The organism is Paenarthrobacter sp. 10L412, from assembly GCF_056395565.1.
Window position 1 is genome coordinate 1 of sequence record NZ_JBFTJT010000022.1, and the last position, 56,573, is coordinate 56,573.

The following is a 56,573-nucleotide window of genomic DNA, read 5'->3' on the forward strand; positions in this document are numbered from 1 at the left end:
ACTGCGGCCACGCCCTCCCATGTTGGCGTTTCCGGGGTGTGCAGCTCCAGGACCATGATGGTGATGATGATGGCCAGCACGCCGTCACTGAACGCCTCGAGCCGGTTCTTGTTCACAGGACCCGGTCCCGTCGCACGTGGCACTGCTTTTGGCTCACCCTGTCATCAGCCATAGTCGGCTCCTCTGAAGGTCTGCACTGTCGGGGACGACGCGCACCTGGTGGATAGAGTACACCCGGTCGCCGAGTGGCCCGCCAGCCCAAGATACAAACACCAGCGGAGGCCGCCTCTCGCATCACTTTGTGCTGCCACTCCTCGGTCCTGCAGAAAGCCTCGTGATCATCTCCGGTGCCTGGGGATATTCCTGGCTCACTTCTTGCTATCGGTCAGCCATGCGTCCAGTTCCTCATCAGTGGAGGAGTCAATCAGTTGTACTAAAGCCCAGTTGTCTCGATGGTTTGGGGCCGCGCGGAGGTGGTCCTCCCAGTCTTCGGCGTATTCACGGAGAGCATCGATTAGATCAATGGTCGCTTCTTCCAACGTCGTCCCGTCAGCCGCCAGGGGCAGGCCGGGCAGGAACATGCCCCAAACCCCGTCCTCGTTGACGACCTGCGCTTTTGCCGAAACGTTATTCACTAAGAATTCCTTGGACAATCTGGTATTCACCACAGAGGCGGAGCCCTCCAAGCTCAATCATAGACAGGCTGCAACCTATGGACGCACCTGGATGATCGTCTTCCCATTCCGGCGCGCGGAAGGATTGAGGGCATTGAGCGCATCGTCGAATTCTCCGACGTTTCCGATGTTTGTCCGCAATCGTCCGTCTCGGATTCGCTGGACGATTTCACCCAGCTGCGCACGATCCGATTCGACAACGAAATCCACTGCCAGACCATCCCGAGGGCGGGATTCAACCGGCCCGGTGATGCTTACCAGCGTTCCGCCGGGCCGGACCAGGGCCGCTGACTGCTTCTGGATATCGCCCCCAATCACATCGAATACCAAATCAACCTCGCCGATCTCTTGCAAGGTGTCGTTCGCGAGATCGACGAACTCGTGCGCTCCGAAGTCAAGTGCCTTCTGTCGATCGGCAGTGCGTCCTGTGCCGATGACGTAGGCGCCCGCTTCACGTGCCAGCTGAGTTACCATCGTTCCGACTGCCCCAGCGGCGCCGTGCACCAGAAGGCTCTGCCCCGACTGGATGCGGCCATGAATAAACAACCCCTGCCATGCGGTCAGGCCAGAGATGGGCAGACTCGCGCCAACTGTGAAGGCGACGTCCCCGGGCAGCGGCGCTAGGTTACGTGCCTCCATCGCCACATACTCCGCTAAGGTCCCATCTCGGTGCCAGTCCGCAAGGCCAAACACGCGTTGACTCACAGTCAGCCCTGTCGTCCCATAACCGAGCGAGGTTACGACGCCGGCAACCTCGTGCCCAATGATGGAAGGTGTCCGATCCCGTCCGGCTCGATCAGTCGAGGTCGAGGGCCACTGGACCTCGGTCGGGACGAATCCCGCGGCATGAACCTCGACAATGACATCATTAATAGATGCCGACGGCTCCGGCCGTTCGGCCATCCTCAGCCCGGCCATACCGGCGGACTGATCTGTCACAACAATTGCTTTCATCAAAAGCTCCCTGTACTCGACCCTGGCCTACAGGGCGGTTTTACTTTTGTAGCTTTAGCTTCCACTATTTTGCCGAGATTGAACCCCGGGTGGGTAGGTTCTGGTGTCGTGGTCCGGTGCCGCGACCTCGAGGGCGTCCTGCTCCGGTCGGTGGAAACACCAACCCAATATCCAGCCGTTTTCTGCTGGTACCGCTTCGGCACCATCGAGCTATGTCTACGAATCTGGTTGCCCTGAAGATCTCGATCCACGACCGGAGAAGTTGGCCGCAGAGGAACACACGTACAAGTCCCCGCTCCTGTTGCAGGGGGCAGAGTTGGTTCTGCAGCGCCATGCACGCCTAAATGAAATCAGTGAAGGCCTTGATTTCGTCACGAGTCATGATGCTGAGCTGCTGACGCGCCTTGAGGACGCATGACGGCATATCTGGACATTGAAGACGCCCCTTCACGTCGTTGATCGGTACGGCTTCCACACCCGCGATGTTGGCTCAGCCTCGGCGCCGCCTAGCTGCCCGCCCGCAAAGGCTCCGCGATCACCCCAGGATGATCGCGGCCGGCATTCTCGAAAAACTCCGCCTCGAAGAACCCATCCTCGAAGAACTCCGCGTTCGCCCTGATGTAGTCTGCCCACTCGTCAGGGACATCGTCCGCGTAGTAGATCGCCTCTACGGGGCACACGGGATCGCATGCCCCGCAGTCAACGCACTCGGACGGGTGGATGTAGAGCGAGCGTTCGCCCTCGTAGATGCAATCCACCGGGCATTCGTCAATGCACGCCTTGTCCTTCACATCTACGCAGGGCTGCGCGATCACGTATGTCATGGCGCACTACACACCGGTGTAGACGGTCTTGCCCCAGGTGTAGAAGTCCAGGGCGGACCTGCCTTGCTCGCGGAAGGTGTTGGTGGAGGAATCCTTCACACCGCCGAAGGGGACGTTCAGGTCCAGCCCGGCAGTGGGTCGGTTGATCTTCACCACGCCGGCTTGGGCGCGAGCAGCGAAGTCCGTGGCGAGAGCCAGCGAGTCCGTGCAGATGCCGGCGGTGAGCCCATAGCGGGAATCGTTGATCGCAGCCAAGCCTGTTTCATAGTCGGCCACCTCAAGAACTGCCACCACTGGCCCGAAGATCTCTTCCGTCACGGCTGCGTCGTCGAAGGGTAGTCCGGTGAGAATCGCCGCCGGGAAGAACAGCGCGCCGGCGGGGTCGCCGTCGTACTGTCCGTGCAGGAGTGTGGCCCCGCGTTCGACGGCGGTACGCACCGCTGCCTGGTCCTGCTCGAATTGCTGCCTGCTCACCACAGCGCCCATACGGGCGTCGCCATCAAGTCCGTCGCCGGTGGTGTAGTCGGCGGCCTCCTGAACCAAAGCATCGAGGAAGGCGGAACGGATGCCGGGCGTCACGTAGACGCGGGACGTCGCTGTGCACGCCTGGCCGGTCAGGCCGAACGCGCCTGCCGCTACTACCTGCGCAGCTTTGCGGGGGTCGGCGTCATCCAGCACCAGGACACCGTTCTTGCCGCCCATTTCGAGCTGGACGCGGGCGCGCCGGGCATTGAGGATCTCCTGCAGTCCAAGGCCAACATTGGTGGAACCCGTGAACGACAAGCCGGCAATCCGGGGGTCCCGGGCCAGCGCGTCACCCACTACGCGTCCCTTGCCGTGAACCACGTTGAACACGCCGGCGGGCAGTCCGGCGTCCTGCAGGGCGCGCGCCAGGTGGGTTGTGGACAAGGGAGTTAGCTCGGCCGGTTTGATCACCACGGCGTTGCCGCTGATCAGGGCAGGCGCAGTTTTCCATGCCGGAATCGCGATAGGGAAGTTCCATGGGGTAATGAGTCCCACCACGCCCAACGGTTCGCGACGCGTCGTGACGGTGGTGTCCGGCAGGCCGCTGGGCAGGACTTCGCCGGTTGCTGCCCAGCCGAGTGAGCCGAAGAAGCGCAGCACGTCCGAGGCACGCTTGACCTCACCCTTTGCCTCCGCAAGGGTCTTGCCTTCCTCACGGACCAGATCCTCAGCGATTGCGTGTTGGCGGTCGTTGAGCAGGTTTCCGGCCGCGATGAGGATGGCTCCCCGGGCTGGTGCTGGCAGGGCCGCCCATGACGGCTGGGCTGCGGCGGCCGCGGTGATGGCGGCGTCCACGTCCTGGACGGTGCCACTGGGTGAGAGCGCTGCGACTTCGCCTGGCCGGGCCGGATTCATTCGCTGTGTGTCCGCGTCGCCGAGCCATTGGCCATTGATGAGGTGCTGGGCGGTGATCGTCTGCGGGTCGGTGATCGCCTGGGGGTCAACTGCTGTGGAAGTCATGATGTTCCTATCGGATTTAAGGGGGAGGCTAGAGGCTGCGGATCAGGCCGCCGTCGCACCTGAGCGCGACGCCGGTGATGTACGACGCCGGCGCGCTGCACAGGAAGGCGGCAGCGGCACCGAACTCGGCAGGTTCTCCATAGCGCCGGGCGGGGATGGTCTTGCGGGATTCGAGCTGGATGTCTTCGAGCGTGGTGCCGCGGCGCTTGGCGGCGGCCTGGTCAAGTTGGGTGACCCGATCGGTGGCGATGCGGCCTGGCAAGAGCAGATTCACTGTGACCTCGTCCAAGGCAACTTCTGCGGCGAGCGTCTTGAGGTAACCAGCCAGGGCAGCACGTCCGGTGTTGGAGACGGCGAGGTTGGGAAGCGGCGCTGTCACCCCGCTGGATCCGATAGCCAGGATCCGACCCCATCGCCGCTCCCGCATCCCCGGAAGTACCTGGGAAACCAAGGCGTGCTGCGGTTTGACCAGGAGATCAAAGGCCGCTGCGATGTCATCGGGGCTCAGTGTGGCTGCGGCACCGGGTTTGGGACCTGGGCCGTTGAGCACCAGGATGTCGATGGGTCCCAGGTCCGCGACCGTCTGTTCCACTGCCGATTCGATGCCCTCGGGCGTGGTCAAGTCCGCCTCGATTGCCACAGCGTCGAAGCCCTTGGTGGATATGACCGCAGTACCAGTCCCATATGCGGCCTGCAGTTCAGCGACGATCTCCTTGGCACGGTCCCGACGACGGCCCACGATCGCCACGCGCACGCCTTCGGCAGCCAAAGCACGGGCAACGGCCAGACCCAGCCCGCCCGTGGAAGCGGCAACCAAGGCTGTCTTGCCTGCGATTCCCAGATCCATCAGAAGCTCCTTACCGGCAAAGTGGCATTTTCAAGGGCAGACGCTGCCTCACGAAGATGCGTGGCCATACTCCCGCGCAGGGCTTCGGGAAAGCCCGCTGCAGGAGCGCGAACGCCCGAGTCCTTAATAAGTCCCCGTTCGCGCAGGCATTCCTTGCGAATAGCCAGCGCCACTTTCGCTTGCTGCTCGAAGTTGATCAGCGGCAGATAGGGGAGTAGTTCGCGCTGGGCTGCTTCATAACCATCCTGCTGCCATGCCCGCACACAAGCTATGAGGGCTTCAGGGTACGAGAAACCGGTCATCGCGCCTGCTGCGCCGGCCATCAGTTCATCCAGCAGTCCCTGCCCGCCAAGGCCACCAAAGACTGAAACCCCGACGCCGGCACTCAGCTCCGCGATCGCGACGCTGGTGGGCGGCGCTTCGGCCTTGACGGCAATGACGAAGTCGCAGGAAGCCACCACATTGATCAGTGCGGGTGTGGAGATAGTGACCCCACTCGCCAACGGATAGTCCTGCAGGACCACCTTGGCGCCAGTAGCCCGGTGGATGGCATCCAAGTGCGCAATCACCGTCTCGGGCCTGGCCGAGTTAGCCTGCACCATCACAGCTGCCAGGCGTTCTCCTGCAACGTCCTGGGCTGCCCGGACTTCCTCAATGGCGGGCCGGGTGGCCAGAGCGGTCACGCCCACAACCAACGGCAGCGCGGTGCATTCGACGGCGGTTTCCAGCACTTGCCGGCGTTCCTCAGCCGTCAGTGCGGCTGCTTCGCCGAAGACTCCCAACGCGGTGAGTCCCGTGGCGCCGATGGCCTCGTAATGCTCCACGAGCTCGGACAAACTGTCCAGGTCCACGTCCAGCGTGCTCCCTTGGAATGGTGTGGCAACAACGCCCCACACTCCTGGAGCCAAAGATTTATGGTTTAGGGATTCGGGCGCGACTGATGGCGGCATCGGTATCTCCTCTACTTCGTTCTAAATGGTTTTTGTTGGCGAGGCGGGTCAGTGGTCGTGCCGGATCACTGAGCCGATCAATGCCCCGGCCAGATCGGCACACGCTTTTCCTGGAAAGCACGCACTCCTTCGGCGGAGTCTTCGCTGTCCAGCGCGGCCATAAGAGCCGGCAGTCGCAGGCCGCGGGCTTCGGTGGCCGTTAGATGGGACGTCTGGGTGACCATCTGCTTCACCGCGCGGACCGAGGTGGGTGCGCACGCAAGGACCTGGTCCACCCAACGCTGCACAGCGGCGTCGAGCTCCTGGGCAGGGACTACCTCGTTGACAAGCCCCATGGACTGCATCTCGGCAGCATCTACCTTGCGGCCTGTCAGGAGCATCCCCATGGCCTGGGTATACGGGACCCGCCGCACCAACTGGTGGATGCCGCCGTCGAGCGCTAATCGCCCAACCCGGGGTTCCGTCAAGCCGAACTTCGCGGTGTCGGCTGCCACCACGATGTCCGCACCCAGCACCATCTCCATGCCGCCGCCAAGGGCGTAGCCGTTGACGCGGGCGATGACGGGAATATCCAGGGTGGTGCGCAGGCTCAGGCCACCGAAGCCATTGGGATCCAGTCCGGCCCAATACTCCAGGCCGGTCTTGTCCACGGCCGACGCCGACATGTCAGCACCAACGCAGAAGGCGCGGGACCCGGCACCGGTTATGACAACCGCACGTACGGACGGGTCCTGCTCAAGCTGGGCCCAGATCTCGTTGAGCCGTGCATGGGCGGTGGCATCCACGGCGTTGAGGACGTGTGGACGATCGATGACCACCGTGGCCACGTGATTTTCGATGGTCAGGGTGACGGTATCCAGCGGCGCCTCCACCGGCGCTTGAACTGCTGTAGCCGTCATCGCAATACCCCCAGCTGCTGCAGGCGCTCGATCGTCTCTTGGTCGAAGCCGTTCTCCAGCAGGACCTCCACATTGTGCTCACCGAGTCGCGGCGCGGCGCGCCGGATGGTGGGTGGAGTAGCGGAGAGCCGGATGGGAGCGTTCAGCATACGGACAGTGCCGACGCCGGGGTGCTCTGCTTCCACGATCATCCCGTTGGCCTCTGTTTGCGCATCCGCCAAGGCCTGTTCCAAGGTGTGCACGGGAGCATTGAGCAGTCCCTGCTCCTCAAGCCGGTGTGTCCAATACTCGGTGGTATTGGTAGCGATGCGCTCGCGGAAAATGGCCTGCAGTGCCGGCTTGTTCTTGAATTGCTGCTCAAGGTTGGAGAACTCAAGCCGCTGGGTGAGGTCCTCGTCCAGGCCAAGTGCTTCAGAAATCCTGGCCAGGGGATCGGGGGTGAAACCGCCCACCATGCACACTGCACCGTCGGTGGTTTCGAAGACACCGCTCAGTGGCATGGCGCCCCAGTTGACCTCGTAGCCGCGGTTGAGCTGCATGCACGCTTCCTGCATCTGCAGGTGCAGCATGGAGTCGTACATGGTCACCTCCACCTTCTGGCCCACCCCCGATGCCTCGCGTGTGCGCAACGCTAGAAGGATGCCCTGCATGAGGTGCATGCCGGTGATGTAGTCGCACAGGGTGGTGGGGTAGATGGAGGGCTTGGCGTCATCGGATTCCCGTCGCCACATCACTCCCGAATACGCTTGCGCGATCGCGTCCTGGCCACCTTTATGGGCGTAGGGCCCCTCAGGGCCGAAGCCGGTGCCAGAGGCCCAGATGATTCCCGGGTTCGCAGCTTTCAGGTCCTCGTAGCCGAAGCCCATCCGTTCCATGACTCCGGAGCGGAAGTTGCTGACCACTACATCCGCATCAGCAATGAGCCGGTGCAGCACCTCGCGCCCTTCGTCGGTACGAGTGTCCACCGAGACACTGCGCTTGTTCCGGTTGATGGACAGGAAAATCGGGTTGTCCTGGCCGTCCTGGTCAGGGAACGAATTGCGTGAAATATCGCCGGCGCCGGGACGTTCCACCTTGATGATGTCTGCGCCGTAGTCGCCAAGCAACTGCGTGCAGGACGGGCCCATGAACACCTGCGTGAAGTCCACGATCTTGATGCCGTCCAGGGGCAGCGGGGTGACTGCTGCAGCAGCTGAGTCGCCGGTGGCAGCGGCGGCGGGAGCCGACGTCGTGCTTTCAGTCTGGTCGAGGAGAACGGTGCTCATGCCGGCACCGCCTCGTTGGAGTCCACGGTAGCGTTCGACGACGGGACGTCGCCTGGGTCTGCACCATGCCGGCGCATGCCCTGCTGGATATCCAGCGCGGAGACGTCGCGGACCAACATGTTGTTTTCCACGGCGAGTGCCGCTGCAACGCCGACGGCCTGTCCCATTGCCATGCAGGGCGGGATCTCGCGCGACATCTTCTGTGCCTCGGGGGTGGCGGAGTAGTGGCGGCCGGCGACCAGGAGCTGGTCCACTTCCTTGGGGAGCAGCGAGCGGTACGGGTAGTAGTAGTCACGGCCGCGCGCAACGGTGTCCGCGAAGTGGCGGCGCTGGGTGACGTCGTCCTTGGTCATGACGTACTCGCCCTGCAGGAGTCGGGTTTGGCGGACACCCATCTGGGAAGCGACGTCCAGCATGTAGCAGTTTTCGAATCCGGGGAGGTTGGCGCGGACGTACTCTACGGCCTCGGAGATGCGGTCCCTGGCTGCGAACTCCGCGGCAGTCATATCAGCCGGGTCAACGCCGTCGAAGCCGCTCATGTGCGGGGCGTTGCACCAGACCACGCCGTCGATGGGGGTCTTGAGCCACCAGAGTTCCCAGGCGCCACCGAGGAGTCGCTTGATCTTGCGGTTGATGGCGCGCGCTTCCTTGGGATTGGCCTGTTCGAAAGCTTCTGCTGCCTTGGTATTTACATTGCCCAATCGGAAAACGAGCGTGGTGAGGTAGTTGTCCTTGGCGTAGCTTGCACCGGCGCGGGAGGCGACGTCAATGTCACCGGTGGTGTCGATCACGACGTCGGCCATGAACGCCTGCGGACCCAGTTTCGTTTCACAGATGACGCCCTTGATCACGCCGTTGTCCACGATGGGACGGGAGAACCAGGAGTGCAGGCGGAGGTCCACGCCGGCCTCGCGAACGAGGTCGTTGGAGACGCGCTTCCAGCCGTCGGGATCGAAAGCCGCGGCGTAGCAGATGGGCTTCGGGTTGGTGTGCGAGTGGAAATCGAAGGTCCCGTAGCGGCCCCACTTGTTCCAGAGTTCCTCGGAGGTCTTGCGGTCATCGGCGGGCGGAACGACTGCCAGGCCAAGCTTCTGCAAGCGCTCCACGTACTCGGAGACGATGCCGGTGACGGTGATTTCCTGGCCGTTGATCATGTCATCGAGAACCAGGACCATACCGCCGGAAGCCAGTCCGCCCAAGGATGAGTAGCGTTCCAGGAGCGTGACTTTGGCTCCTGAGCGGGCGGCGGTAACCGCCGCGGCGACGCCTGCGGGACCACCGCCGACTACCAGGACGTCGGATCGTGAGATGACCGGGGCGGTGAGGTCCGCCGTCGTAGTGCTGAGTTCAAGGGTATTCATGGGAGGTTCCTTACTTTCCGACGAAGATGCCGTTGGAGCGGCGTGCGGCGAGGTAGAAAACGATGCTGAGGATGGAGAGGACGGCCACGTAGACCGGGAAGATCCAGGTGAGGTTCAGGGACTGGAACCAGACCAGAAGGTAGGAGGCGGTGCCACCGAAGAGTGCCACGCCGATGCCATAGCCCAGGGCCACACCGGTGCCGCGGATGTTCTTGGGCATCAGGGATGAACTGACCACGTTGTAAAGGGTCATGTTCAGCACCAGGACGATCGAGCCGCCCAGGAGGACTGCTGCGAATCCGCCAATGCCCGGCTGGACGTACATCAGCATGAGGAACACGGACGGGATGGCGAGGATTCGGGTCACCAGGAACCAGCGGGACATTGCTTTGCCGTCGGCCAGCTTGCCGATGATCCAACTGCCCACTACGAGGATGATGGCCAGGATGGTGGTGAGGGCGAAAACCGCGGTGGGATCTTCCTTGAAACCGCTGCGGGCTGCGGTGGGAAGGCCAACGTTCCAGGCGTAGTTGTAGGCCTGTGCTGCACCCACCACGAAGATGATGGCAAGCACGGAGAGCCAGTGCTTACGGACTCCGGACCACACGGCACGCGGCGTGTTCGTGGCCATTTCCTCGGCCTTGAGGGTCTCCGGCAGGGAGCGGCGGAGGTAGAGCACCACAAAACCGAAGGCAGCGCCGATGATGAACGGTACACGCCAGCCCCAATCGGCCATGGCTGCGCCGCCGAGGACAAGGCTGCAAAGGAAGCTCACCAGCGAGGCCAGCAGGATACCGATGTTCACGTAGAAGGACATGATGCCGGCCACGTAGCCTTCGCGGCCTTCCGGGGCAAGCTCTACAGCGTGGGAGGTGGAGAGCGGGGCTTCGATTCCCGTGGAGATGCCCTGCAGGACGCGGCACACGAGCAGGATGATGCCGGCCCAAGCACCGATGGTGGCGTAGTTCGGCGTGATGGCAATGATCAGCGTGGTGCCGGCCATGAGCATGATGGACAACAGCATGACCCGACGCCGGCCGATCCGGTCTGCGAGCGTCCCCAGCAGAATGCCTCCAAGGGGGCGGAAGGCGAACCCGACGGCGAACACGGCCAGTGCGTTCAACGTGGCGGAGAGCGGCTCGGTGTTGGGGAAGAAGTTCGGTCCAATGAAGGCTGACAGGAGTCCGAAGACCATCCAGTCGTACCATTCAAGGGCGTTGCCAAGGCCCAGGCCCAAGAGTCCTTTGCGGACCTGGGGAGTGAACTTTGGGTTCCTTGTGGGGGAGGAGTGGCTGGTGCTTGGTGACGGGACGGCGTTGTCCGTCGTTTGGGTGTTGAGCATGGAAGTGTCCTTACGCTGACGCCCCGGAGGGCGTGGGAGGGTATGACGCAGGAACGCCTGTTGGAGGAGGCGTGTTGTGCGAAAGTGGCAAGGATTGTCTGCGGCCACGGTTCGTGTCCGGACAGTTAAGGGAAAACGCTGGCGCCGTTGAGGGGCAGCAGTGTTACCACGCGTGTGGTGCGTTGACCCAGATGGCTACGCATACCTCTTCGTAGCTGTTCTTGTACCAGTGTGGGATCTCTGAGGAGTAGGTGATCGAGTCGCCCTCCTCCAGGCTGTAGCAGACGCCGTCCAGATAGACGTCCTTACGGCCGGAGATGATGTAGCAGAACTCTTCACCGCTGTGGGTAAAAGGGGTTGCGCTGGTGTCGTGCCCTGGGGGCGTGCTGATCCATTGCGCTTCGATGCTTCCGTCGCGGTTGGGAGTCAGCAGTTCGTGTACGGCTTCGCCCACGGATTCACGGGTGACGTTCTTTAGGTTGCGTCGCTCGGATCTGCGGACCACCGGTGAGGTGGATTGGTCCTGGCCAATGAAGAATCTCCCTACGGGGATGTCCAGGCCGTGGGCCAATTGGGCGAGGGTGGTGAAGGAAGGGTTGGCCATTCCGCGTTCGATTTGGCTGACGATCGCCTGGCTGAGGCCGGTGATGTCCGAGAGCTGGGCGAGGGTCATGCCCTTTGCCTTGCGCATGGTGCGCACCTTGTTCCCCACAGTTGCCAGCAGTTCGCTGGTGGCTGGCGGTGCAGGAGTCTCGGTAGTCATTGCCGCATCCTTCGTTGGTGAGCTAACTCACACAACTATAGTGAAGATTTTTAGCGAGTCAATGGTTTTCTTTATTTTCGTGAAGATCTTTACGAAAGTGGGGGTTGGAGTTCGCAAATCGTGCCGAACACGAAGGCTTCGATCATCTGCACTTGCGGCCTCAGTTCCTGAAGGTGCCCGGCATTGGGGAGGAGCCTGATGCTGATTTCCAGTTCCGTGGCCAAGCGGCTCATGCAGATGGCGCCCACCATGTGGCTTGATGTCTTCAGGCTCAGCACCGCATCCATGGCATCTTCCATGTCAAGGTTGTTCAGCGCGTGATGCAGGCGGTCCACACGCCACGGCAACAGATCTATGTAGTTGCGGACAAACCTGGTGACGATGGATCGGTCTCCGCCAAGTTCCGCCTGGAGTCCGGTGAGGACGGTGGGATCGACCAGTGATTCTGTGCACTCGTCATACTCAGACACCAAACCCCTCCCGCCTCCGAACAATAGATGCACGATTCAACAGTAGGTCCCGGGGAACTACTGCAACGCCGGAAATCGAAAGCTTGATCCAATCTTGAGCGGACTCAGAGGGAGTCTTGATCGAAGCCCCCGAAAGTAAGTAAAGGAAATGGAGTAATCGCCGAATCGGGGGGATCAAGGCGTGGATACAGGAATGGAATTCAGCATGAACGATGGTGTTCGGCCCTCGGCGGGCCTCATGGTCATCATCGTGTTGTGCCTGACGGTGCTGCTGGGTATTGGTGGAACGTCAGCCTACGCGTTGTGGGAGCAAGGCTCCCACGCCAGCACCGATCACTCGGACTCCGCTGGGTCCGCTGGGACTGCCGGCTCCAGAGCCCCGTAGGGCGAACTGCCCTCCACGTACCCCTCCAAGAACGCTGTCAGCCGTTCTTCGAGGACTGAGCTGTCCCGCAACTCGCACTCCCAAACCGTCAACGTGTCCCAACCGGCAGCGCGCAATTGTTCCCTTTGAGCGAGATCGCGTTCACGGGTCCGGTTGCGCTTGGTCTCCCAGAACTCCGCGTTCGCAGTGGGGGAGTGCAGGCCAACCTTGCAATCGTGGAAGTGCCAGAAGCAGCCGTTGACGAAAATGACTTTGCGACGGCTCGAGAACACTAAATCGGGCCGGCCCGGCAGCTTGGTCCCGCCAGCCTGCCCATGCAGCCGGTAACGGTACCCCTTGGCGTGCAGGAGTTTCCGGACCAGCAACTCGGGCTTGGTGTTTTTGCCCCTGATCCTGGACATGTTTCGGCTGCGCTGCTCCGGCGTCAGCAAGTCCCGGCTCTCGCCCATAAAGTCCAGCCTACCCACCCAAACTAGCTAAGGGCGGGCGACGCTGACCGTCCGGGGAGCCTGGAAGGACAGCAGCCGCAGCCATTCGGGGTTGGGGTCCTGGAGCCGGACCCCCTTCAGGGCCGCGGTAGTCTCCTGAACCACGACGACGGTCTCCAGCTCTGCGAGTTTGGCACCAAGGCAGCGATGGATTCCTGAGCCGAAGGCCAGACCGTACGGTGTGGGGCCTTGATGATCGGTGGCTTCCCCGGAAGATCCCCCAGTGCCTTCCCGGGCGGCCCACGGAAAGCCGTGGTTCCCGGTCAGCTCCACCAGGATTTCTTCGCCCGCAAGGATGTGCTCGCCGTTGAGCTCGGTATCGCGGGCGGCCACCCTCCGCCAAGTTGGCACGGAAGATTCAGTGGCCAGCACATGACGAACAATCTCCCGGGCTTTGGCGCTGGAGGACGCCTCGTCCCAGGATATTCCCCGGGAGCCCTCGGCCAGCCGGAACAGCGTGGTGCTGATGAGCTGTGTGGTGGTCTCCTGGCCAGCGATGAGCAGGAAGTAGCCCAACGAACAGATCTCAGGGGTGCTGAGCCCGTGGTCCGCGAGTGCCTTGAACAGGTTTGGTTCCGGGGCGACTACGGCTTCAAGAACCAGCTCGCGCAGCCAGGTGTAGAAGTCCGCCGCGGTGTGGGCCAGCTCGAGTTGCCGTGCGGGATCCGGCCATCCCCAGAACAGCTCAAGGGAGTCCAGGCTCCACGCCTTTAGTTGGGGAAGGTCTCGGACGGGAAGTCCCAGCATCTCCAGCATGATGACTGCCGGCGGATACGCGGCCACTGCCTGCACCAAATTAACGTTTCCTGCTGAGCTGAGGAGCTGGGCTGCGGCCGAGGCTGACTCCCGGGAGAGCTGCCGGATGCGCGGCTCCATCGCAACAACTTTGGCGGGAGTGAAGAAGCCCGCCACCACCTTGCGGATAGCTGCGTGTGAGGGGGAATGGTTGCTGGCCAGGACAGGTGGAAGGGCGAAGCGTGCCTTCTGCAGGACGCGGAGGGCTTGGCCGCTCAAGGGCGTCACGGCCAGAAGTGCGTTGGCAGGGCTGAAGTCGCCCGGCCGGTGAAGTACCTCGCGGACGGTATCAGGATCGCGCAGCACGTTGTAGGGGCATGTGCTGACGGTGCTCATGCGGGCACCCCTGCAAGCCAGGAGGCCGCCTGTTCGCGGAACGCGCCGGGATCCATTCCGGCGGCTTCGTGCCGGATGGCACCCAGCAGCGGGACAGGCCAGTCGGAGATCGTGGCACGGTTGCTGCGCTCCACTGCGCCAGGGACCGCAGGCCAGCTGCCAAGCACAACACCGACCACCCGCAGGCCCCTCCGATCGAGGGCTTCGAGCGTCAGCGCCGTGTGGTTCAAGGTGCCCAACGACGCCCGCGCCACCACCGCGAAGCCAGCCGAATCGCCCAGGAGGGTTCCGAGATCAGCCAGCGTCCCGCCGTCGTGGTCCAACTCAACCAGCACCCCACCGGCACCTTCCACAAGGACGTGGTCATGCGTGTTGGCCAGGGCGCGGATTCGCTGTGCATGCGAAGCAAGCTGCGGCAGTACCACCTCGTCACAAGCAGCAGCGGGGACGGGTGCCAGCGGCTGTTCCAGCACGATGCCGGCCTCGGCCGTGAGCGGGCCGGCGAGCCGCACCACTTCCGCACAGTCCGAATCGCCATCGACGTTCCCGCTTTGGCAGGGCTTGTAGACCGCTACCGAGCAGCCGCGCTGCTTAAGCGCTGTGGCGAGTGCCGCCGTCGTAATGGTCTTCCCGACGCCGGTATCGGTACCGGTCACCAGGATGATGCGGGGAAGTTTCATGAGGTTCGCTCCAGGATGTCGCGCAGCACTGAGCAGGCGTGGTCGAGGTCGGTGGGGGTGAGGTTGGCTCGGGCCGTAAGTCGCAGGCGGGAGACGCCGTCCGGCACTGAAGGTGGCCGGAAACAGCCCACCTGGACGCCAGCAGCGTACGCGGCCTGGCTCGCAGCCAAGGCGGCTTCCGCTGAAGGCATGGGGATGGATTGAACTGCTCCGGCAGAACGCTCGACGGCGGCTGAGCGGCCCGGCCTGGGCTGCAGTTGGGCGGCGAGAGCGGCTGCGTTGTGATGGACGGCCGCGGCGCGCCAGGGTTCCTGCTGGATGATTCCGACGGCGGCCAAGGCAGCAGCCGCGGCGGGTGGGGCCAACGCGGTGTCGAAAATGAAGCTCCGCGAACGGTTCACCAAGTGCTCTCGCAGCAGGCTTGAACCGAGCACAGCCCCGCCCTGGCTGCCCAAGGCTTTGGACAGGGTGGCCGTGCGGACAACACCCGGATGGTCCGTCAGGCTGGTGCCAGCCACAGCGCCGCGCCCTTGAAAAGGACCAACGCCGCCAACGCCCAGGCTGTGGGCCTCGTCGATCAGCAGCACCGCATCGTGTTCCTGGGCGAGGTTGAACAACTCCTTTAGTGGAGCAGCGTCGCCACCGACGCTGTAGATGGACTCAACCACAATCAATGCCCGCGGCTGTGTCCGTTCCTGCAGGAGGCGTGCCGCGTCCGCAGCGTCATTGTGCTTGAATTCCCGCACCTCGGAACGGCTCAGCCTCAAACCATCGATCAACGAGGCATGGCAGTGCTCGTCCGCCACAATCAACGTTCCGGGACCACCCAAAGCCGTGGTGACGCCCAGATTGGCGAGGTAGCCGGAGGAGAACACCAACGCAGCCTCCGCTCCCGTGAACAGGGCAAGGTGGTGCTCCAACTCAAGATGCAGTTCCGTGGTGCCGGTGACCAGCCGGGATGATGCAGCGCCAGTGCCCCAGCGCCTGATCGCCTCCGTGGCAGCCTCCGCCAGTCGTGGATCCGTGGACAGGCCCAGGTAATCGTTGCTGGCGAGGTCGATCATCCGGCGGTGCCCGGCCTGCGGACCGCGCACTGTCGGCTTCCGCACCAGCCCGCGGCGCTCGCGGACCTCTGCCTGCTGCTCCAGCCAGGAGGTCATGGAGACGCTCATGCTCTGGCCCCCAACCTGTCTCCGGCCGCGGAGACTGCTGCCACCATGCCCTCGGTGATGGTCATGATCTGGGAGGTTGAGCTGATGTACGGCGGCATCGTATAGACAAGGTTGCGGAAAGGACGGATCCACACTCCCTGCTCGATCGCGGCACGGGTCACTGCAGCGACGTCCACCGCATCCGCCAACTCAATGACGCCCACGGCGCCGATAGTGCGGACGTCCCTCACGCCGTCGAGCACCAATGCCGGGGCCAATCCTTCCGCGAGGCCTGCACCTATGCGGTCAACATCCGCGCGCCACTCGCCGTCCCGCAGCAGTCCGAGGCTCGCGTTGGCCACGGCGCAGGCGAGCGGGTTGCCCATGAACGTGGGGCCGTGGAGCAGTGCACCGGCACCGCCGCTGGAGACCACCCGGGCAAGCTCACCTGTGCACAATGTTGCAGCCAGAGTCATGTACCCGCCCGTGAGGGCCTTGCCGACACACAGGATGTCCGGAACGACGCCAGCATGGTTCGCCGCGAACAGCTCGCCTGTTCGCCCGAAGCCCGTGGCGATCTCGTCCAGAATGAGCAGCAACCCGTGCGCATCAGCCACCTCGCGGAGGATCTGCACACACTCCGCCGGGTAGATGAACATCCCGCCGGCCCCCTGCAGGACAGGTTCCACGATGATGGCCGCGAGCTCATTGGAATACTCACTGGCCAGCGCCTCAACTGACGTCCGCCACTCACTGATAGCTGTTGGCGTGGCCGTCGCCGCGGCTGGAGGACGCGGCGCGAACACGTTACGGGCCAGCAAACCAGGGAACGCGGAGTGCATACCGTCAACGGGATCACAAACGCCCATCGCCGCGAACGTGTCGCCGTGATAGCCGCCGCGGACCGTCAGGAAGCGCTGCCGTCGTGGACGCCCGGAGGCGGTCTGGAACTGCACCGCCAGTTTCAGGGCAACCTCCACCGAGATGGAACCGGAATCAGCCAGGAACACGCGCTCCAACTGACGGCCAGGCTCGCCGGGCGCCAGCGCCAGCAGGTTCTCGGCAAGATCCACGGCAGGCTGATGCGTCAGTCCCCCGAACATCACATGGCTGAAGGAGCCCAGCTGGCGCTGAACCGCGGCATCCAGCACAGGATGGCGATACCCATGGATCACGGACCACCACGACGACATCGCATCCAGCACCTCGTGCGTGCGGCCGTCCTCGTCCCGAAGCCGCAGCGCCACGCCGTCGGCCGCTTCAACTTCCCAGAGCGGCAGCGTCCCGGACGCCGGAGCGTAAGGATGCCACAGGCTCGCCCGGTCTCGCTCGATCAGCGAACTCATCGGGACAACCGTCCGTGACGCGAACACTCCGCCGACCATCCCAGCGGCGTCACCTGGACCTTCATCCGGCGGCGGCACTGCGCGCAATACCTGGGCGGCTCCATCGCCAACCGTTGCTGGCAGTCCTGGTGCGGGTCCGACGTCGGGCGCTCGCCGTTGGTGCCATGGTTACCAGTGCCGCGGCGAACGGTACCGCCCCCAATGACGGTGCCGTTCTCAACAACGGTGCCGTCCTCAACAACGTCTTCACCAAGGGCGCCGGCCACCGTGCCGCCGCAGTGCCCGCAGTATTCCGCCGTCGTGGCGCCGATCGCGGTCATAGTGTCTTCTGGAGTTCCTTGATGGGCATGTTGAGCTCCACCAGGAGGTTGAGGTCGGCGGTGGCGGGGCGGCCCAGGGTGGTGAGGTAGTTGCCCACGATCACGGCGTTGATGCCGCCGAGCAGGCCTTCGCGGGTGCCAAGATCGCCGAGGGTCAGTTCGCGGCCGCCAGCGTAGCGGAGCACCGTGCGCGGCATGGCGAGCCGGAAAGCGGCAATGGCGCGGAGGGCGTCCTTGCCGTCCATGATGCCCTGGTTTTCCAGCGGCGTTCCCGGACGCGGATTGAGGAAGTTCAGCGGAACTTCGTGCGGTTCCAATGCGGCCAGCTGGGCGGCGAGTTCAGCCCGCTGCTCCAGCGTTTCGCCCATGCCGATCAGGGCGCCGCAGCACAATTCCATGCCGGCGGCCTTGACCATGTTGCACGTGTCCAGCCGTTCCTCGTAGCTGTGCGTGGTCACGACCTCGGGGAAGTAGCTCCGGGCCGTTTCGAGATTGTGGTTGTAGCGGTGGACACCCCACTCCGCCAACTGGTCAACCTGGCGCTGGGTCAACATGCCCAGGGAGCACGCGATGTTGATATCAACTTCCTCGTTGATGCGGTCGATCGCGAACTTGATCTGGTTCATGAGCTTGATGTCGGGGCCACGCACAGCTGCGACGATGCAGAACTCGGTGGCACCGGTGGCGGCCGTTTCCTTGGCAGCCTTCACCAGCTCGGGGATATCCAGCCACACGCCGCGGACAGGGGAATCAAACAGGCCGGACTGGCTGCAGAAGTGGCAGTCTTCGGGGCAGCCGCCGGTCTTGATGGAGATGATGCCCTCAACCTCAACGTCCTCGCCGCAGTGCTTCAGCCGGACCTCGTGGGCGAGCTGCATGGCGGCCGGAATCGCTTCGTCAGGAAGTTGGAGGATCTCCACAAGCTGGGCTTCGTCGAGGCCTTCACCGCGCTCAAGAACCTGCTCGCGTGCGATGTCCAGGATGGCGTAGGCAGCGACTGCTGGGGTTCGATGAGTTGTTTGGGTCGTCATGGACTTGACGGTATCCGGGGGCGCGCATCGCGATTTTGTGGGGTACGCACAAAGTGGCGTCGCGGATTTTGGAGCGCCCTTATGGCTCGTGGGCGAGACGGCTGGTGCAGAAGTTACAGCTGTGAAACATCGTTGTGACTGATTTGACCCGCTGCGTGACTAGCGTCGTTGGCGAAGCACCGACCACGAATCTCGAAAGTGAGCACGGATGAGCGACGTTCTGACAGACAGCCAAAGAACTACGACGGCGGGGAACGCCGATGCGATGAGCGCAGCGAAGGAGAGCCTGGAAGACTACACACTCCGGTTCGCCCCGCGCTCTTACCGGAAGTGGAGCGCCGGCGTGGTGGCGACCAGTGCACTTGGCGGGATCGCCTACCTGGCTGACTTCTCGATCGGCGCAAACATCGGCATCGCCTACGGCACCGTGAACGCCATTTTCGGCATCATCGTGGCCGCGGTGATCATCTTCGCCACGGGCTTTCCACTCGCTTACTACGCCGCCCGCTACAACATCGACCTTGACCTCATCACCCGCGGGTCAGGCTTTGGCTACTACGGTTCAGTGGTCACGAACATCATTTTCGCGACCTTCACCTTTATCTTCTTTGCCCTCGAAGGCTCCATCATGGCCCAGGGCCTGCAATTGGGGCTCGGCGTCCCGCAATGGCTTGGGTATGCCGTGTCCACCATCATCATCATTCCGCTGGTGATCTACGGGATGAAGACCCTTGCTACTTTGCAAGTCTGGACCACGCCCCTGTGGTTGCTGCTCATGGTGGTTCCTGTTGGCTATCTGCTGTTGTCACACCCGGACAGCATCGACGCCTTCTTTGCTTACACCGGCGCTTCGGGCGAGGGCGGCACCAATCTCGCCTCCGTGATGCTGGCTGCCGGCGTGTGCCTTTCGCTGATGGCCCAGATCGCAGAGCAGATCGATTACCTGCGCTTCATGCCGCCCAAGACTGCGGAGAACAAGGGTGCTTGGTGGCGTGCCGTAATTCTTGCAGGACCGGGCTGGGTTCTTTTCGGTGCCATCAAGCAGGTTGTGGGCATGTTTATTGCCATTTACTTGATCGCCAAGCTTGACCCCGCGGCAGCCGCTTCCGCGAATGAGCCTGTCCACCAGTTCCTGGGTGTTTACGAAGAAATGATGCCAGCGTGGCTCGCAATGTCCCTGGCCGTTGTGTTGGTGGTTATTTCGCAGATCAAGATCAACGTGACCAACGCCTATTCCGGCTCGCTTGCCTGGACCAATTCGTTCACCCGCATCACCAAGACCTACCCGGGCCGCATGGTGTTCGTGGTGGTCAACCTGGTGATCGCATTGGTCCTCATGGAGTCGAACATGTTCGAGTTCCTCAACACGATCCTTGGCTTCTACGCCAACTGCGCCATGGCCTGGGTGGTTACGGTTGCCTCCGATATTGCGATCAACAAGTACCTTTTGAAGATCTCGCCCAAGGTTCCTGAGTTCCGTCGGGGCATGCTCTACGCCGTCAACCCGGTCGGGTTCGTGTCCATGCTGGTGTCCGCAGGGATGTCCATCGCGGTTTTCTTTGGGGCTTTCGGTGCCGCAGTGCAGCCGTATTCGCCCATTTTCGCCGTCGTCCTTGCTTTGGTGCTTCCCCCGGTTCTGGCTTTGGCGACGCGCGGCCGCTATTACCTCCGGCGCAACGACGACGGGATTGACCTGCCCATGTTCGACGCCGACGGCAACCCCAGCGACGAGAAGCTCCTCTGCCACGTCACCGGCCTTGAATTCGAACGCCCGGACATGCTCCGCTCAGGCCAGGACGGTCCCGACGGCGAACCCCGGTTCATCTCCTCCCTCGCCCTGTCCACGGATAAGTCGGGTTCACTGGTACTTCCGGCCCAGAAGTAGCCGCGCCACCCAACTAGGGGACAGCACATGTTCCTATGAGCCCTCATAGCGACGTTTGCTGTCCCCTACTTGGGCTGACGCTGGGCGCGAATAGTCAGGATGCTTAGAATGAGGCATGGCACAGGATGAGCGGAACGAAGAGTCCGGGCAGGCTGAGGAGATCGAGCAGGCCGAGTCGACAACCGACCTCGACGAGGACATCGCCATGGCTTTGGAAAACCATGTCCTTAACCCGGCGGAGGATCCTGAAGACGCCTCAGATCCACGGACGATGTATCCGTCGGGGGAGTTCGAGCCGCAAACCCAGGACTACCCGGGCTGGACCGAGGCAATGATCCCGCGCCCGGACCACGGGGAGCAAAGCTATGTGGGCCATCACCGCATGATGGGATTCCGGACCTTGATTACGGGCGGCGACAGCGGGATTGGGAAAGCCGTGGCTATTGCCTTCGCCCGTGAAGGTGCAGATGTGGCGTTCACGTATTTGCCGGAAGAGGAGCAGGACGCCGAATTGACCGTCCAGCTGATCGAAGCCGCGGGCAGCCGTGCGCTGGCGCTGCCGGGGGATCTGAGGGACGAGGAGTTCTGTCAGGAAGTCATCGCCCAAACCATCCAAGAATTCGATGGTCTGAACGTTCTGGTCAACAACGCAGGTTTCCAGATGACTACCAGCCAGGGGATCGAAGACCTCAGCAGTGAACAGTTCGACCGGACCTTTAAGAGCAATGTCTATGCGCTCTTCTGGCTTACCAAGGCAGCCTTGCCTCATTTGCAGCCCGGGGCCTCGATCATCAACACCTCATCGATCCAGGGTTACCATCCGAGTCCGTCGCTGATCGATTACGCCGCTACCAAGGCCGCCATCAACAGCATGACGTTCTCGTTGGCAGAATCCCTGGGGTCCAAGGGAATCCGGGTGAATGCGGTAGCTCCCGGGCCGGTGTGGACTCCGTTGCAGCCACCAACCCAGCCGGAGGAGAAGATCGTAAAGTTCGGACAGGACACGCCGCTCGGCCGGGCCGGTCAGCCTGCTGAACTTGCCGCAACGTACGTCCTGCTGGCAACAGAGGAATCCAGCTACATTTCCGGCTCGGTTATTGGGATTACCGGCGGAAAGCACCTCGCCTAAGGCGCCTCGGGGCATATCCAGAAATGGGCATATCCAGAAGTCAGGGCTTGAGCACCACCTTGATGCAACCGTCCTGCTTCTTCTGGAATTTCTCGTACAACTCAGGTGCATCGTCCAGACCACCCGTGTGGGTGACCAGATGCATGACTCCCAGCGGATCGGCGTCGTCCTCTACCAAGGGGAGTAGCTGGTCAGTCCAGTTGCGGACGTTGCATTGCCCCATGCGGAGTTGGACTTGTTTGTCGAACATGGTCATCAGCGGCATGGGGTCGGCTTGGCCGCCGTAAACGCCGCTGAGCGAAATAGTCCCGCCGCGCCGAACCACATCCACCGCCGTGTGGAGGGCGGCGAGGCGGTCCACGCTCATGGTCTCCATGGCTACCTGTGCTGGCTTGTCAGGGAGCAGGGAAACGGCCCGGTGCAGGAATGAGGCTACCGGTGAGCCGTGGGCTTCCATGCCCACTGCGTCCACCACTCCGTCCGGACCGCGGCCCAAGGTCTCCTCGCGGATCTGGGCGGCGACGTCCGGGCTGTAGTCCATGGTCTCCACTCCATGTTCTTCCGCCATGGCCCGGCGCTCAGGAACGGGATCTACGCCAATGACACGGAATCCGTTGTGGACGCCAATTCTGGAGGCGAACTGGCCCACAGGACCGAGTCCGAGCACTGCCAACGTGCCGCCCTCGGGGACGTTGGCGTATTCCACGCCCTGCCAAGCGGTGGGCAGGATGTCGGAGAGGAACAGATAGCGTTCGTCGGGGAGGTCTGAATCTACTTTGATGGGCCCGTAGTCGCCGAAAGGCACACGTAGGTACTGTGCCTGGCCGCCCGGGACGGAGCCATAGAGTTCGGAGTATCCAAAAAGTGCAGCCCCTGTACCTTTGGCTTTGACCTGCGTGGTTTCGCACTGCGACTGAAGGCCTTGGTTGCACATGTAGCACCGGCCGCAGGAGATGTTGAAGGGCACAACAACGCGGTCGCCCTTCTGGAGCCGGTGGACCTCCGAGCCCACTTCTTCCACGATCCCCATGGGTTCGTGGCCGATGACGTCGCCCTTGTGCATGTAGGGGCCGAGGACTTCGTAGAGGTGCAGGTCCGAGCCGCAAATGGCTGAAGATGTTATTCGGACGATGACATCCGTTGGTTCCTGGATGGTGGGATCGGGGACATCAATGACGCTCAGCGAGCGCCTTCCTTGCCACGTCACTGCTTTCACAATCGCTCTCCCTGCTTTGGGGGCTGGAGGTGTCCCGCGCTGCAGGAGACCTTCCCAGCGAAGCAGAGTTGGCAGCGCCACACAAGGTCTCCGGCAGCCTCGACAGCCCCTGATGCCCGGCCTACATTGAGGCTATGAGCGAAGAATCGATCGAACGGGACCCAACGACTTCCGAAAGCACAGCGCCTTCTGAAGCCTCAAAACCCGCGGTACCTGCCGACGTCGAGCATGAGGACAGCAGCCCTGGGACAGGTGACTTCACCACCGAAGTGGACCCCACCTTTATCCCTGATGAAAGCGGCGAGACGCCGGATGAGAAGCGCGCCCGGGAGCATCCAGAGCCGACGGGCAGCTAAGCGCGCCAGATTTTGCGGTAGTAGAACGACGGCGGCCCCCAGGGGCTGTCAGGGCGCACCTGCGCGCCCATTTAGTAAGTAACCTGATAACTGGTGTTAAGCTGGTATGAGATAGCTGTCCACGTGATCAGAAAGCGTTTGGAACGAACACGGGATGGGTACAACTTTGGGTACTAAGCACAGCATGGGCTAGGGACGGCGCCCAAACAAAGCCGTTCACGAGGGAGGCAATCCACATGGACACAGGGCAACTGGTATTGATCATCGTGTTGGCCGTCGTCGTAGTCGCAGCTGTGATCATTGCAGTGGTAGTTGGACGCAAGAAGAAGACCGAACTCAATCGCCGTCGCGCAGGGGAATTGCGCGAGAAGGCGGACCAGGAAGCCGTCGGCGCACACCAGGCGAAGGCACAGTCGGCCCAAGCCGAGGCATCGGCGGTTCAGGCAGAAGTCGAGGCCAATCGACTCCGTCGCGAAGCGGAGAGGCACGCGGAGAAGGCAAATGAAGCTAGCGGGCGCGTTGAGGAGCACCTGCGCCATGCCGACAAAGTGGACCCTGACGTCAGGACCGACCGCGACCGGGAGAACGACACGGACCGGGAACGTGCCCGTGACATGGATTCAAGCGACGAACGACTCACACGGGATCGTTCGGCGCGCGACGGCGTCGTCAGGGAAGAGCCCCTGCGGGACGGTTCTACCCGGGACGGTTCCAGGCGGGACGGAGATAGGAACGTGTAAGTTCCTACGGTGAAACGGAGGCAGGAAGTGAGCATCGTGGTAAGGCGACCGGGACAGGTGGTGCGCCCGATGGATTCAAGGCAGAACAGGCATGCAGTTGACGTCGTTCTTGGCCATTTGGGCGAGATCGGCCCAGCGGTGGCGGCCCTGCGCCGTGAATCGTCCCGGCTCGCTGAATGGGGAGAAGAACTGGCCCGCGTACGTCTTCGTGGCGGCAGCGTGTTTGCTGCCGGCAGCGATGGCTCTGCGCACGAAGCACAGAGATTCACCTCCGAACTGGCGGCCCACGATGCCAAAAATGGTTCGCCCGGCGACGGCTCTGCCTTCAAAGCCATATCTGTCAGCAATAGCGCCAACGACGGGGACCGCGGAAGCATCAGTGACCAGATTCGAGGTTCTGTTCGGCGCGGCGACATCGTGGTGTTGCTCGCTGCGAAGGGAATCACGGATGATCTCCGCGAGGCCGCGGCCGCCGCCAAAGCTGCCGGAGCACGGGTGTGGGCGCTGACGGGCAAGGAGTCCAAGGACCTTGCCCAAGCCGTCAACGAGGCCATTTGTATCGACACGGATCCTCCTCACGCCGAAGAAGCGCACCTGGTTGCCGTCCTGGCTCTTTGCGAGTGCTTCGATGACTCCATGAGGCTGCGCGGCCAAGGCTAACCAGCTTGTGACCTCCCTCTCATCCGGAATAGTTGCAGACGCTGCACAGTTGCGCAGAGTGAACCCGATTCATTCTGAAAGGAACTGCGCATGCTGTTTTCCCCCTTGGCCCTTGGTGAGCTGGAACTTCCCAACCGACTGGTGATGGCGCCGTTGACCCGGCTGCGGGCCGGCGTTGACGGCATTCCCGGTTCACTGATCGCCGAGCACTACCGGCAGCGCGCCTCCCTTGGGTTGATTGTCAGCGAGGGAACGTACCCGACGCCGGCCGGTCAGTCGTACCCCGGCCAGCCTGGATTAGTGACGGAAGCGCAGATTGCAGGCTGGAAGACGGTCACTGACGCCGTCCACTCTGAAGGTGGACGCATCTTTGCCCAGATCATGCACGGCGGCCGCGTTTCCCACGCGGACATCACGGGCGGCCACGAAATCGTGGGCCCGAGTGCCGTTGCCATCGAGGGCGATGTCCGCACTCCTAACGGCAAGCAGCCGTACCCGGTGCCGCGTGAGCTCCGCACGGACGAGCTCCCGGGACTCATCCAGGATATTGTCACCGCCTCGAAGAATGCGATTGAGGCAGGATTCGACGGCGTGGAACTCCACTCCGCCAACGGTTACCTGCTGCATGAATTCCTTGCGCCCAACTCGAACGTCCGCACCGACAGCTACGGTGGCTCCCCGGAGAACCGCGCCCGGTTCGTGATCGAGACCGTCAACGCCGTGGTCGAGGCACTCGGTGCCAACCGCGTGGGCATCCGAATCTCCCCGGAACACAATGTGCAGGGCATCGCCGAGACGGATGCCGCGGACGTCCGCGCCACCTACGAGGTGCTCGTGGAGACCATTGCGCCGCTCAACCTGGCTTACCTCAGCATCCTGCACCACAACCCCCAGGGCACTTTGGTCCAGGATCTTCGCCAGCGCTTCAATGGCACGTTCCTGGTGAACACCGGCTTCAGCGAAATCACCACGCGCGATGAAGCCTTGGCAATCGTTGCCGATGGCCTGGCCGATGCTGTCGTGGTGGGCCGTCCGGCCATTGCCAACCCGGACCTCGCGCGCCGCTGGCGTGAAAGCCTCCCGCTCAACGAGCCGGACGCATCCACCTTCTATGGCGACGGGGCCGAGGGTTACACGGACTACCCGTTCTACGCCAACTAAAGCGCAGCACCACAGGCAAAACCACGACGTCGGCACTCACCGGAGTGCCGACGTCGTGGTTTAACGTGTGGCCCCCAACTGGCTGGCATTAGTGGTTGTTTAGAGCCCTGAAAACAACCACTAATGCGAGCCAGTTGGGTAGTTCCGCGCCTGCTTCCTATAGGATTTGTGGCATGTCTGAACCTTCGCCGGCTCTTCCCCGCCCCGGCTTTCCCGTCAGCCGCCAAGTGTTGGCGGATCACGTTTATGAAGCCCTCCTCGAGTGGCTCATGGATGGTCGGCTCGAACCGGGGGCGGCCGTCAGCATCGACGGAATGGCGCGGGAACTGGACGTTTCCCCCACTCCCGTGCGTGAGGCATTGGCGCGACTGGAGCACACGGGCATGGTGCGGCGCGTGGCGTTGAAGGGGTATCGCGTGGCCCCCGTGTTCACGCGCGAGGATTTCGCTGAACTCATGGAAGCACGGTTGTCCATTGAGCCTGTGAATGCCCGACTGGCGTGCGAGCGCATGACTTCGGAAGGCCTGGACGCGTTGAAGCAAGCGGTCGAGGATCTGAAAACGGCACCTCGCGGCGGCACGTTTGCTGAATACCGCAGCTACCTTGAGGCCGACGAGCGTTTCCACCAGTTGATCGCGGCGCAAGCCAGGAACCAGTTCCTGCTCACGGCCTACAACACACTGGGCGGGCAGATCCAGCGCTTCCGGTTGTTTGGGGGAGTGGGCATCACGGATGCCGAGCAGGCTATCGCCGAGCACCAAGCCGTGCTCGACGCGATGACGAGCGGGGACCCCGGGAAAGCGGCGGAGGCAATGATCAATCACGTGGAAAAGGTGCGGGGTCGGGCCATGGCTGACGCGCCTGAAGACTGAACACCTGCCGCTCCATGAGGCTCGTCGCGCATGCGGCGGGCCTTTTTCGTGCCCTGCGTGAGCCCCTTCACAGTCATATGTAAGACATATAGGATCTAGGAAGTTTCGCGAAAGGGGTTGACAGCTTTGCTTGGTTCGTAAATCCTATAGGAAACAGGATTCCACGAAGGAGTGTTCATCATGGCGTACACCGCCGAGAATTGGCCGATTACCGCGGCCCTCCTGCAGTTCCCGGGCGCCGACGCTTCGGGACAGCAGGTCAACGACGCCGATGCTTCCGTTTGGGCGGCCGTCCTGCAGGAAGTGAAAGAGGCTGGGTTTGCCAACGCCGACCTCACGGACAGCTGGGTCCGCCCGGGCGATCTCAGCAACGAGCGCCTTGCCGAGTTCAAGCAGACGGCTGACGAAGTGGGCATCGGAGTGCCGGTCATCTCCGCAATCCGCCGCAGCGTCATCCACCAGACGGACTGGGCCGACAACCTCGCCTACAGCCACCGCACCATCGACGCCGCTGCGGAGCTTGGATGCGAGGTTGTCTCCTTCGGACTTCACCAGGCCATCACGCCGGAGCAGCAGAAGCAGTTGTGGTTCTGGACCGTGGAGGGTTACAAGGACCCGGTAGGCGACAAGGAAATGTGGGGCAACGCAGTATCCCGCCTTCGAGAACTCGGTAAGCATGCAGCAGAAGCCGGCATCCTCATCTCCCTGGAAATGTACGAGGACACCTACCTCGGCACCGCTGATTCATCCGTGCAACTGGTCCAGGACATCGGATTGGACAACGTCGGCCTCAATCCGGACCTCGGAAACCTGATCCGCCTGCACCGTCCCATCGAGGACTGGCGCGAGATGGTGGCCAAGACCCTGCCGTACTCCAACTACTGGCACATGAAGAATTACATCCGCGACGAAGATGTGGCCCGCGACAGCTACATCACCATGCCCGCACCCATGGAAAGCGGCCTGATTAACTATCGCGAGGCATTCAAGTTCGCTCTCTCCGTCGGGTTCCAGGGCATCCTCTGCACCGAGCACTACGGCGGCGATGGACTCAGCGTCACGGCCAGCAACCAGGAATACCTGCGCCGCCACATCCTGCCCAAGACCGAGGGTTACAAACTCGGCACGAGCCAGGTAGCGCAAGGCCGGCAGACACCGGTAAACCAGCTCGCAGGAGTCTAAGGAATGACACAGATTTTCGACAACCCGGCAGACTTTGCCGATGAAGCCCTGGACGGCTTCGTGGCTGCCAACCGTGGCTATGTTGCCCGGGTAGATGGCGGCGTGGTCCGCTCTACCGAAGTACCTGCCGGACAAGTGGCGTTGGTGGTCGGCGGCGGTTCCGGGCACTACCCGGCCTTCGCTGGATTGGTCGGCCCCGGACTTGCAACGGGTTCGGCCTGCGGCAACATGTTCGCCTCCCCGGCCGCTGGGCAGGTGTACCGCGTGGCCAAAGCGGCCAATGCTGGAGGTGGAGTTCTGCTCAGCTATGGCAACTACGCTGGCGACGTCCTGCACTTCGGCCAGGCACAGCTCCGCCTCAACGCCGAGGGCATCGAAACGCGCACTGTCACCGTCACGGACGACATCGCCAGTGCCCCGATCGATCAACGAGAGAAGCGTCGCGGGATCGCAGGCGACCTGACAGTCTTCAAGATCGCAGGCGCCGCCGCCGAAGCGGGACTGAACCTTGACGACGTCGAGCGTTTGGCCATCAAGACCAACTACCGGACCCGATCCCTGGGCGTGGCCTTCGACGGCTGTACTCTGCCCGGGGCAACGGATCCGCTGTTCCACGTCCCGGCCGGGCAGATGTCCCTGGGCCTCGGGATCCACGGTGAGCCCGGAATTTCCGAGCACCCGATGCCCACCGCGTCCGAGCTCGCCGAGCTGCTGGTCACCAAGCTGCTCGCGGACAAGCCCGAGGACGCCGGGGACCGCGTTGTGGCGATCGTGAATGGCCTGGGCACGGTCAAGTATGACGAACTCTTCCTGCTGTTCGGCAAGGTCGAAAAGCTGCTCACTGCCGCTGGTCTTACCGTCGTTGAACCGGAATGCGGCGAGCTGGTGACCAGTTTGGACATGTCCGGACTGTCCCTGACGCTGCTCTGGCTGGACGACGAACTCGAACAGTATTGGGCGGCGCCCGCCGATACTCCCGCTTTCCGCAAGGGCAGCATGGCACCCCGCGCAGCACGCGCCGAGGCAGCGATCGTCGACGCCGAAACCGCCGACATCGAACAGCCCACCCCGGCGGCGGCGGAACTCGGGCGGCAGGCCGTGGCGATTCTTGCCCAGGTGCGGGACGTCGTCGTCGAACACGAAGACGAGCTCGGCAAGCTGGACGCTATCGCCGGCGATAGTGCCGTTCCGGGATGCGTTCCTGACAGAGCTCGACGGCGGTGCTCCCGTGGATCGGGCACTGGCAGCAGCTGCTGCGGCTGCTGAATTGGCTGCCGCGCAGACCGCTGAACTGCGGCCACTCAAGGGCCGGGCGCGCCCACTGGCAGAGAAGAGCCTCGGCCATCCCGATCCCGGCGCAGTCTCCTTTGGCCTGATCGCCACGAGGATCTCCCAACACATCGATTCACTACTGGCCAGCGCTGCTTCAGCGGCTCCGGCCGGAAACGGAGCCTGAGAATGAGCGATACCCAAGGCTGGCGCATCGTCGTCGGCAATGACGAAGCCGGAGTGGAATACAAGCAAGCACTGTTGGCACTGCTGGAATCCGACCCGCGTGTGGCATCAGTGACCGATGTGGGAGTGGGTACCAATGATTCCACGGCCTATCCCCACGTCGCCGTCGATGCCGCCCGCAAGGTAGCTGACGGTGAGTTCGATCGAGCCCTCCTGATCTGCGGCACCGGGCTGGGCGTGGCCATTGCGGCCAACAAGGTTCCCGGAATCCGTGCGGTTACCGCCCACGACAGCTACTCGGTGGAACGGTCCGTGCTGAGCAACAATGCGCAGGTCCTCACGCTCGGGCAGCGGGTGATTGGCTTGGAACTGGCCAAAAAGCTCGTAGGGGAATGGCTCGGCCACCGCTTTGACCAAAACTCATCCTCCGCCGCCAAGGTGGACGCCATTTGCTCCTACGAGCCCCACTACACGAAGGCAGTTTGATCATGACCATTCCTGAAGCAACCGAAGGCACCGCGAAAAGCGCAGCCCGGAAGATCGCCGTCGTCGGCTCCGGCTACATGGGCGGCGGCATCGCCCAGGTCCTGGCGCTCGGCGGAGCGCGCGTGGCTTTGGCGGATGTGTCTGCCGAGATCGCGCAGAAGAACTTCGATCGCCTGCTGGTCGAATCCGATCAGTTCATCGCCGATGGTCTGTTCCCGGCGGGATCCACTGAAATCCTCAAGCAGAACCTGTGGGCTGCGAAGGACATTGAGGAAGCCGTTGCTGATGCCGACTTCATCGAGGAATGCGTTCCCGAGGTCCTGGAAATCAAGCACCAGACCCTGGCCCGGATCAGCGCCGCGGCCCGGCCGGATGCCCTGATTGGCTCCAATACCTCCACGATTTCCATTGCCGCCCTGGCAGAAGCCGTGACCAACCCGGAGCGGTTCCTGGGCGTTCACTTCTCCAATCCGTCGCCGTTTATCCCCGGTGTCGAGGTCATTCCGCACGCCGGCACTGCCGCCGCCACGGTAGCCGCTTCCCGCGAGCTGGTTCACGCGGCCGGTAAGCAGACCGCCGTTGTGAAGGACGTTACGGGCTTTGTGCTCAACCGCCTGCAGTACGCGCTGTTCCACGAAGCTGCGCAGCTGGTGGAGCAGGGCATCGCAACAGCGGACGACGTCGACACCCTGGTGCGTACGACGTTCGGCTTCCGCTTGCCGTTCTTTGGTCCCTTCGCGATCGCGGACATGGCCGGTTTGGATGTCTACAACTTCTGCTACAAGTCCCTGCAGACCGGCTTCCCGGAGCGGTTTGCGACGCCGAAGATCCTGTCGGACCTCGTGGAGGCAGGCAAACTCGGCACCAAGACCGGCGCGGGCTTCCTCAACGTCCCCGCCGAGCGCACCCCGGAACTCATCGCATACCGGAACAAGGCCTACGTCGCCATGCAAAAGCTCATTGAAGAGCTTGGCCCGGCACCCATCAACTAACTCTTTTTAGGAGAAACACATGACTTTCCCCGCTGAACGCACCGCCATCGTCACCGGCGCTGTTTCCGAGCGTGGCATTGGCCGCGCCACGGTGAACTACCTGGCCGCCCAAGGCTGGAACATCGGCATCATCGATCTTGATGACGCTGCCTGCAAGGCTGCAGCCAAGGAAGTTGCTGCAGAATACGGGGTCCAGGCCCACGGAGTCGGCGCGAATGTCGCCAGCGAAGCTGAAGTCCGGGCCGCGATCGACGAGCTGGAAGCCGAACTGCCGCAGATCGTCGCCTTGGCCAACGTCGCCGGCGTCAGCTCGCCCATCGGCTACCTGGAACTCGAACCTGCCGAGTGGGACCGCGTACTGAGCATCAACCTCAACGGTGTCCACTACGCCACCCGTCGAGTGGCCGAATCCATGGTGAAGAACCGGATCGGCCGCATCGTGAACATCTCCTCGGTCTCTGCCCAGCGCGGTGGCGGAACGTTCTCCAAAACCCCCTACTCGGTTGCCAAGGCTGGTGTCATCGGCCTGACCCGTGCCACAGCCCGGGAACTGGGCGAATACGACATCACCGTCAACGCGATCTCACCCGGTCCCATCGACACCGACATCATGGGCGGCACGCTGAGCGAGGAACGCAAGGACGAACTGACCAAGGACCTCGTGGTGAACCGCGTGGGCTCCACCAGGGACATCGCCGCCGCCATCGCCTTCCTCATCAGCGAGGACTCCGGATACATCTCCGGCCAAACGCTGAATGTGGATGGCGGCCTGTACATGCACTAGGGCTTCCCCCAATGAAGGCCTGGACCAGAGAACGCAAGATCTACCTTGCCGTGGGCATCCTTGCCTGCGCAGTGGGCATGGTGCTCATTTTTTTCCCGCGCTGATGGCGCGCTGCCTTAGCCATCACAACCCCAACTGATTGCTCAAAGAGGAGTTTCAATGTCCGTTGCCTCAACTTCCACTAAGGAGTTGCTGGATTCGCCGATTCTGAAGTCGGCCATATCCAAGGCTTCGCTGCGGCTGATGCCGATGCTCGTCATCCTGTACGTGGTGGCATTCCTTGACCGCACCAATGTGGGTTTCGCCGAAGCTGCCCTTGGGGTAGATAAAGGCATCACGGCAGGTGCTTATGCCCTGGGTGCTGGCATCTTCTTCATCGGCTATGCACTGTTCGAGATCCCCAGCAACCTGCTGCTCACCAAGTTCGGCGCCAAGGTCTGGCTTGCCCGCATCGCCATCACCTGGGGCATAGTGTCCGCGTGCTTCGCCTTCGTGCAAGGTGAGACGTCGTTCATCATTCTCCGCTTCCTGCTGGGTGTTACGGAGGCAGGGCTGTTCCCAGGCGTCATCATGTTCCTCGCCGCCTGGTTCCCCAACAAAGTCCGTGTGAAGATGTTCGCCATCTTCTACCTGGCTCAGCCTCTCTCGCAGATGCTTGGCGCCCCGCTGTCCGGCTGGCTCATCAACATCGGTGACCAGGTTCCCGGGGTCGCAGGCTGGCAGGTCATGTTCTTCGTTGAGGGTTCGTTGGCCATCGTGGCAGGCATCGCGTCCTTCTTCTTCCTCATCAACAGCCCACAGGACGCCAAGTTCCTGAGCAAAGAAGAGAAGGTAGCCCTGACCGATGTCATGGCACTGGAAGATACCGTCAAGGAAGAATCAGGTCCGCGCGGCGTCCTGGCAGCCATGCGCAACGGCCGAGTCTGGTACTTCACCGTCATCTACTTCTGCCTCCAGGTAGCCGTCTATGGCGTCACCTTCTACCTGCCGCAGCAGGTGTCCCAGCTCACCGGCCAAAAGGTGGGGCTCGCCGTCGGACTTCTGGCCGCTATCCCGTGGTTCTTCGGGATCTTTGCCTGCTACTTCGTGGGCAAGGCTGCAAACACCGTGGCACTTCGCCGACGCTGGGGCACCGCATTGTTCGTCTCCACGGGGCTCTGCATCTTCGGTTCCGCTTGGGCCGGCGCCAACCACCTTCCGGCGCTGGGCATCATCTTCATCAGCCTGGCGGTGTGCAGCTTCCTGTCGACCGGTCCCATCTGCTGGTCATATCCGACGGCGTTCCTCACCGGAACTGCCGCGGCTGCCGGTATCGGGCTGATCAACTCCCTGGGCAACCTCGGCGGTTTCGTCGCACCGATCCTTCGCACCACGGTTAACCAGGTCACGGCCTCGGACACGGGTACCATGGGTGTCTACGCTCTGGGTGTCCTGCCCTTCCTGGCCGCGTTGATGATGTTCGGCACCCGGGCCTTCACCAACAAGGCCGACGAGCTGCTGGACAAGTAGCCGTGAGTAGTGCTGCCCTTACAGGCCCCTTGTTCATCGGGGTCAGCGCCAAGATGTACATGGGCTATGCGCAGAGTTTGGCATGGCTGGAGCAGTTGCTGGCAGAAGTGGACGCCCGTCCGGCCCTTGCGGCCGGGCGGGTGGTCCCGTTTGTGATCCCATCCTTCCCGGTGCTGCCGGCCGCGTCCGCGATGCTTCAGGGGTCGCCGTTGGTCCTTGGGGCCCAGAACAGTGGCTGGTCGGACGGGCCGTGGACTGGCGAAGTCTCTCCGTCGATGCTTGCCGAGCTAGGTGTTGGCTTGGTGGAGATCGGCCACGCGGAACGGCGGCAGTACTTTGCCGAAGACGATGCCATGGTGGCCCTGAAGGTTCGTGCCGCCGTCGACGCCGGCCTGACGCCATTGCTGTGCGTGGGGGAGGCCGTGCTTGCTGGACCTGAAGATGCCGCCGGTACTGTCTTTCGGCAAGTCAAGGCGGCCGTTTCCGGAGACTGGTCCATCGCTTCCCAATTGGTGATCGCCTACGAACCCGTGTGGGCCATCGGTGCTGCAGAGCCGGCGTCGGCCGTTTATGTGTCCCAGGTTGTAGCTGCTCTGCGGGCATTGCTCGGTGCCCACGGATTGGCTGAGTTGCCCATTATCTATGGCGGCTCGGCCAAACCGCGTCTACTGCCGCAGCTGGATGGTGTCTCCGGACTCTTCCTGGGCCGCTTCGCGCACGACGCCACCAACTTCGGCCGCGTGTTGGACGAGGCGCTCGCCCTCCCCAACTGACTGGCATTTGTGGTTGTTCCCAGAGCTGGGAACAACCACTATTGCCAGCTACATGGGCCGGGTACGCGCTAAGGTGACCCCACGCTGGCATAGGGCCACAAAGCCGCCAAGGTTTTCCAAGCCCTCCGGATGCGTTGGGAGGTAATTGGTCAGTTCAGGTGAACGCACGACGACGGCGCGCCACTGCCCGCGCGATACCGCCACGTTGATTCGGTTGCGCAAGAGCAGGAACTCCATGCCGCGGGGCACTTCCCCTGCGGCTGAGGCGGCCATGGAGACGATGACCACCGGCGCTTCCTGGCCTTGGAACTTGTCTACCGTTCCTACCCGCACTTTTGCCCACCCGGCTGTGCGCAGCTCGTGCTTGATCAGCTGCACCTGGGCGTTGTAAGCGGCGACCACCAGGATGCCGCTTTCTTCAAGAGGCCGGCTTCCCGGTGATTCAGAGGGGTTTGTCCAGAGTAGGCCCACGTGCGCCTGGACTTGGCGGACAACTTCCGCGGCTTCCTCGGGCGAGCTCGTCGAGTTGCCGGTGTGGGGGACGTATACACAGGAAATGCCAGGGGTGGCACCATCCAAGTGGCGAAGTGATGCGGCCGGCGCTGCTTCGAGTCGGTGGTCGTACGAGAGTTCCGAAACGGCGTCACACAGGGCAGGGTGCATCCGCCAGGACAGCGCCAGAAAATAACCGAGTTCGGGCGGCAACGTGTTGTAGCCGTCCGACAACCACCCCAGCGCAGATTCGTCCACAGGTTCGGGGTGTTTGCCTTGGGTGACTTGCGGTAATTGCTGGGGATCACCCAGCAGCAGGAGGCGTTTTGCTGCGCGGCTCACAGCCATGGTGTTGGCCAGGGAGAACTGTCCGGCTTCGTCAATGACCAGCAGATCCAGCGAGCCAGCAGGAACTTCCTTGCCTACCATGGCCCATGCAGTACCGCCGATCAGAGCTCCACCCGGTTTGGACAGGAGGTCGCTGACGTCGGCCTTTGCGCACGCACTCCACGGCACCGGATCGCCGTGCTTCACTTCCTTGGCCACGCGTTCAGGATCCACGCCTGCCTTCTCAACGGCAGCGCACAGCATGTGCTCCACCACGGCATGGGACTGGGCCACAACGCCGACTTTCCAGCCATCTGCCACGAGCCGGGCCAGGACGTGTGCCCCCACGTGCGTTTTTCCGCTGCCGGGAGGACCTTGGACTGCCAGGTACGAATGGTCCAGGTCCATCACAGCAGCAGTGATGGCGTCGATGTAGCCATCAGGGCCCGGTTCCACAGCAGGCAGAGTTTCCAGGCTACGCAGTTTTGGCGGCTTCCTTCGCACCAGGTCCAAGGCGGGATCTTGCGGCCATTCCGGCAGCGAATCGCTGAGCCTGCTGGCCAACGCTGCAAGTGCTGCCCTTTGCCCCTTCGTGGCAATGGGCGGATCCGGAGTTAGCGCCATAGGCAGTTGGCTGAACGCCGTGGAGTCCTTGCGAAGGCCTTCGGCGATGGTGACTGTTTCGAAGTCATCGTCGTCCCCCACCTCGGAGACCAAGGTTCCGTTCCAGCCTGCACGGCCAAGCGCGGCGGATTCCTTCCCTTGGAGCGAGTCCGGCAGAGGAGGGCCGTACATGCGGAAGTATTTCTTGCCGGGTTCCAGCCCTGCGCCATCACCGGACCGGCCATAGAGCTTCACGAGCCGCGCAGGGTTGCTCCGAGGTGTGGGTTTGGCCCAGTCCTGCATAAGTTCGGCATGGTCGACTATGAAGAGGTCGCGCTCGTCAGGCCACTGAGAGGTGGGCTTTTCCAAACGGTCGAAGTGTCCCCACCAGTGCTGCTTGTCCTCGCGACGGTGATACCCAACGCCTGCGGCGACGATGCCAATGGCGCGTGAATCGGGGGTGGCTCGCTTGTCCTCGGGCAGTCCGGCGATGTAGTCGAACAGTGCTTTCTCTTCCGGCGCAGCCTCATACTGATCCGGTTCCGTCTTGTCCGGTCCGGTTTCTGCTGGGGCCGTATTTTCCGTTCTACCCTGCGGCACGATGGACCGCTCCGCGGCGCGGGCAAGAAGCCAATTGCGCAGCTCCAACGTTGAGACGCAGTCGTACTCGTTGTAGTCCCTGATGCTTTCCAGAATGGCCGCGGCCTGGTCAGGGTTATCGGTGTCCCGCGCCGTGCAGTAGTCGGCGTAGGCAACCACGGAGGCTCCGGCGTCGGTGACATCACCGGAGCGCAGGTGCTGGCCCATGTAGAGGGGCTCGAGTTTCTTGATGCTGTACGAGTTCTCGGACACGCGGATGCTGTGGCGGACGGTGTCGTAGAGGTCCACCAGGACGCCTTGGCGCAAGAGATCATCGACGGCGGTTTCACCCGTCACGTGCGTCAGCGACAGATTACGGAGGGCCGTCTTCTCGTAGGCCGCGTAGTGGTAGATATGCATGCCCGGGTAGCTGGCACGGCGCTTGGCAACATACTCCAGAAAGTCTACGAATGCTTGGCCTTCTTCGGCCCGCGAATGCGCCCAGAACGGGCGGAAAACCGGTTCGGCGCCAGGCTCCAAGGGGTTTTCGATGACACCGAAAAGGTACTCGAGACCCCATCTGCCTGTGGCTGGATCCTGCCAGAGGGGATCGCCCTCGAAGTCAAAGAAGATGTCCCCGGGGTCCGGCGCGGGGAGTCTGCCGAGGGTGTTATCCGGCAGAACCTTGTAGCTCACGGCTTTGGCCTCGCCGGCTTTGTCCGTGTAGTTCACGGTCCCATCAGGAGTGCCCGTGCCCGTCTGGAGCTGGGCTTGCTCGCGAAGGCGCAGGAGCGTGGGGTCGCCGACTTCCGGGAGCGCGGCCAGTTGGTCGATGGTGGTGACCCCGGCCTCCATCAGCTTCTTGCGGCGGCTGATGCGCATACCGGCAACCATGAGGAGGTCACGGTGCAGTTTTACTTGCTCGGCACAGTAATCGCAGCGGCCGCACGCGGAGAAACGGGAGTCGCCCCATTCAACGGGTTCAGAAGCAGCCCTATGGGCCGTGGTCATTCCGAGGAAGCGTTCCCGGCGTTCTTTGAAGACGGGCAAAATCTCCGCGAGCGGGTGATCGCTGTGCACGCGGTTGCCCAGGACCAAGGTGACTGTGGGATCCGGCGTAATACCGGCCTGAAGTAGTTGATCGCCATAGGCAGCCAGCTGCAAAAGCGCAGTGACCTTGGCATGGCGTGCAAGCTTGGTATCGAAGACGGCGTACTGACCGCCGGGACGCTTGACCAGGAAGTCGGAGCGCCCGTGGAATTGGCCATCGAAGAACGCGGCCTGGAACACGATATCCGCTCCGGATCGCAAGGCGTCGATGGATTCCGCATGCTTGGCCAAAAGGGTGGTGCGGTCCATGGCGGAGGCGGGAACGACGTCGTAAACGCCCTTTCCTGTGGCCGGGTTCCACGGGCCGAATTCGGCCACGAACTCATCCAGAACCCTGTGCTCGTGGACGTCGCCGAGCTTCGCCGTGCGTTCCAACATGGCATCTGCAGCGAACTCAGCTTTGGGGGAGCGGCCCAGTTTTTCGTCGAGTTTCCGGAGCAGCTGGTACTCACAGGTGGCAGCGATGACAAGATCGCTGGCCGAGAACACCAAATCCGGCGCGCCAGCTATCTCCGAATCGAGAAAGAACACCGTGACCTACTCCCTGTTGCCGGATGACCCACGCGAAGTGGACCATAAAGCCAAGCTATCAGCGGCCCCCGACAATTTAGACTGCACCCATGACTGAAACAGCACCTGCCACCGCCGATCCCGCTTTCGAAGCCGCCTACGAGGCCGCACAAAAGAGTCTCAGCGAGGGCGGGATCCCTATTGGCGCCGCTTTGGCCCGCGGTGGGAAGGTCATCGCGAGTGGGCACAACGAACGTGTCCAGCAGGGCGATCCGATCGCCCATGGCGAGATGTCAGCGTTGCGCGCTGCGGGCCGGCAAAAGAGCTACCGGGACACCACGCTCTACACCACGCTTGCGCCGTGTGCGATGTGCACGGGAACCATCATCCAGTTCAAGATTCCGCGCGTCGTGGTGGGCGAAGCGGAGACGTTCCCGGGCGAATTCGACCTCCTGCGTTCGCGTGGTGTTGAAGTGGTGGTCCTCGATGATCCCCGCTGCGTGGACATGATGCGCACCTTCCAGGAAGAACACCCTGAACTGTGGGCCGAGGACATCGCGGAATAGCTGCAACAGAAGAGAGCGCGACGGCGGCAGCCACCTTTTCGAGCGATGGGAGCATGCCGCCGTCGCCGGCTTCTTAGGAGCCACATGCCAAACGGTCATCCGACGACTATTTGGCAGGCTTCCTCGGAGCCGACCGGCGGGAACGGGCCGCCGGAGCTGATGGGATCAGTTCCTTGACCTGGGCCAGGACAGTCGGGTTCACGCCGCGGGCGCCAAGATCTTTGGCGAGGGTTTCCACCTCCGACTTTGCGGCTGCCGCGTTATCCGCCTTCACATGCAGATCCCTCCGCAGTTCCACGAGCTTCCGGTACGCCAGATTGTTCGCCGGGCCGCTGCCTTTCTGGTAGCTCGCAAGCCCGGCATCCGTCAGCGCAAGTGCCCGCTCAGGATCGGCGCTGTGGTGCTTCACCATCTTGTCTTCCTTGCGGCGATAGAAGTCATCTCCCACGGATTGCGCGACGGCGGTAGCCGCCTTGACGCCCAAAGGCTCACCACCGAACCGCTCCGCTGCCTCCGTGAGGGCGTCCAGCCCTTTGCTCAGGTGGGGCGACATGGACCCTTCGAAGGCGAGCGTGAGTCCTACTTCCCGCGTGAAGAACTCGGGAGCAAACCGATCCTCCTCCCGTGTGACGGGGAAGCCGACCCGCAAAGGCAAGGTGTTGGACGCTTGGACGATGCCCTCCGTCGAATAGATGGCGCGGACCAGATACTGGCCGGGCTCATCGAAAGCGAAGCCCTGCACTCCAAATGCCAACTGGACCAGTTGGCTGTAGCGGTCACTGCCATCACTGGCGGCGCCGGCGGCTGGTTCCAGGGTCACCGGTTCCGGGAGGCCGTAGAAGCAGACCACGGATTCGTGCAGGACCACCGTTCCGTCCGGCTTCTGCACGTATACAGTGGTGTTCCCGAACCTGGGATCCAGGCGGCCATCCACGACTACGGGTACATCGCTGGTGTTCCGCAAACGGAATTCAATGGACACAGGCTCCATGTAGTCGAAGTGGCTCTTGGCTGAGAGCGTCAGTTCAACATCGCTGCCCGGCCCGGAGACGGTCATGGCGCCGGCCGGGGATTCCAGATGCCCACCGGAAGCCCACGGATCTCCACCCATAATTACGGATGCGCGGTCGCCATGGCGCATGTGGAGCAGTTCGTCGTCGTCGAACCGGAACCGGAAGTTGCCCCAGAAGGTATCGGCACCGTTGCGTTGATCGTATTTCCAGTCGTAGTTCATCCAGGACAAGGAATCCGGCCTCGCCTTGTCCCACGCATGCAGGAAGTTGAAAGCGTGCCCTGCCTCGTGAACCCACGTGTACAGGAAGTGGCGCATCGCCCAGGCCTGATCCTGCGTGGTGGGGTTGGAGACAAGGTTCGTGAACCAGGAGTGGTTGCGGAAGACCGCAAAACCCTGGCGATCCGGACCGCGACCCGCGCCGCCAAAGCCCGCAGCGGCGTCGAACATAATGCCACCAACTCCGGCGGTGTCGAAGAGGCCGGCCTGCACGCCCCAAAGGTTCCAGGCAGGCCATCCCGAATTGAACTTGCCGAAGGAGGTTTCCATGGCATCGTGAAGTTCGCCGACGTTCCACGAGGCGAAGCCGGCGGCACTGTCATCGATCACTGTATGGACCGGATCGATGGTGACGGCGACTCCCGCGTCCAGGTACGAGGACTCGATGGTGATGGTGCGGTCAGCCAGGTCTGCAGGGCGGTTGTTATGTGAGTGGCTGTTGTAGACGGGCGCCTTGGGTTCGATGTCCACGGACGTGCAGTAATCCAGCTCAAGGTTCATATCGCGGAAACAGCCCGAACGGTAGGCACATGCGTATGGCTGCGCGGCAACGCCACCTGCCGTGAAAGTGACTACTGCGCCAGTGATTGCCCCGTGGGACCAGGACACGGTGATTTCCACCGTTGTGGCGGGATGCGTGCCTTTCCAGTAACGGACCGTTCCAGTGATGTGTGCATCCGCGCGGCTCATGGTGACTACCGGGGTATCCACAATCCAAGACTCCACATAGGTCTTCACGAGTTGGTTGACGCCACCTGTTTTGACCCAGCGGGTGCTGTAAAGATCGCCACTGATTTTGTTCAGCACCGGGGATTCCACGCCCTGGCGGGGATCGACGTCCAAGCGGAGGTCCAGCGCGCTGCCAACAGGGCCGCTGCTGGCCTGGTTGCCTTCATAGCGGCCGCTGACGGGAGCCGAGCGCCAGCACCTCCACCAGTCTTCGGAGGGCCATGTCAACGTGCTGGACCGGAACGGGGTTTCACTGGGGTGGTGGGGGACAGGGTTGTAGTGGGTGCCGGGGACGTTGGGGGTGTCCATGTGAGGATCTTTCTCGCTCTGCAAGCAGTCAATATGCGTTCGCCCATCAAGGGATGACCAGTTGGACGGCATGACGGTTCAGGGCGGGGCGATGCATGTGGGGAGTCCCGAAGGGGTGAAAGTGGCCATGCCCAGAAGCCGTGTGTAACCCAAAATGAGGATACTCCACCGAATGGATTATATCTAGGGAGGCCTCATAATTTTCTGCCCGGCAACCTTCCGGATCGCCTAGTCAGCCGCAGCCGCCAAGCGTAGGCTGGCAACATCGGCGTCGGAGCCGAAGGACCCCGCGTCGATGAACCCCATTCGATGAAGGAGGACCCATGAGTGTCGTACGTGAATTCATGACGACGGATGCACAGTGCATCCCGGAAGACCAGACTCTTCAGGACGCCGCCCGCATGATGAGGGACTTGGACTGCGGTTCACTTCCCATCTGCGGCAATGACGGCAAGCTCACCGGCTTCATTACTGACCGCGACATCGTGGTCAAGTGTTTGGCCGAGGGAAAGGACGCCCGCGAAGTCCGGGCAAGCGACCTCGCCACCGGTAAGCCGTACTGGGTTGACGCTGATGCCAACGTTGACGAAGCCATCAACATGATGGAAGAGCATCAGGTTCGCCGTCTTCCCGTCATCAAGGATCACAAGCTGGTAGGCATCATCAGCCAGGGAGATATTGCCCGCAACCACTACGCAGAACAGCGCGTGGGCGAAATGGTGGAGCACATCTCCGCCAAGGAGCACATGTCCCACTAGCGGCCAACCAGCCCGCAGTATTCCAGGTAATCCAGCCGCCGCGAAGCGCTCCCCGTCAGAGGAACGCCTCGCGGCCCGTTCCTTCGCGCAGCACGAGTTCGTCATCCTCTATGGAGACAATCAGGCTCCTGGGTTTACCAGCGAGCTTTTTCGTTGCGCTGAGCTTTCTGCTGCGGACTTCAACTCCCACCGTGGCGCCTTTCGCCGGCAGTTCCACCGTGATTTCGTCGGCCATTCCCAACAGCATCTTGGTGGACACATCCCGTTCGGACACAGCTTCCTTGCCGTTGACGGTCACGCTCACGTCATCGGAAACAAACCCGTCCTGAAGGATGATGAGCAGTTCCTGCATGCTCCAACTACAGCACTAACAGCGCTCCCGGCATAGGCTTTCCGGAACCCGAACCTGAAAACTGTCGGTCATGTGAGGCAAACTGTCAGGGTGACTCAATCTCTCCAACACCAGTCAGCCGACTCTGCCATCCATCACCTCATCGCCAACGAACTCGGCGTCAAGGCCTGGCAGGTCAAGGCCGCGGTGGAACTGCTCGACGCCGGATCCACCGTTCCCTTCATCGCCCGCTACCGTAAGGAAGTCACCGGGACGCTCGATGACACCCAGCTCCGTGATCTGGAGGAGCGCCTCCGGTACCTGCGTGAGTTGGAAGAGCGGCGCAAGACCGTCCTGGAAGCGATAGCAGCCCAAGGCAAGCTGACCCCGGAACTGGAAGCCGCCGTCGTCGGTGCTGACACCAAGGCGCGGCTGGAGGACATCTACCTTCCCTTCAAATCGAAGCGCCGAACCAAGGCACAGATTGCGCGCGAGGCCGGGCTGGAGCCGCTGGCCGACGTCCTGCTCGCCAACCCACAGTTGGATCCCGAAACCGAAGCCGCCAAGTACCTCAACGCCGAGCACTCCATTGAGGATTCTGCCGCCGCGCTCGCAGGTGCCCGCGCCATTCTTGTGGAGCGCGTTGCCCAGGACCCTGACCTGGCCGAGGACCTGCGCGAGCGGCTCTGGAAGCAGGGGCGCATGGTCTCCCGCGTCAAGAAGGGCAAGGAGGCCGAAGGCCAGAAGTTCAAGGATTACTTCGAGTTCACGCAAGTCCCGTCCGGAATGCCGTCGCACCGGGTGCTCGCCCTGTTGCGGGGTGAAAAGGACGGCGTACTTGAGCTGGACCTCGCCGAAGCAGACCCCGCGGACGACGACGCCCTGGCCGCCGCCCGAGGCCGCTACGAGAACGCTGTGGCCAAGTGCCTTGGGGTCGCCAACCACGGCCGTCCCGCCGATCTCTGGCTCACCCAAACTGCCCAGCTCGCCTGGCGCGGTCGCATCCTGGACCGCCTCACCACTGATCTTCGCGGACGCATGTTTGCTGACGCCGAGGATGAGGCTGTCCGGGTCTTCGCCGCTAACCTGCGTGATGTCCTGCTCGCTGCGCCTGCCGGCAACCGCTCCACGCTCGGACTGGACCCGGGACTCCGCACCGGCGTCAAGGTGGCTGTGGTGGATGGCACGGGCAAGGTGGTTGCCACGGACACCATCTATCCCCACGCGCCGGCAAAGAAATGGGACGAGGCTTTGGCTACCCTCGGCCGCCTCGCCAAGCAGTACAACGTGGAACTCGTGGCAATCGGCAACGGCACAGCGTCGCGGGAAACGGACAAGCTGGCCACCGAGCTCATCAAGTCCCTTGAGGCCGCAGGTTCCAAGGGAGTCCAGAAACTCGTTGTTTCCGAGGCCGGGGCTTCTGTGTACTCTGCGTCCGCCTTGGCAGCTTCCGAGCTGCCCGGCATGGACGTCTCACTCCGCGGAGCTGTCTCCATTGCCCGCCGGCTTCAGGATCCGCTGGCCGAACTGGTGAAGATTGAACCCAAGTCGATCGGCGTTGGCCAGTACCAGCACGATGTCACCGCCGCCAAGCTGGACCGCTCACTGGATGCCGTGGTGGAAGACTGCGTGAATGCCGTGGGCGTGGACGTCAACACGGCGTCCCCTGCCCTGCTGAGCCGAGTGGCCGGCGTCGGACCTTTGCTGAGCGAAAACATTGTGGCGTACCGCAATGAGAATGGCCCGTTCGCCAAGCGGAGCGACCTCAAGAAGGTACCCCGCCTGGGAGCGAAGGCGTTCGAGCAGTGTGCAGGCTTCCTCCGGATCACCGGGGGAGCGGAGCCGTTGGATGCTTCCAGCGTGCACCCTGAGGCCTACTCCGTTGCCCGCAAGATCCTTGTCGCGGCCGGTGGCGGGCCCACCACTTCACTGGATCCCCAGGCATTTGTTGACGGCACGTTCGGCCTGCCGACCGTCAAGGACATCATGACCGAGCTCGAGAAACCGGGCCGCGACCCCCGTCCTGCGTTCAAGGCGGCGTCGTTCTCCGAAGGCATTGAAAAGATCTCCGACCTCAAACCGGGCATGATCCTGGAAGGCACCGTCACCAACGTTGCCGCGTTCGGTGCTTTCGTGGACGTGGGAGTGCATCAGGACGGGCTGGTCCATGTGTCCGCACTGTCCAACAAATTCGTCTCGGACCCCCACGAGATCGTGAAATCCGGTCAGGTAGTGCGGGTCAAGGTGCTCGAAGCCGATCCCGAGCGCAAGCGCATCTCCCTGACGTTGAGGCTCGACGACGAACCCGGCGCCGCGGGCGGCCGCGGTCCCGGAGGACGTTCCTCGGGCGGAGGCAACTCTGGCGCAGGTAACCCGGGTGCACGGGATGCTGGAGGGCAGCGCTCGGGTGGGCAGCCGGGCCAGCGTTCGGGTGGCCAGCCGGGCCAGCGTGGTGGTGGCCAGCCGGGCCAGGGCGACCGTCGACAGGGCAAACCCCAACAGTCTGAAGCTCCCGCCAACACAGCTATGGCCGAGGCACTTCGTCGGGCAGGGCTCGGGAAGTAGCCAGCCGCAGCCCGCGAAACCCCACCTTGTTCGCCCGTCATGCCGTACTACGGTATGTCAGGCGAACAAGGGCGGGACGAACTCCGCACCGGGACGAACGCGGGACCCGGAAACGGGAGCCGCTAGACGGAGCCGCTGCGACGGACGATATTACGACGGAACCGACGAGCCATCCGGAACTGAGCTGCCGCCGTCGGGCTCTTTCTCCTTCTGCCACGGCCAGCGGCCTGTGATCTCCAACTCGAGCGAGAAGCTCAGGAACGTCCGGATCAGCACGATGATCGCCAGAACGCCCACACTTTCAAACGTGGGCGTCACAGCAACTGTCCGGATGATGTCGGCGGCCACCAGGAGCTCAAGGCCCAGGAGGATGGACCGTCCCAGCAATTGCCGGTAGGCGCGATAGGGCGAAAACGGGGCGAGGCCGCGGGCGCGTTTGGGTTGGTACCCGCGCAAGGCGAGCGGGATGGAAACCAGCGCCCCAACCACCATGACTGCCACGCCGGCGAAGTCCATGTACCGGCCGACTTCTTCGATGATGTGCTGGAAATCCATGGCCCTCCCTTGCCGTTACTCTGCGGGCTGCCGTTACTGTGCCGGTGCGGGGATCGGGAAGAAGACCCGGGGGTCCTGCAGCAGGGCCGGGTAGTCGAAATCGGAGCGCTTGACCACGTCAGTAACTTCGAAGTTGCGCGCGAACTTACCCTCAACCGTGATAGGCCGTCCCTGGACCAAGCCGACGGCGAAGATCTGGCCGCCGTCGAACGGGACGGCGATTTCGGTCTTGCCGGGAAGCGTATTGAACGCGGCTTCCTGGGCTTGGCGTTTCCGCGTGGGCTTCTTCTCCAGCACCTTGGCAGGACGTTTTTTGGGGCCCTTGAGTTGGCGGCGGGACTTCTCTTCCGCGTACACGAATTGGTATTCGCCGGCTTCAGATTCAGCAGCGGCCTTTGCCTTACCGTGACGAGGCATGCTCACCGTGGTGAGCTGCTCTGGACGGAGGTCCTCTACGTTGGACCGCAGGATCCAGAGACGGTCCTCTTCAGGGTCTTCGGGGTGGAACTCGTGCTTGGGCTCAGGCCATATGTATTCAAGCTTTTCTTCGACGCCCGGGAAGAGCGGTCCGTAGTACTTGGGGTCTTTACCGATGAGCTTGGAGCGGTGGCTGAGGTGCAGGTCCTCGTAGCCCAGCCACGGCGGCATGATGATCCTGGAGGCGTAGTCCGGGTGTGCGGCCTGGGGTGCGAACTCCGCGATGTTGTTGCGGGTGTTGTCCGGGTGGCCGCGCTGGATCCATTCGTCGGCCATTGCCAGGCCGTACATGGTGAGGGCGGGGACGTGGCCCATCCACATGCGGACGGCGGGGTGCTGCTGCCAACCGTACTCCGGGATGACCAGTGCGCGGAGGACCTGGAGGGCTTCGACGCGCTGTTTGCCGAGCCTTGAGGTGTCGAGCGCCGCGGCGCTCTCACGGAAATCGGCGAAAGGGAGGAAAGTCTGCATCCTTTCAGTTTGGGGGTCCCGCGGCGAAGAACCAAGTTGAGTGCTCCGGGACACGTACGGATATGGGGCCTAGAGTTGTCGAGTGGAAACTTTTGGCGAGAAAACGACGACGACGGCGCCCCCGGTTGCCGAACTGCACCTGCACATCGAAGGGACTCTCCAGCCAGAGCTGATCTTTGCCCTGGCCGAACGCAACGGCATCGAACTGCCGTATGAGGACATCGAAGAACTGCGGGAGAAGTACGAATTTACGGATCTGCAGTCCTTCCTTGACCTGTACTACGCCAACATGGCCGTCCTGCAGACCGAGCAGGACTTTACCGACATGACCCGCGCTTATCTTCAGCGTGCCGCAGCCGGGGGAGTGCGCCACGCGGAGATCATGATGGATCCCCAGGCGCATGTGTCCAGGGGGGTCCCGCTTGAGGTGTGCGTCAACGGTGTCGCGAATGCGCTGGCGACGTCGGAGGAAGACTTCGGCGTTTCGACACTCCTCATAGCTGCCTTCCTCAGGGACATGTCCCAGGAATCCGCACTTGAGGTGCTGGACCAGTTGCTCGCGATGCACGCCCCCATTGTCGGCATTGGGCTGGATTCAGCAGAGGTGGGCAATCCGCCGTCGAAATTTGAGCGACTGTACCAGCGCGCCGGTGACGCCGGGTTGCGAAGGATCGCCCACGCGGGTGAGGAAGGGCCGGCCGCCTACATCACCGAGGCCCTGGACGTGCTGCATGTGGAGCGGATCGATCACGGTATCCGCTGCATGGAAGACACGGAGGTGGTGCAGCGGCTCGTCGCCGAGCAGGTGCCCCTGACTGTTTGCCCGCTATCCAACGTTCGTTTGCGTGCAGTGGATAAGCTGGCCGACCACCCACTGCCGGAGATGCTTGCCATCGGTTTGAACGTTTGCGTGAACTCGGACGACCCCGCCTACTTTGGCGGCTATGTAGACGAGAACTTCGAGCAGTTGGCCAAGGTCCTTGAGTTCTCGGTTCCGGAGCAGGCCACTTTGGCGGCAAACTCGATCCGCTCCTCGTTCGCCAGCGACGCCCGGAAAGCTGTATTGCTGGATGAAGTGACGGAGTGGGTCAAGGCGTCCGTGCCGAGCCAATAAACCCTGAATTGGCGCTAAAGGCGAGACCCGTCGATCACTTCCGGCCTCGGGAATGTCATACTCGGTCACGACACACGGTGTTTACCAATATCAGTCGCGCGAATTAACAATTCATTGGCAAACTGCAAGGGATTATTCACCGTAGAAGGAGAAGCATGGGCGCGAACACCGCCGAGAACACCAACCTTCGTCTGAAGGCCGTACTGGACATCCTCGCTGAGGGCGTATGGTCTGGAGCCACGCTGAACGCAGGGGAAGTCCTGGCAGAGGCCATCGGACGCGTTCCTTTCAACGATCATGAGGCTGAACTTCTCAGTGGGGGTATTCCCCGCGGCCACAAAACCCTGACGTCGGCATCGGCAAAGCTGGTCAAGGCCGGCTGGCTGGTCAAGGGGCGTTCGGGATGGACCATCCCGGACGACGGCTTGAGGGCGACTGTTGCCTTCCCTGACGTTTCGGCTTTCGCGGAGGCCCTCGACGCCGGAACACCGGTACCAGCCGATGTTCCCGTGCCTACGGCCCCTCCCGCCAAGGCCAAGACGAAGCGTGCGGCAACACCAAAGAAGGTTGCCGCTCCGAAGGCTGCCTCCACCACGGCTGCCGCAACTAAAGCTGCCACCGCCAAGGCTGCGACCTCCAAGGCTGCGACCACTAAGGATGCGCCAGCCGCGAAGAAGGCTTCCACTCGCAAGGCTCCTGCGAAGGCAGCGGCGGCTCCCGCCGTCGAGGCCCTGCCCCAGCCGGACGCCGTCGCGATTGCGGGTGACTTCAACAAGATCCTGGGCGCTCCGGAAGACTGGGCTCCCCAGTACGACGAAGTCCAGATGGAGTTCAACCCGCTGGTTCAGCTGTGGACGCTGACGGCTGAACTGCCGGCCGGTTTCTACACGTACAAGATCGCGCTGAACCGTTCGTGGGATGAGAACTACGGCGCGTTCGGAGTCCGGGATGGTGCCAACCACGAGTTGAACCACGACGGCGGCTCGGTAACCTTCACGTACGACCACGCGACGCACGACATCGTGGTGGCCTGACCTAGTCCTTGCCGCGTTCCAGACCCGCCCTTGTTCGCTCCTCTCGCCCTTGTGCGGTGAGTAGAGCGGACAAGGGCGGGTTTCGTGGGCCAAGCACTCGGCATCACGGGTGCGCGCGGCTAGATTTGGTCCATGACTGAGTCGCTGGAAAACCGCTACGGCGATGAGACGCTAAGAGTCACAGCCCGCATCACCGGCGTCGTCCAAGGCGTGGGATTCCGCTACTGGACTGCTCGCAAAGCGGATGAGCTCATGCTGAAGGGGACCGTCCGGAATAATCGCGACGGATCCGTGCAGGTGGTCGCCGAGGGATCCGTAGCCGATGCCGAGGCGCTGGTGAGTTGGCTCCATTCACCACGGGCACCTGGTCTCATTGCGAATATTGAATTCGAGGTTTCCGATGCCACGGGGGAGTTCGACGAGTTCCGGATCGTGGGCTAAACCGCCTGATCAGGCCCCGAAAGACGTTCGCGTCGCGTCAACGTAATGCTCCAACGACTTCAGCGCAGGCTGCGACGAAGCATCGCGGACAGCGTCCGCACCCACGGCGTTGGCCACTGCCAGGGCGTGGCTGTGCTCAAGTCCGGAGCGGAGGGCCAGGACCAGCGCGGCGCAGAAAGCATCGCCGGCTCCGATCGTGTTCGCGATATCCGTGACGCGAACCGCAGGAGCTTCGGCCACGCGTTCGCCATGCTCAAAGATCGCCGAGCCCTCGCCCCCATACGTCACGGCAACCAGGGGCGCCGTGCGAAGGGCAGGGATCAGGGCGTACTCGGTCTCGTTCACGATCACCAGGTCGCAGCGTTCCAGGAGCTCCGGAATGATGGGCGCAGCAGGCGCTGCGTTGAGGGCAAAGTAGCCTTTGGTCCGGCGGGCGGCTTCCAGCACCACGTCCTGGTCCACTTCAAGTTGGCAGAGGACTGCTTCTTCCTCCGCGAAGGAGACTCCCTCCACGGACACGTCGGCGTTCGCGCCCGGGCACACAACAATCTGGTTCTCGCCTTCGCCGTCCACCAGAACCAATGCTGTCCCTGTGGCGGCATCCACCTGCGCGATGTCCTGGACGTCGACGCCGGCACTCGCCATGGCGTCCAGGAGGGTGCGGCCTGCTTCGTCCCGGCCTACTGCCCCCACCATGCGGGAGGTGCCTGCGAGCCGGGCTGCCGCCACTGCCTGGTTGGCGCCCTTGCCGCCGGGCTGCTGACGGAGAACGGCCCCGCCGACGGTTTCGCCCGGGGTCGGGAGGCGGCTGGCGGTAGCCGTGATGTCGAGGTTGATGCTGCCCACAACGGTGAGCGGGGTGCTCGTGGGAGCCAAAATGGGCGCGGAAGACTGAGGGGAGGAGCTCATGGAAGGGCCTTTTCGGGGAGGATTCAGGAGGACTGGATGACGGAGAGGTGACCGGCCTTGGCGGCCACGAGGCATTTGGCCAGGTAGAACGGGGAGCCCTGGCGGCGGACGTATTGAGTGAGGACCAGAACCGGCTCGGAGGGGCGAAGATCCAGCAACTTTGCGCGGCTGGGACCGGCCGTACTCAGGCTGATTTCGCATTCGCCAGGTCCAAGCGACGCCCCCGGAAGCCCGCTGAGGACCTCCAAAAGCGTGGAAGCCGAAAGGGTGGGAGCTTCGGCTGCTTCTGAGAGTGCCTCGGCTTCGGGGATTCCTTGAGCCACGTTTTCCTGCAGGTGGGCCACGGGCTCGCCATTGCGGATCAGCACGCTTTCCCAAAACCAGACGTCCTGGCCTGGTTCCACGCCGATTCCGGGGGCAACGAATTCGGAGGCTGGCTGCTTAATCGCAGCAACGCGTTTGACCTGGATGTCCTGTTCCGGCCCGCCTAGGAGTTGATCGAACGGGCGGATGTGTTCGATGCCAATCCGGGGCAGCGAATCGGCCACGAATCGTCCGACTCCCCGCCGTGCCCTGGTGAGTCCGTCTTCCTCCAACAGCATCAGCGCTTCCCGGATTACGGTGCGGCTGACGTCCATCATGACGCCCAGCTCGGTCTCGGTGGGGAGTAACGAGCCGGGAGGGAGGAGCTTGGTCCTTATTGCCTCGGCGATGCGTGAGTATGCCGCAACGCGCAAAGGCTGGCCGGGTTGGGGCGCAATGGGTCGGGACAGGAACTGGACGGCATTGTCGGTCAAGGGTGCCTCGCTTGGGTTTGGTTACGGACACTGTACCCGAAAAATGTGATAGGTTGCACAAGCTCGTAATACATGCTTGTATAACAACTCACATCTCGTGGCGCCGCCAGCGCCCTCGGACAAAGGAGTTTGATGTGAATATCCCCAACACCGCGGTAGAGACCCAACCTTCCGAAACCATAGAAGCGGCGCCGGACACCCGCCCCGGCGGTCGGGCTGCAGTCCTGCTGATCACCACGCTGGTTCTCGCCGTATTGTCGTTCCAGCTCAACGCCAGCATGATCACGCCGGCACTCCCGCACATCGGCTCCTTCTTTGGCGAGACGCCCGAAGCCGTGGCTCAGGTGCAGTCCATGTTCTTCCTTGCGGGCGCCATCTCCGGACCCGTGATTGGACGCTGGAGCGACTTCATCGGCCGCCGCACGGCGCTACTGTTGGTCCTGGCCATCATGGGCGCTGGAACGGTGCTGTGCATCTTCGCCCCGAACCTGCCGCTGCTGGTCACTGGCCGTTTCATGCAGGGCGTCTCGAGTGCCATCTTTGCGCTCTCCTACATCGTGCTCAACGAGTACTTGCCTGCCCGACTCTTCGGCACGTCCATCGGCATCATCGCCGCCATCAACGGCGGTGTGGGTGGCGTAGACGGCTACTTTGGTGGACTCATGGCTGAAACGCTCGGCTTCCAGTCGATCTTCGTTGCCGTCCTCGCCCTGGCCGCGATCGCCGTCGTCTGCGTCATCAAGGTTGTCCCCGCCGGGAAATCGGCTGTCGCTCCGGGCCGGATGGACTGGTGGGGCGCAGGTTCCCTGTCCGTGTTCCTGGTCTTCATCACCTACTTCGTCTCCACGGGCTCCTCCGCCGGCTGGACCTCACCTGCCGCGCTTGGCCTGCTCGCCGGCAGCATCGCTTCCTTCACCGCGTTCTGGCTCATCGAGAAGAAGCGCTCCACGCCCCTGGTCGCCGTCCACCACCTCCGTTCGCGCCAGGTGTGGCCGGTCATCGCCACCACTGTGCTGACGCTCGCGGGAATCTTCGCCATCATCAACTTCACGGTGGTGCTCCTCAGCCAGGACAAGGAAAACGGCTTTGGCCTGCCGGCCTCGGTCGCAGCGCTGCTGTTCCTGACCCCGGCAGCATTGATCGGCGTGTTCGCGGCACCGCTCGCCGGCTGGATCGCCGACCGTCGTGGCTGGATCAAGACCGTCCGCGTCGGCACGGCCACGAGCCTGGTCTGCGCCATTGCTGCTGCACTGTTTGCCGACAACCAAGTGGCCGTTCTCATCGCCGTCGCGGCCCTGGGCATCTTCTACAACGGCTTCTTCCTCACCGCCATCAACGGACTGTCCGTCCTGCTCTCGCCCAAGGAAGCACCTGCCGCACTGCCGGGAATCAACGGCGCCTCCTTCGGCATCGGGGCGAGCCTCGGCGTCGTGGTTGTTGCACCATTCGCCGGTCAGGGCACCGCGGCCGGGTACTCGGCGGCACTCTGGATTTCGGTGTCCATCACCGTCCTCGCCTTCCTTGTCAGCCTGTTCATCACAGCGCCGAAGGGCGAAAAGATCTAACGCCCGACGGCGGCGTGCGGCACCGCGCGTCCCGCCCAGCACCTCTTCACAACACCCCGGTACATCCCGAAACGAGAGACCATGACCCAGCGCCCCCTGACAGAGCCCACCGCCGCCCCCTTCTACCTCGACTGCGATACGGGAATCGACGACGCCCTCGCCCTTGCCTACCTGCTCGCAACCCCGAGAGCGGAACTCGTGGGCATCGGCACCGTGAGCGGCAATATCAGTGCCGCCGGCGGCGCCCGGAACACCCTGGACCTGCTGAAACTGGCCGGGCATCCAGACATCCCCGTAGCGATCGGCGCACACGATCCGCAGGTCGGCAGCTTCCATGGTGGTGCGCCGCATGTCCATGGCGACAACGGAATCGGTGGGGTGGAGCTGGTTCCGTCGGATCGCGAGCCCGTTGAGGCAACGGCTGCTGAACTGCTGGTGCAGCTGGCACACAAGCATGCCGGAGAACTGCGAATCGTGGCAATCGGGCCGCTGACGAACATCGCCGAAGCCCTCCGGCTGGAGCCGAAGCTGCCGGGGCTCATCGCCGAAATCACCATCATGGGCGGCGCGGCGCTGGCCCCGGGAAACATCACCCCCGTGGCGGAAGCCAACATCGCCAACGACCCCGAGGCGGCCGCGGAAGTACTGGCTGCCGACTGGAACGTGACGCTGGTGCCACTGGATGTCACCATGACCAACGTCCTGGAGGAAACCCACCGCCAAGAGCTGCTTGAATCCGAGCACCCCGTTTCGCAGGCGCTCGGCGACATGCTTGGCTATTACTTCGGCTTCTATGTGGACATCTTCGGGCGGGCTTGTTCAGCAATGCACGATCCCCTGGCTGCTGCCATTGCCGTCAGGGGAGTGGAGTTGACTGTGGCGCCCACCGTTCGCGTGGAGGTCGACACAACAAACGGTCCCAGCCGCGGCCAGACCGTGTGCGATCTCCGGGGGCAATACCTCGGGTTCCCCGACCAGCGCGGTGCGCGGTGCCGCGTGGTGCTGGAAATCGGCGAAGACTTCGCGCCGCATCTGCTGGGCACCATGCAGGCGGCTTGGCTCTCGGAAGAGGAGCTCGCCGCACCCGTCGCCTAACTGGCGGGAGCAACAAGTAGCGACGACGACGGCGGGGAGGTCCCGTCGTCGTCGTGGTCTAGGGTGCCTAGGCGTACATGAGCGAGCCGGGCGTTGTCAGTGTTTCGCCCGTTTCGAGCCACGTCTTGAGTCCGGAGAGGATCATTGGCCAGCCGCCGTACAGCTGCTCGTTGGCGCCTTCGCGGAGCTGATCGTGCGTGACGGTGAGGTGGCACGAATCGCCCACGGGTTCGATTTCCCAGGTGATCCGCGACGTTCCTTCAGCTTTGACGTCTTCGCCCCACAATGCTTGCATCGTCTGGACGAGCCGCCGCGGGGGATCGACGTCGATGTTCTCGCCCTCGCCCAAGGGCTCGTCCGCTTTGACGTTCCGCATTTCAAACCGGCCGCCAGGAGTCCAGTCCGCCGTGAACGTGTTCCCGAACTGGTATTTGCTCCGGATTTCGCTGTTGGTGATGGCTTCCCAGAGCCGTTCCGGGGTGGTTTTGATGTAAATCTCGAAGATCTTTTCCATGGGACTTTCCAATCTGGATTTGAGGTCGCTGAGTGTAGCGGCCCATGGTTCTGCGTATTTGCTCACCCAGCGATCGTGGATGAGCCTAATGGGGACGGGGTTCAGGAAATGCAGCTTTTCGCGTCCTCGGCGGCGCGTGACCACCAGTCCGGCATCCTCCAACAACTTCAGGTGCTTTGCGATGCCGAAGCGGGTCATCTCGAACCGGGCTCCGAGGGCGGTGAGGGTTTGCCCATCCTCGCGAAACAGCTCATCGAGCAGCTCCCGCCGGGTGGGGTCTGCCAGTGCTTTGAACACGGCGTCCATGGCTTCAGAATAGGTGACCATTTGGTCACGTGTCAACGGGTTTGGACTTGCCGGTTTGTTTCCGGGAACGCGGTCCCGGACCGTGCTTGGATAGTCGCATGCCTGCTACTCCGAGCGTTGCCGTCTGCGGCCCGGCCTCGTGGAACCAGCTCATCCTCCTGGACCACCTCCCCGAACCCGTCCCGCACATGCAGTTCGCGCGACGCGCCTGGGAGACGGTCGGCGGAACGTCGGCGGGCAAAGCGGTGCACCTCGCGGATCTGGGCATCGGCGTGCGCTTATGCTCGCAACTCGGGGCGGACGACGACGGTGGGCGGGTCCTCCGCGCCCTCACCAATGCGGGAGTCACCGTCGAAAAGATTGCCTCCGACCGAACTGAGCGTCATGTCAACCTCATGACCGACGACGGCAGCCGGGTATCTCTCTATGTCTCGGTACCTTCCGCCCCGGCGGAGGAGGATCTTGCGACGGCGGCTGCCGTGGTTGCTGGCGCTGATCTCGCCGTTATCGACCTCAGTGAATTTGGCGTGCTGCTGCTGGAGCGCGAAGAGGTTCACCAGACGCCTTTATGGGTGGACCTTCATGATTACGACGGATCCTCGGCCTTCCATGAACCGTTCGTGAGGGCGGCCGGCGTGGTGTTCATGAATGACGACAGGACGGATGATCCGTGGGCGCTGATGCATTCCTGCCTTGCGCGGGGGCCTCGCCTGGCTGTCTGCACCCTCGGGGCGGAAGGTGCCGTCGCCTTGGAAGCGGACGGAACCCAGCATGAGGTTCCAGCCGTCCCCGCCGACGTAGTGGATACGAACGGCGCCGGCGATGCGTTCATGGCTGGCTTTCTTGCTGCGACCCTGCGGGGCGCACCAGTTTTTGATGCCCTCGAGGCAGGGGCGGTTCAAGCCCGCGTCGCGATTGAGAGCGAGCATCTGCACCCTGTGCTGGGGCGTTGAGTGCCGAGTAGGGCGAGTTCCATGTCCGATAGTTTCTGAACTTCGTCGGAAACAAAACTATGGACAGGTTCTTTTTTGCGTGCCATTACGGCGCGGTGGCGGTTTGAAAGTCCGCAGTTCTCCGTCGGTGGGCTGCGCTAGCGCCGTGTAAGTTACTCTCCAGTTTCGGCAAGTTCACTGTTGTTATTGCGGAAACTCTACGATAGTTTCTCTCTGTGATGTGTGTCGCACTGTAGTTCCCAGGGCGACCAAGGCCGAGTGAAGGACAAAGATGACCATCGACCCTGAGGACCTACGGACTGCTGAAAAGCGGCTGGAGCAGTTGCATCAAAAACTTGGCGGCATCGCCTACGGCGGTGATTACAACCCGGAACAATGGCCGCGTGAGGTCTGGCTTGAGGATGCAAAGCTCATGCAGCAGGCCGGGGTAAACCTTGTGACCCTTGCTGTTTTCTCGTGGAGCCGGTTGGAAACCAGTGACGGCGTCTTCGACTTTGAATGGCTGGATGTGGTCATGGACCTGATGCATGCGCACGGGATCGGCGTGGATCTGGCTACCCCTGACGCCGTGCCTCCGGCTTGGCTCGTGGAGCAGCACCCGGACATCATGCCGGAACGACCCGACGGAAGTATCTTCGGCTTCGGATCCCGCCAACACTTTGACGTCTCCCATCCTGTGTATCGAGCCAAGTCCCTGGCTCTCGCGGAAAAGATGGGGGAGCGCTACGCAAAGCATCCCGCCCTGCGAATGTGGCATGTAGGCAACGAATACGGGCCCACCTCCTATGGGCCGTGGGCTGAGAAAGCGTTTCGTGAGTGGCTGCAGAGGAAGTACTCATCGCTCGATGAACTCAATGAATCATGGAGCGCCACCGTGTGGGGCCAGATCTACTCGGACTGGAACCAGGTACGTGTTCCGGCGCAGCCCCGCACGTGGTCCAACCCTTCGCGCCGGCTGGACTTTCACCGCTTCACCTCGGACAGCATGCTGGAACACTTCAAGGCCGAACGGGACATCCTCAGGCGCCACAGCCCGGACCTGCCGATTGTCACCAACTTCATGCGCTTCTACAAGACCAACGACTACTGGGCATGGGCCGCCCAGGAGGATGCCGCAGCGCTGGATATCTACCCGGATCCCCGTGAAGACGATGCACATATAGCCGCCGCATTGAACTTTGACCTCATGCGTTCCTTACGTCACGGACAACCGTGGATGGTCATGGAGCAAGCGACTGGCGCTGTCAGCCAGTGGTCCGTCGCCGTCTCCAAGCTTCCAGGCAAGATGCGACTCGGCTCTTACCAGGCCATCGCGCAGGGTGCTGATTCGATCCTTTTCTTCCAATGGCGCCAAGCCAAGGGTGGAACCGAGCGTTACCACTCAGCCATGGTGAACCACGCAGGCCCGAACACCCGGATCTTCCGCGAGGTCTGCGAGCTCGGTCAAGAGCTGAAATCATTGGGCGGCCTGACGGGCACCCGATCCACGGCCAAGGTAGCCATCGTGTTCGACTGGGACTGCTGGTGGGCTTTGGAATTGGGTAATTCGCCGCGCTCGGACCTGAACTACACCCAGGAAGTGTTGCGCTTTTACCGACCCCTGTTCGACGCCAACATCACAGTGGACTTCGTCAATGCCAACAGCGACCTTTCTGCATACGGCCTTGTGATCATGCCGGCGTCGTACTTGCTCACCGACGCCGCCGCCGAAAACTTCGAAAACTACGTGTCCGACGGCGGCCGACTGGTGGTCTCTTACCTCTCCGGCATCGTGGACCAGGACAATACAATCCGCTTGGGTGGCTACCCCGGTGCCCTCCGCAACGTGCTGGGCGCGTGGAGCGAGGAAATGCATCCACTCGCCGGGGACGGCGAACAGGTGAAGCTTTCCACGCTCGACGGCGGTACCTCCTCGGCCAGTTACTGGACAGAGCACTTGCACGCCGAGACGGCCGACGTGCTGGCCAGCTACTCTTCAGGGCGCCTCGCGGGAGCCCCCGCCATCACCCGCAACAGTTTCGGGCGAGGAACCGCGGTTTACCTTTCGGCCAGGGTCGAGGACGGGCTGCTCAAACAATTGCTCGACGACGAACTTCGAAGCGGAGGCGTGGAACCGGAACTGGCGGCGCCTACGGGAGTCCAAGTCCGCCGTCGTGCTGGCTCGGATCCTGCTGGCTCGGGTCCTGAGGCCGGCGGCTCCGGCTACGCCACCAAAAGTTTCCTCCTGGTGCTCAACCACAACGATGCGCCTTCCAGGGTGAACGTCCTCGACGGCGGGATAGACCGCATCAGTGGACAGTCGATTCACGGGGAAGTGGAACTTCCAGCGAACGGCGTCCTGGTACTTGAAGAAGTCGTAGTCCTTGAAGAATCGACAGCTAAGGCGGGAAAACCATGGCACTGAGGCTGGACGCTCCGCCCGAGGTTGTCCCGGGCGCTGAGCCGAGTAAACAGAAAACGCGGCGCACCAAGCCTGGAAGCTGGAAGTTGGCGCTCAAACGGGACTGGCGTCTGTACACACTGTTAGCGCTGCCACTGGCATACCTCCTCATTTTCAGGTACCTGCCAATGGCCGGGAACGTCATTGCCTTCCGCCAATTTCAGCC

General features: G+C 62.7%; 53 protein-coding genes and 1 pseudogene (1 of these 54 running past the window's edge). 25 read left to right on the top strand and 29 right to left on the bottom strand.

The window, feature by feature from the left end; all coding sequences use genetic code 11:
- The 20 genes from AC1DD7_RS22780 to bioB all read right to left on the bottom strand — a co-directional run.
- A partial coding sequence (locus AC1DD7_RS22780; RefSeq protein WP_477516732.1) for a TMEM175 family protein occupies positions 1-143 on the bottom strand: 143 nt, incomplete at its 3' end.
- A gap of 225 nt (positions 144-368) precedes the next feature.
- On the bottom strand, positions 369-668 hold the full coding sequence (locus AC1DD7_RS22785) for a type II toxin-antitoxin system HicB family antitoxin (RefSeq protein ID WP_477516681.1): 300 nt from the start codon (positions 666-668) through the stop codon (positions 369-371).
- Between the two features lie 42 nt (positions 669-710).
- Entirely contained in the window at positions 711-1,628 is a 918-nt protein-coding gene (locus tag AC1DD7_RS22790; protein WP_477516682.1) for an NADP-dependent oxidoreductase, read from the bottom strand.
- Positions 1,629-2,134: 506 nt separating this feature from the next.
- Positions 2,135-2,452 carry a ferredoxin gene (fdxA, locus tag AC1DD7_RS22795; protein ID WP_477516683.1) on the bottom strand — a complete coding sequence of 106 codons (318 nt, stop codon included), beginning with the start codon at positions 2,450-2,452 and terminating at the stop codon, positions 2,135-2,137.
- A 6-nt stretch (positions 2,453-2,458) separates the two neighbouring features.
- Positions 2,459-3,937, bottom strand: coding sequence for an aldehyde dehydrogenase family protein (locus AC1DD7_RS22800; protein WP_477516684.1), 1,479 nt, complete (start codon positions 3,935-3,937; stop codon positions 2,459-2,461).
- Positions 3,938-3,965: 28 nt separating this feature from the next.
- Positions 3,966-4,784, bottom strand: coding sequence for an SDR family oxidoreductase (locus tag AC1DD7_RS22805; protein WP_477516685.1), 819 nt, complete (start codon positions 4,782-4,784; stop codon positions 3,966-3,968).
- On the bottom strand, positions 4,784-5,734 hold the full coding sequence (locus AC1DD7_RS22810) for a dihydrodipicolinate synthase family protein (RefSeq protein WP_477516686.1): 951 nt from the start codon (positions 5,732-5,734) through the stop codon (positions 4,784-4,786). Before AC1DD7_RS22810 ends, AC1DD7_RS22805 begins: the two co-directional genes overlap by 1 nt.
- A gap of 77 nt (positions 5,735-5,811) precedes the next feature.
- Positions 5,812-6,633, bottom strand: coding sequence for an enoyl-CoA hydratase-related protein (locus tag AC1DD7_RS22815; RefSeq protein ID WP_477516687.1), 822 nt, complete (start codon positions 6,631-6,633; stop codon positions 5,812-5,814).
- Positions 6,630-7,898, bottom strand: coding sequence for a CaiB/BaiF CoA transferase family protein (locus AC1DD7_RS22820; RefSeq protein ID WP_477516688.1), 1,269 nt, complete (start codon positions 7,896-7,898; stop codon positions 6,630-6,632). The genes AC1DD7_RS22815 and AC1DD7_RS22820 overlap by 4 nt, the downstream gene beginning before the upstream one ends.
- Complete coding sequence (locus tag AC1DD7_RS22825) at positions 7,895-9,259, bottom strand: FAD-dependent oxidoreductase (protein ID WP_477516689.1); 1,365 nt, start codon at positions 9,257-9,259, stop codon at positions 7,895-7,897. Before AC1DD7_RS22825 ends, AC1DD7_RS22820 begins: the two co-directional genes overlap by 4 nt.
- A 10-nt stretch (positions 9,260-9,269) precedes the next feature.
- Positions 9,270-10,601, bottom strand: coding sequence for an MFS transporter (locus AC1DD7_RS22830; protein WP_477516690.1), 1,332 nt, complete (start codon positions 10,599-10,601; stop codon positions 9,270-9,272).
- A 163-nt stretch (positions 10,602-10,764) separates the two neighbouring features.
- A complete protein-coding gene (locus AC1DD7_RS22835) occupies positions 10,765-11,364 on the bottom strand; it encodes a helix-turn-helix domain-containing protein (protein WP_223936112.1) in 600 nt (199 codons plus the stop codon).
- Between the two features lie 89 nt (positions 11,365-11,453).
- A complete protein-coding gene (locus AC1DD7_RS22840) occupies positions 11,454-11,834 on the bottom strand; it encodes an Hpt domain-containing protein (RefSeq protein WP_477516691.1) in 381 nt (126 codons plus the stop codon).
- A 333-nt stretch (positions 11,835-12,167) separates the two neighbouring features.
- Positions 12,168-12,668 (bottom strand): very short patch repair endonuclease, encoded by a 501-nt coding sequence (locus tag AC1DD7_RS22845; protein WP_477516692.1) that lies wholly within the window; start codon positions 12,666-12,668, stop codon positions 12,168-12,170.
- A gap of 27 nt (positions 12,669-12,695) precedes the next feature.
- Positions 12,696-13,838 (bottom strand): cytochrome P450 family protein, encoded by a 1,143-nt coding sequence (locus AC1DD7_RS22850; RefSeq protein ID WP_477516693.1) that lies wholly within the window; start codon positions 13,836-13,838, stop codon positions 12,696-12,698.
- Positions 13,835-14,518: a dethiobiotin synthase gene (gene bioD / locus AC1DD7_RS22855; protein WP_477516694.1), complete on the bottom strand. Its 684-nt coding sequence runs from the start codon at positions 14,516-14,518 to the stop codon at positions 13,835-13,837. The genes AC1DD7_RS22850 and bioD overlap by 4 nt, the downstream gene beginning before the upstream one ends.
- Entirely contained in the window at positions 14,515-15,678 is a 1,164-nt protein-coding gene (locus tag AC1DD7_RS22860) for an 8-amino-7-oxononanoate synthase (RefSeq protein ID WP_477516733.1), read from the bottom strand. The genes bioD and AC1DD7_RS22860 overlap by 4 nt, the downstream gene beginning before the upstream one ends.
- Before the next feature lie 8 nt (positions 15,679-15,686).
- Positions 15,687-17,015 (bottom strand): adenosylmethionine--8-amino-7-oxononanoate transaminase, encoded by a 1,329-nt coding sequence (gene bioA, locus AC1DD7_RS22865; RefSeq protein ID WP_477516695.1) that lies wholly within the window; start codon positions 17,013-17,015, stop codon positions 15,687-15,689.
- Entirely contained in the window at positions 17,012-17,335 is a 324-nt protein-coding gene (gene bsaP, locus AC1DD7_RS22870) for a biotin synthase auxiliary protein BsaP (RefSeq protein WP_477516696.1), read from the bottom strand. Before bsaP ends, bioA begins: the two co-directional genes overlap by 4 nt.
- Positions 17,332-18,366: a biotin synthase BioB gene (gene bioB / locus AC1DD7_RS22875; protein ID WP_477516697.1), complete on the bottom strand. Its 1,035-nt coding sequence runs from the start codon at positions 18,364-18,366 to the stop codon at positions 17,332-17,334. Before bioB ends, bsaP begins: the two co-directional genes overlap by 4 nt.
- Positions 18,367-18,574: 208 nt before the next feature.
- Between bioB and AC1DD7_RS22880 the strand changes: the two genes are divergently transcribed.
- A complete protein-coding gene (locus tag AC1DD7_RS22880) occupies positions 18,575-20,251 on the top strand; it encodes a purine-cytosine permease family protein (RefSeq protein ID WP_477516698.1) in 1,677 nt (558 codons plus the stop codon).
- A gap of 115 nt (positions 20,252-20,366) precedes the next feature.
- Positions 20,367-21,380: an SDR family oxidoreductase gene (locus tag AC1DD7_RS22885; protein WP_477516699.1), complete on the top strand. Its 1,014-nt coding sequence runs from the start codon at positions 20,367-20,369 to the stop codon at positions 21,378-21,380.
- A gap of 40 nt (positions 21,381-21,420) precedes the next feature.
- Here the strand turns inward: AC1DD7_RS22885 and AC1DD7_RS22890 are convergent, their stop codons facing one another.
- Positions 21,421-22,596, bottom strand: coding sequence for a zinc-dependent alcohol dehydrogenase (locus AC1DD7_RS22890; RefSeq protein ID WP_477516700.1), 1,176 nt, complete (start codon positions 22,594-22,596; stop codon positions 21,421-21,423).
- Positions 22,597-22,730: 134 nt separating this feature from the next.
- Here AC1DD7_RS22890 and AC1DD7_RS22895 point away from each other — a divergent pair, with 134 nt between their 5' ends.
- The 12 genes and pseudogenes from AC1DD7_RS22895 to AC1DD7_RS22950 all read left to right on the top strand — a co-directional run bounded on the left by AC1DD7_RS22895 (position 22,731) and on the right by AC1DD7_RS22950 (position 33,566).
- The gene (locus tag AC1DD7_RS22895; RefSeq protein WP_477516701.1) at positions 22,731-22,952 is read left to right on the top strand and encodes a hypothetical protein; all 222 of its coding nucleotides are present in this window, start codon (positions 22,731-22,733) and stop codon (positions 22,950-22,952) included.
- 236 nt (positions 22,953-23,188) lie between these two features.
- On the top strand, positions 23,189-23,692 hold the full coding sequence (locus AC1DD7_RS22900; RefSeq protein ID WP_477516702.1) for a hypothetical protein: 504 nt from the start codon (positions 23,189-23,191) through the stop codon (positions 23,690-23,692).
- Positions 23,693-23,761: 69 nt separating this feature from the next.
- Positions 23,762-24,352, top strand: a complete 591-nt coding sequence (locus tag AC1DD7_RS22905) for an SIS domain-containing protein (protein WP_477516703.1) — start codon at positions 23,762-23,764, stop codon at positions 24,350-24,352.
- A gap of 90 nt (positions 24,353-24,442) precedes the next feature.
- Positions 24,443-25,513, top strand: a complete 1,071-nt coding sequence (locus AC1DD7_RS22910) for an alkene reductase (protein WP_477516704.1) — start codon at positions 24,443-24,445, stop codon at positions 25,511-25,513.
- Between the two features lie 173 nt (positions 25,514-25,686).
- Positions 25,687-26,385, top strand: a complete 699-nt coding sequence (locus tag AC1DD7_RS22915) for a GntR family transcriptional regulator (RefSeq protein WP_477516705.1) — start codon at positions 25,687-25,689, stop codon at positions 26,383-26,385.
- 180 nt (positions 26,386-26,565) lie between these two features.
- Positions 26,566-27,567, top strand: a complete 1,002-nt coding sequence (locus AC1DD7_RS22920) for a sugar phosphate isomerase/epimerase family protein (RefSeq protein WP_477516706.1) — start codon at positions 26,566-26,568, stop codon at positions 27,565-27,567.
- 3 nt (positions 27,568-27,570) lie between these two features.
- Positions 27,571-29,023, top strand: a pseudogene (locus tag AC1DD7_RS22925) (dihydroxyacetone kinase family protein).
- A gap of 2 nt (positions 29,024-29,025) precedes the next feature.
- Entirely contained in the window at positions 29,026-29,508 is a 483-nt protein-coding gene (locus AC1DD7_RS22930) for a ribose-5-phosphate isomerase (RefSeq protein ID WP_477516707.1), read from the top strand.
- A 2-nt stretch (positions 29,509-29,510) separates the two neighbouring features.
- Positions 29,511-30,500: a 3-hydroxyacyl-CoA dehydrogenase family protein gene (locus AC1DD7_RS22935; protein ID WP_477516708.1), complete on the top strand. Its 990-nt coding sequence runs from the start codon at positions 29,511-29,513 to the stop codon at positions 30,498-30,500.
- A 19-nt stretch (positions 30,501-30,519) separates the two neighbouring features.
- Positions 30,520-31,284 carry an SDR family NAD(P)-dependent oxidoreductase gene (locus AC1DD7_RS22940; protein WP_477516709.1) on the top strand — a complete coding sequence of 255 codons (765 nt, stop codon included), beginning with the start codon at positions 30,520-30,522 and terminating at the stop codon, positions 31,282-31,284.
- A gap of 159 nt (positions 31,285-31,443) precedes the next feature.
- Positions 31,444-32,793 (top strand): MFS transporter, encoded by a 1,350-nt coding sequence (locus AC1DD7_RS22945; RefSeq protein WP_477516710.1) that lies wholly within the window; start codon positions 31,444-31,446, stop codon positions 32,791-32,793.
- A gap of 2 nt (positions 32,794-32,795) precedes the next feature.
- Positions 32,796-33,566: a triose-phosphate isomerase family protein gene (locus AC1DD7_RS22950; protein WP_477516711.1), complete on the top strand. Its 771-nt coding sequence runs from the start codon at positions 32,796-32,798 to the stop codon at positions 33,564-33,566.
- 48 nt (positions 33,567-33,614) lie between these two features.
- On the opposite strand, the gene AC1DD7_RS22955 is transcribed toward AC1DD7_RS22950, so the two are convergent.
- Positions 33,615-37,208 (bottom strand): TM0106 family RecB-like putative nuclease, encoded by a 3,594-nt coding sequence (locus tag AC1DD7_RS22955; protein ID WP_477516712.1) that lies wholly within the window; start codon positions 37,206-37,208, stop codon positions 33,615-33,617.
- An 89-nt stretch (positions 37,209-37,297) separates the two neighbouring features.
- On the opposite strand from AC1DD7_RS22955, the gene AC1DD7_RS22960 reads away from it, so the two are divergent.
- Positions 37,298-37,753 carry a nucleoside deaminase gene (locus tag AC1DD7_RS22960; protein WP_477516713.1) on the top strand — a complete coding sequence of 152 codons (456 nt, stop codon included), beginning with the start codon at positions 37,298-37,300 and terminating at the stop codon, positions 37,751-37,753.
- Between the two features lie 106 nt (positions 37,754-37,859).
- Here the strand turns inward: AC1DD7_RS22960 and AC1DD7_RS22965 are convergent, their stop codons facing one another.
- Positions 37,860-40,082 (bottom strand): hypothetical protein, encoded by a 2,223-nt coding sequence (locus tag AC1DD7_RS22965; protein WP_477516714.1) that lies wholly within the window; start codon positions 40,080-40,082, stop codon positions 37,860-37,862.
- A gap of 323 nt (positions 40,083-40,405) precedes the next feature.
- Between AC1DD7_RS22965 and AC1DD7_RS22970 the strand changes: the two genes are divergently transcribed.
- Positions 40,406-40,840 (top strand): CBS domain-containing protein, encoded by a 435-nt coding sequence (locus AC1DD7_RS22970; protein WP_477516715.1) that lies wholly within the window; start codon positions 40,406-40,408, stop codon positions 40,838-40,840.
- Positions 40,841-40,895: 55 nt separating this feature from the next.
- Here AC1DD7_RS22970 and AC1DD7_RS22975 read toward each other — a convergent pair whose 3' ends face one another.
- Positions 40,896-41,192, bottom strand: coding sequence for a hypothetical protein (locus AC1DD7_RS22975; protein WP_216926150.1), 297 nt, complete (start codon positions 41,190-41,192; stop codon positions 40,896-40,898).
- Positions 41,193-41,282: 90 nt separating this feature from the next.
- On the opposite strand from AC1DD7_RS22975, the gene AC1DD7_RS22980 reads away from it, so the two are divergent.
- Positions 41,283-43,736, top strand: coding sequence for a Tex family protein (locus AC1DD7_RS22980; RefSeq protein WP_477516716.1), 2,454 nt, complete (start codon positions 41,283-41,285; stop codon positions 43,734-43,736).
- A gap of 150 nt (positions 43,737-43,886) precedes the next feature.
- Here the strand turns inward: AC1DD7_RS22980 and AC1DD7_RS22985 are convergent, their stop codons facing one another.
- Together AC1DD7_RS22985 and AC1DD7_RS22990 are read right to left on the bottom strand one after the other, a co-directional pair.
- On the bottom strand, positions 43,887-44,291 hold the full coding sequence (locus AC1DD7_RS22985; protein WP_477516717.1) for a DUF1622 domain-containing protein: 405 nt from the start codon (positions 44,289-44,291) through the stop codon (positions 43,887-43,889).
- A gap of 33 nt (positions 44,292-44,324) precedes the next feature.
- Positions 44,325-45,239: an MSMEG_6728 family protein gene (locus AC1DD7_RS22990; RefSeq protein WP_477516718.1), complete on the bottom strand. Its 915-nt coding sequence runs from the start codon at positions 45,237-45,239 to the stop codon at positions 44,325-44,327.
- An 82-nt stretch (positions 45,240-45,321) separates the two neighbouring features.
- On the opposite strand from AC1DD7_RS22990, the gene AC1DD7_RS22995 reads away from it, so the two are divergent.
- From AC1DD7_RS22995 to AC1DD7_RS23005, 3 genes are all read left to right on the top strand, one after another.
- Positions 45,322-46,353, top strand: a complete 1,032-nt coding sequence (locus AC1DD7_RS22995; RefSeq protein ID WP_477516719.1) for an adenosine deaminase — start codon at positions 45,322-45,324, stop codon at positions 46,351-46,353.
- Between the two features lie 155 nt (positions 46,354-46,508).
- Entirely contained in the window at positions 46,509-47,387 is an 879-nt protein-coding gene (locus tag AC1DD7_RS23000) for a pullulanase X25 domain-containing protein (RefSeq protein ID WP_477516720.1), read from the top strand.
- Between the two features lie 132 nt (positions 47,388-47,519).
- Positions 47,520-47,828, top strand: coding sequence for an acylphosphatase (locus tag AC1DD7_RS23005; RefSeq protein ID WP_477516721.1), 309 nt, complete (start codon positions 47,520-47,522; stop codon positions 47,826-47,828).
- 9 nt (positions 47,829-47,837) lie between these two features.
- Here AC1DD7_RS23005 and AC1DD7_RS23010 read toward each other — a convergent pair whose 3' ends face one another.
- Both AC1DD7_RS23010 and AC1DD7_RS23015 read right to left on the bottom strand, forming a co-directional pair.
- Complete coding sequence (locus tag AC1DD7_RS23010) at positions 47,838-48,737, bottom strand: ribokinase (RefSeq protein WP_477516722.1); 900 nt, start codon at positions 48,735-48,737, stop codon at positions 47,838-47,840.
- A gap of 23 nt (positions 48,738-48,760) precedes the next feature.
- Positions 48,761-49,534 carry a GntR family transcriptional regulator gene (locus tag AC1DD7_RS23015; protein WP_477516723.1) on the bottom strand — a complete coding sequence of 258 codons (774 nt, stop codon included), beginning with the start codon at positions 49,532-49,534 and terminating at the stop codon, positions 48,761-48,763.
- Between the two features lie 134 nt (positions 49,535-49,668).
- Between AC1DD7_RS23015 and AC1DD7_RS23020 the strand changes: the two genes are divergently transcribed.
- Positions 49,669-51,099 carry an MFS transporter gene (locus tag AC1DD7_RS23020; protein WP_477516724.1) on the top strand — a complete coding sequence of 477 codons (1,431 nt, stop codon included), beginning with the start codon at positions 49,669-49,671 and terminating at the stop codon, positions 51,097-51,099.
- Between the two features lie 96 nt (positions 51,100-51,195).
- Positions 51,196-52,194: a nucleoside hydrolase gene (locus tag AC1DD7_RS23025; protein ID WP_477516734.1), complete on the top strand. Its 999-nt coding sequence runs from the start codon at positions 51,196-51,198 to the stop codon at positions 52,192-52,194.
- Between the two features lie 67 nt (positions 52,195-52,261).
- On the opposite strand, the gene AC1DD7_RS23030 is transcribed toward AC1DD7_RS23025, so the two are convergent.
- Positions 52,262-53,014, bottom strand: coding sequence for an ArsR/SmtB family transcription factor (locus tag AC1DD7_RS23030; protein ID WP_477516725.1), 753 nt, complete (start codon positions 53,012-53,014; stop codon positions 52,262-52,264).
- Positions 53,015-53,112: 98 nt separating this feature from the next.
- Between AC1DD7_RS23030 and AC1DD7_RS23035 the strand changes: the two genes are divergently transcribed.
- The 3 genes from AC1DD7_RS23035 to AC1DD7_RS23045 form a co-directional block, all read left to right on the top strand.
- Positions 53,113-53,967, top strand: coding sequence for a carbohydrate kinase family protein (locus AC1DD7_RS23035; protein ID WP_477516726.1), 855 nt, complete (start codon positions 53,113-53,115; stop codon positions 53,965-53,967).
- Positions 53,968-54,238: 271 nt separating this feature from the next.
- Positions 54,239-56,371 (top strand): beta-galactosidase, encoded by a 2,133-nt coding sequence (locus tag AC1DD7_RS23040; RefSeq protein WP_477516727.1) that lies wholly within the window; start codon positions 54,239-54,241, stop codon positions 56,369-56,371.
- On the top strand, positions 56,362-56,573 hold the start of the coding sequence (locus AC1DD7_RS23045; RefSeq protein ID WP_477516728.1) for an ABC transporter permease. It continues 769 nt past the right edge of the window; 212 of the gene's 981 nt are visible here — the first part of the coding sequence; its start codon is at positions 56,362-56,364; its stop codon lies beyond the right edge, outside the window. The genes AC1DD7_RS23040 and AC1DD7_RS23045 overlap by 10 nt, the downstream gene beginning before the upstream one ends.

What these genes read in the sequence shown, in the direction of transcription:
- AC1DD7_RS22790 (WP_477516682.1), bottom strand. Translation starts at nt 1,628, where the DNA reads ATGAAAGCAATTGTTGTGACAGATCAGTCCGCCGGTATGGCCGGGCTG.
- fdxA (WP_477516683.1), bottom strand. Translation starts at nt 2,452, where the DNA reads ATGACATACGTGATCGCGCAGCCCTGCGTAGATGTGAAGGACAAGGCG.
- AC1DD7_RS22800 (WP_477516684.1), bottom strand. Translation starts at nt 3,937, where the DNA reads ATGACTTCCACAGCAGTTGACCCCCAGGCGATCACCGACCCGCAGACG.
- AC1DD7_RS22805 (WP_477516685.1), bottom strand. Translation starts at nt 4,784, where the DNA reads ATGGATCTGGGAATCGCAGGCAAGACAGCCTTGGTTGCCGCTTCCACG.
- AC1DD7_RS22810 (WP_477516686.1), bottom strand. Translation starts at nt 5,734, where the DNA reads ATGCCGCCATCAGTCGCGCCCGAATCCCTAAACCATAAATCTTTGGCT.
- AC1DD7_RS22815 (WP_477516687.1), bottom strand. Translation starts at nt 6,633, where the DNA reads ATGACGGCTACAGCAGTTCAAGCGCCGGTGGAGGCGCCGCTGGATACC.
- AC1DD7_RS22820 (WP_477516688.1), bottom strand. Translation starts at nt 7,898, where the DNA reads ATGAGCACCGTTCTCCTCGACCAGACTGAAAGCACGACGTCGGCTCCC.
- AC1DD7_RS22825 (WP_477516689.1), bottom strand. Translation starts at nt 9,259, where the DNA reads ATGAATACCCTTGAACTCAGCACTACGACGGCGGACCTCACCGCCCCG.
- AC1DD7_RS22830 (WP_477516690.1), bottom strand. Translation starts at nt 10,601, where the DNA reads ATGCTCAACACCCAAACGACGGACAACGCCGTCCCGTCACCAAGCACC.
- AC1DD7_RS22835 (WP_223936112.1), bottom strand. Translation starts at nt 11,364, where the DNA reads ATGACTACCGAGACTCCTGCACCGCCAGCCACCAGCGAACTGCTGGCA.
- AC1DD7_RS22845 (WP_477516692.1), bottom strand. Translation starts at nt 12,668, where the DNA reads ATGGGCGAGAGCCGGGACTTGCTGACGCCGGAGCAGCGCAGCCGAAAC.
- AC1DD7_RS22850 (WP_477516693.1), bottom strand. Translation starts at nt 13,838, where the DNA reads ATGAGCACCGTCAGCACATGCCCCTACAACGTGCTGCGCGATCCTGAT.
- bioD (WP_477516694.1), bottom strand. Translation starts at nt 14,518, where the DNA reads ATGAAACTTCCCCGCATCATCCTGGTGACCGGTACCGATACCGGCGTC.
- AC1DD7_RS22860 (WP_477516733.1), bottom strand. Translation starts at nt 15,678, where the DNA reads ATGACCTCCTGGCTGGAGCAGCAGGCAGAGGTCCGCGAGCGCCGCGGG.
- bioA (WP_477516695.1), bottom strand. Translation starts at nt 17,015, where the DNA reads ATGAGTTCGCTGATCGAGCGAGACCGGGCGAGCCTGTGGCATCCTTAC.
- bsaP (WP_477516696.1), bottom strand. Translation starts at nt 17,335, where the DNA reads ATGACCGCGATCGGCGCCACGACGGCGGAATACTGCGGGCACTGCGGC.
- bioB (WP_477516697.1), bottom strand. Translation starts at nt 18,366, where the DNA reads ATGACGACCCAAACAACTCATCGAACCCCAGCAGTCGCTGCCTACGCC.
- AC1DD7_RS22880 (WP_477516698.1), top strand. Translation starts at nt 18,575, where the DNA reads ATGAGCGACGTTCTGACAGACAGCCAAAGAACTACGACGGCGGGGAAC.
- AC1DD7_RS22885 (WP_477516699.1), top strand. Translation starts at nt 20,367, where the DNA reads ATGGCACAGGATGAGCGGAACGAAGAGTCCGGGCAGGCTGAGGAGATC.
- AC1DD7_RS22895 (WP_477516701.1), top strand. Translation starts at nt 22,731, where the DNA reads ATGAGCGAAGAATCGATCGAACGGGACCCAACGACTTCCGAAAGCACA.
- AC1DD7_RS22900 (WP_477516702.1), top strand. Translation starts at nt 23,189, where the DNA reads ATGGACACAGGGCAACTGGTATTGATCATCGTGTTGGCCGTCGTCGTA.
- AC1DD7_RS22905 (WP_477516703.1), top strand. Translation starts at nt 23,762, where the DNA reads ATGGATTCAAGGCAGAACAGGCATGCAGTTGACGTCGTTCTTGGCCAT.
- AC1DD7_RS22910 (WP_477516704.1), top strand. Translation starts at nt 24,443, where the DNA reads ATGCTGTTTTCCCCCTTGGCCCTTGGTGAGCTGGAACTTCCCAACCGA.
- AC1DD7_RS22915 (WP_477516705.1), top strand. Translation starts at nt 25,687, where the DNA reads ATGTCTGAACCTTCGCCGGCTCTTCCCCGCCCCGGCTTTCCCGTCAGC.
- AC1DD7_RS22920 (WP_477516706.1), top strand. Translation starts at nt 26,566, where the DNA reads ATGGCGTACACCGCCGAGAATTGGCCGATTACCGCGGCCCTCCTGCAG.
- AC1DD7_RS22930 (WP_477516707.1), top strand. Translation starts at nt 29,026, where the DNA reads ATGAGCGATACCCAAGGCTGGCGCATCGTCGTCGGCAATGACGAAGCC.
- AC1DD7_RS22935 (WP_477516708.1), top strand. Translation starts at nt 29,511, where the DNA reads ATGACCATTCCTGAAGCAACCGAAGGCACCGCGAAAAGCGCAGCCCGG.
- AC1DD7_RS22940 (WP_477516709.1), top strand. Translation starts at nt 30,520, where the DNA reads ATGACTTTCCCCGCTGAACGCACCGCCATCGTCACCGGCGCTGTTTCC.
- AC1DD7_RS22945 (WP_477516710.1), top strand. Translation starts at nt 31,444, where the DNA reads ATGTCCGTTGCCTCAACTTCCACTAAGGAGTTGCTGGATTCGCCGATT.
- AC1DD7_RS22960 (WP_477516713.1), top strand. Translation starts at nt 37,298, where the DNA reads ATGACTGAAACAGCACCTGCCACCGCCGATCCCGCTTTCGAAGCCGCC.
- AC1DD7_RS22965 (WP_477516714.1), bottom strand. Translation starts at nt 40,082, where the DNA reads ATGGACACCCCCAACGTCCCCGGCACCCACTACAACCCTGTCCCCCAC.
- AC1DD7_RS22970 (WP_477516715.1), top strand. Translation starts at nt 40,406, where the DNA reads ATGAGTGTCGTACGTGAATTCATGACGACGGATGCACAGTGCATCCCG.
- AC1DD7_RS22975 (WP_216926150.1), bottom strand. Translation starts at nt 41,192, where the DNA reads ATGCAGGAACTGCTCATCATCCTTCAGGACGGGTTTGTTTCCGATGAC.
- AC1DD7_RS22985 (WP_477516717.1), bottom strand. Translation starts at nt 44,291, where the DNA reads ATGGATTTCCAGCACATCATCGAAGAAGTCGGCCGGTACATGGACTTC.
- AC1DD7_RS22990 (WP_477516718.1), bottom strand. Translation starts at nt 45,239, where the DNA reads ATGCAGACTTTCCTCCCTTTCGCCGATTTCCGTGAGAGCGCCGCGGCG.
- AC1DD7_RS23000 (WP_477516720.1), top strand. Translation starts at nt 46,509, where the DNA reads ATGGGCGCGAACACCGCCGAGAACACCAACCTTCGTCTGAAGGCCGTA.
- AC1DD7_RS23005 (WP_477516721.1), top strand. Translation starts at nt 47,520, where the DNA reads ATGACTGAGTCGCTGGAAAACCGCTACGGCGATGAGACGCTAAGAGTC.
- AC1DD7_RS23010 (WP_477516722.1), bottom strand. Translation starts at nt 48,737, where the DNA reads ATGAGCTCCTCCCCTCAGTCTTCCGCGCCCATTTTGGCTCCCACGAGC.
- AC1DD7_RS23030 (WP_477516725.1), bottom strand. Translation starts at nt 53,014, where the DNA reads ATGGACGCCGTGTTCAAAGCACTGGCAGACCCCACCCGGCGGGAGCTG.
- AC1DD7_RS23035 (WP_477516726.1), top strand. Translation starts at nt 53,113, where the DNA reads ATGCCTGCTACTCCGAGCGTTGCCGTCTGCGGCCCGGCCTCGTGGAAC.
- AC1DD7_RS23040 (WP_477516727.1), top strand. Translation starts at nt 54,239, where the DNA reads ATGACCATCGACCCTGAGGACCTACGGACTGCTGAAAAGCGGCTGGAG.